General features: G+C 41.5%; 41 protein-coding genes (2 of these 41 cut by a window edge). 17 read left to right on the forward strand and 24 right to left on the reverse strand.

Annotation, left to right across the window (positions count from 1 at the left end; all coding sequences use genetic code 11):
• The 12 genes from sov to BVH04_RS14770 all read right to left on the reverse strand — a co-directional run.
• On the reverse strand, nt 1-4260 hold the 5' portion of the coding sequence (gene sov / locus BVH04_RS14715; protein ID WP_240510942.1) for a T9SS outer membrane translocon Sov/SprA. 2691 nt of this gene lie to the left of the window's left edge; only the first 4260 of its 6951 coding nucleotides appear in the window; its start codon is at nt 4258-4260; its stop codon lies beyond the left edge, outside the window.
• A gap of 192 nt (nt 4261-4452) precedes the next feature.
• Nucleotides 4453-5049, reverse strand: a complete 597-nt coding sequence (ruvA, locus tag BVH04_RS14720) for a Holliday junction branch migration protein RuvA (RefSeq protein WP_086542224.1) — start codon at nt 5047-5049, stop codon at nt 4453-4455.
• Nucleotides 5046-7316 carry an NADP-dependent malic enzyme gene (locus BVH04_RS14725; protein ID WP_086542225.1) on the reverse strand — a complete coding sequence of 757 codons (2271 nt, stop codon included), beginning with the start codon at nt 7314-7316 and terminating at the stop codon, nt 5046-5048. The genes ruvA and BVH04_RS14725 overlap by 4 nt, the downstream gene beginning before the upstream one ends.
• Nucleotides 7317-7339: 23 nt before the next feature.
• Nucleotides 7340-8437, reverse strand: coding sequence for a DUF4837 family protein (locus tag BVH04_RS14730; protein ID WP_086542226.1), 1098 nt, complete (start codon nt 8435-8437; stop codon nt 7340-7342).
• Nucleotides 8438-8560: 123 nt separating this feature from the next.
• Nucleotides 8561-9949, reverse strand: coding sequence for a LysM peptidoglycan-binding domain-containing protein (locus tag BVH04_RS14735; RefSeq protein WP_086542227.1), 1389 nt, complete (start codon nt 9947-9949; stop codon nt 8561-8563).
• 13 nt (nt 9950-9962) lie between these two features.
• Nucleotides 9963-11390: an Asp-tRNA(Asn)/Glu-tRNA(Gln) amidotransferase subunit GatA gene (gene gatA, locus BVH04_RS14740; protein WP_086542228.1), complete on the reverse strand. Its 1428-nt coding sequence runs from the start codon at nt 11388-11390 to the stop codon at nt 9963-9965.
• An 18-nt stretch (nt 11391-11408) separates the two neighbouring features.
• On the reverse strand, nt 11409-11606 hold the full coding sequence (tatA, locus tag BVH04_RS14745) for a twin-arginine translocase TatA/TatE family subunit (protein WP_074223171.1): 198 nt from the start codon (nt 11604-11606) through the stop codon (nt 11409-11411).
• A 113-nt stretch (nt 11607-11719) separates the two neighbouring features.
• Nucleotides 11720-12967 carry a murein hydrolase activator EnvC family protein gene (locus BVH04_RS14750; RefSeq protein WP_086542229.1) on the reverse strand — a complete coding sequence of 416 codons (1248 nt, stop codon included), beginning with the start codon at nt 12965-12967 and terminating at the stop codon, nt 11720-11722.
• 5 nt (nt 12968-12972) lie between these two features.
• Nucleotides 12973-13713, reverse strand: a complete 741-nt coding sequence (locus tag BVH04_RS14755; protein WP_086542230.1) for a DUF4292 domain-containing protein — start codon at nt 13711-13713, stop codon at nt 12973-12975.
• Nucleotides 13706-15433, reverse strand: a complete 1728-nt coding sequence (locus tag BVH04_RS14760; RefSeq protein ID WP_086542231.1) for a tetratricopeptide repeat protein — start codon at nt 15431-15433, stop codon at nt 13706-13708. Before BVH04_RS14760 ends, BVH04_RS14755 begins: the two co-directional genes overlap by 8 nt.
• A gap of 159 nt (nt 15434-15592) precedes the next feature.
• Nucleotides 15593-17098: a polysaccharide biosynthesis C-terminal domain-containing protein gene (locus tag BVH04_RS14765; RefSeq protein WP_086542232.1), complete on the reverse strand. Its 1506-nt coding sequence runs from the start codon at nt 17096-17098 to the stop codon at nt 15593-15595.
• A 15-nt stretch (nt 17099-17113) separates the two neighbouring features.
• Nucleotides 17114-17899 (reverse strand): enoyl-CoA hydratase/isomerase family protein, encoded by a 786-nt coding sequence (locus tag BVH04_RS14770; RefSeq protein WP_086542233.1) that lies wholly within the window; start codon nt 17897-17899, stop codon nt 17114-17116.
• A 214-nt stretch (nt 17900-18113) separates the two neighbouring features.
• Here BVH04_RS14770 and BVH04_RS14775 point away from each other — a divergent pair, with 214 nt between their 5' ends.
• The 13 genes from BVH04_RS14775 to BVH04_RS14835 all read left to right on the forward strand — a co-directional run bounded on the left by BVH04_RS14775 (nt 18114) and on the right by BVH04_RS14835 (nt 37015).
• Complete coding sequence (locus BVH04_RS14775) at nt 18114-19565, forward strand: NADP-dependent isocitrate dehydrogenase (protein WP_086542234.1); 1452 nt, start codon at nt 18114-18116, stop codon at nt 19563-19565.
• Between the two features lie 356 nt (nt 19566-19921).
• On the forward strand, nt 19922-21211 hold the full coding sequence (locus tag BVH04_RS14780) for a glycosyltransferase family 4 protein (protein ID WP_086542235.1): 1290 nt from the start codon (nt 19922-19924) through the stop codon (nt 21209-21211).
• Complete coding sequence (locus tag BVH04_RS14785; protein ID WP_086542236.1) at nt 21192-22277, forward strand: DegT/DnrJ/EryC1/StrS family aminotransferase; 1086 nt, start codon at nt 21192-21194, stop codon at nt 22275-22277. The genes BVH04_RS14780 and BVH04_RS14785 overlap by 20 nt, the downstream gene beginning before the upstream one ends.
• A gap of 8 nt (nt 22278-22285) precedes the next feature.
• A complete protein-coding gene (locus tag BVH04_RS14790; RefSeq protein WP_086542237.1) occupies nt 22286-23425 on the forward strand; it encodes a DUF819 family protein in 1140 nt (379 codons plus the stop codon).
• 117 nt (nt 23426-23542) lie between these two features.
• Complete coding sequence (locus BVH04_RS14795) at nt 23543-24175, forward strand: RNA polymerase sigma factor (RefSeq protein ID WP_086542238.1); 633 nt, start codon at nt 23543-23545, stop codon at nt 24173-24175.
• Nucleotides 24176-24595: 420 nt separating this feature from the next.
• A complete protein-coding gene (locus BVH04_RS14800) occupies nt 24596-25594 on the forward strand; it encodes a FecR family protein (protein ID WP_086542239.1) in 999 nt (332 codons plus the stop codon).
• A 454-nt stretch (nt 25595-26048) separates the two neighbouring features.
• Entirely contained in the window at nt 26049-29177 is a 3129-nt protein-coding gene (locus BVH04_RS14805) for a SusC/RagA family TonB-linked outer membrane protein (RefSeq protein ID WP_086542272.1), read from the forward strand.
• A 103-nt stretch (nt 29178-29280) separates the two neighbouring features.
• On the forward strand, nt 29281-30798 hold the full coding sequence (locus tag BVH04_RS14810) for a SusD/RagB family nutrient-binding outer membrane lipoprotein (RefSeq protein ID WP_086542240.1): 1518 nt from the start codon (nt 29281-29283) through the stop codon (nt 30796-30798).
• A gap of 58 nt (nt 30799-30856) precedes the next feature.
• The gene (locus BVH04_RS14815) at nt 30857-31795 is read left to right on the forward strand and encodes an RraA family protein (protein ID WP_086542241.1); all 939 of its coding nucleotides are present in this window, start codon (nt 30857-30859) and stop codon (nt 31793-31795) included.
• A 16-nt stretch (nt 31796-31811) separates the two neighbouring features.
• Nucleotides 31812-33089, forward strand: coding sequence for a mandelate racemase/muconate lactonizing enzyme family protein (locus BVH04_RS14820; RefSeq protein WP_086542242.1), 1278 nt, complete (start codon nt 31812-31814; stop codon nt 33087-33089).
• Nucleotides 33090-33239: 150 nt separating this feature from the next.
• The gene (locus BVH04_RS14825; protein WP_086542243.1) at nt 33240-34214 is read left to right on the forward strand and encodes an RraA family protein; all 975 of its coding nucleotides are present in this window, start codon (nt 33240-33242) and stop codon (nt 34212-34214) included.
• A 127-nt stretch (nt 34215-34341) separates the two neighbouring features.
• Nucleotides 34342-35826 carry a mandelate racemase/muconate lactonizing enzyme family protein gene (locus tag BVH04_RS14830; RefSeq protein WP_086542273.1) on the forward strand — a complete coding sequence of 495 codons (1485 nt, stop codon included), beginning with the start codon at nt 34342-34344 and terminating at the stop codon, nt 35824-35826.
• A gap of 94 nt (nt 35827-35920) precedes the next feature.
• Nucleotides 35921-37015, forward strand: coding sequence for a bile acid:sodium symporter family protein (locus tag BVH04_RS14835; RefSeq protein WP_394335233.1), 1095 nt, complete (start codon nt 35921-35923; stop codon nt 37013-37015).
• A 1-nt stretch (nt 37016) separates the two neighbouring features.
• Here BVH04_RS14835 and BVH04_RS14840 read toward each other — a convergent pair whose 3' ends face one another.
• The 7 genes from BVH04_RS14840 to BVH04_RS14870 all read right to left on the reverse strand — a co-directional run bounded on the left by BVH04_RS14840 (nt 37017) and on the right by BVH04_RS14870 (nt 45678).
• Nucleotides 37017-37436 (reverse strand): nuclear transport factor 2 family protein, encoded by a 420-nt coding sequence (locus tag BVH04_RS14840; protein ID WP_086542244.1) that lies wholly within the window; start codon nt 37434-37436, stop codon nt 37017-37019.
• Between the two features lie 81 nt (nt 37437-37517).
• Nucleotides 37518-37814, reverse strand: a complete 297-nt coding sequence (locus BVH04_RS14845; protein ID WP_086542245.1) for a cupin domain-containing protein — start codon at nt 37812-37814, stop codon at nt 37518-37520.
• Between the two features lie 113 nt (nt 37815-37927).
• Nucleotides 37928-39202, reverse strand: a complete 1275-nt coding sequence (locus BVH04_RS14850; protein WP_086542246.1) for a chloride channel protein — start codon at nt 39200-39202, stop codon at nt 37928-37930.
• 162 nt (nt 39203-39364) lie between these two features.
• Nucleotides 39365-40231 (reverse strand): cation diffusion facilitator family transporter, encoded by an 867-nt coding sequence (locus BVH04_RS14855; RefSeq protein ID WP_086542247.1) that lies wholly within the window; start codon nt 40229-40231, stop codon nt 39365-39367.
• 629 nt (nt 40232-40860) lie between these two features.
• The gene (locus tag BVH04_RS14860; RefSeq protein WP_086542248.1) at nt 40861-42096 is read right to left on the reverse strand and encodes a multidrug effflux MFS transporter; all 1236 of its coding nucleotides are present in this window, start codon (nt 42094-42096) and stop codon (nt 40861-40863) included.
• Between the two features lie 341 nt (nt 42097-42437).
• Nucleotides 42438-44195 carry an arylsulfatase gene (locus BVH04_RS14865; RefSeq protein WP_086542249.1) on the reverse strand — a complete coding sequence of 586 codons (1758 nt, stop codon included), beginning with the start codon at nt 44193-44195 and terminating at the stop codon, nt 42438-42440.
• 349 nt (nt 44196-44544) lie between these two features.
• On the reverse strand, nt 44545-45678 hold the full coding sequence (locus BVH04_RS14870; RefSeq protein WP_086542250.1) for a DEAD/DEAH box helicase: 1134 nt from the start codon (nt 45676-45678) through the stop codon (nt 44545-44547).
• A gap of 251 nt (nt 45679-45929) precedes the next feature.
• Here BVH04_RS14870 and BVH04_RS14875 point away from each other — a divergent pair, with 251 nt between their 5' ends.
• The 3 genes from BVH04_RS14875 to BVH04_RS14885 all read left to right on the forward strand — a co-directional run bounded on the left by BVH04_RS14875 (nt 45930) and on the right by BVH04_RS14885 (nt 50586).
• On the forward strand, nt 45930-48488 hold the full coding sequence (locus tag BVH04_RS14875; RefSeq protein WP_086542251.1) for a DUF7133 domain-containing protein: 2559 nt from the start codon (nt 45930-45932) through the stop codon (nt 48486-48488).
• Nucleotides 48485-49582, forward strand: coding sequence for a sugar phosphate isomerase/epimerase family protein (locus BVH04_RS14880; protein WP_240510944.1), 1098 nt, complete (start codon nt 48485-48487; stop codon nt 49580-49582). The genes BVH04_RS14875 and BVH04_RS14880 overlap by 4 nt, the downstream gene beginning before the upstream one ends.
• 206 nt (nt 49583-49788) lie before the next feature.
• Nucleotides 49789-50586, forward strand: a complete 798-nt coding sequence (locus BVH04_RS14885) for an SDR family NAD(P)-dependent oxidoreductase (RefSeq protein WP_086542252.1) — start codon at nt 49789-49791, stop codon at nt 50584-50586.
• Nucleotides 50587-50759: 173 nt separating this feature from the next.
• On the opposite strand, the gene BVH04_RS14890 is transcribed toward BVH04_RS14885, so the two are convergent.
• The 5 genes from BVH04_RS14890 to BVH04_RS14910 all read right to left on the reverse strand — a co-directional run bounded on the left by BVH04_RS14890 (nt 50760) and on the right by BVH04_RS14910 (nt 55187).
• Complete coding sequence (locus BVH04_RS14890; protein WP_086542253.1) at nt 50760-51476, reverse strand: hypothetical protein; 717 nt, start codon at nt 51474-51476, stop codon at nt 50760-50762.
• Nucleotides 51473-51988 (reverse strand): DUF1648 domain-containing protein, encoded by a 516-nt coding sequence (locus BVH04_RS14895; RefSeq protein ID WP_086542254.1) that lies wholly within the window; start codon nt 51986-51988, stop codon nt 51473-51475. The genes BVH04_RS14890 and BVH04_RS14895 overlap by 4 nt, the downstream gene beginning before the upstream one ends.
• 37 nt (nt 51989-52025) lie before the next feature.
• Complete coding sequence (locus tag BVH04_RS14900; RefSeq protein ID WP_086542255.1) at nt 52026-52556, reverse strand: hypothetical protein; 531 nt, start codon at nt 52554-52556, stop codon at nt 52026-52028.
• Nucleotides 52557-52739: 183 nt separating this feature from the next.
• The gene (locus BVH04_RS14905) at nt 52740-54413 is read right to left on the reverse strand and encodes a DUF2207 domain-containing protein (protein ID WP_086542256.1); all 1674 of its coding nucleotides are present in this window, start codon (nt 54411-54413) and stop codon (nt 52740-52742) included.
• Nucleotides 54414-54626: 213 nt separating this feature from the next.
• Nucleotides 54627-55187, reverse strand: coding sequence for a LemA family protein (locus tag BVH04_RS14910; RefSeq protein WP_086542257.1), 561 nt, complete (start codon nt 55185-55187; stop codon nt 54627-54629).
• 493 nt (nt 55188-55680) lie between these two features.
• On the opposite strand from BVH04_RS14910, the gene katG reads away from it, so the two are divergent.
• A protein-coding gene (gene katG, locus BVH04_RS14915) for a catalase/peroxidase HPI (protein WP_086542258.1) crosses the window boundary here: on the forward strand, nt 55681-57671 show its 5' portion. 274 nt of this gene lie beyond the right edge of the window; 1991 of the gene's 2265 nt are visible here — the first part of the coding sequence; the start codon lies at nt 55681-55683; its stop codon lies beyond the right edge, outside the window.

Here is a 57671-nt window from a genome sequence, read left to right on the forward strand (position 1 = left end):
GCGACCTACTACAGTTACCGTGTATATGCCTATTTGCTGCGAAAAAGGAATGTTCAGCGGTACTTGCTTGTTGTCACGTTCTACTTTTACCCCGACAATATCTTGTATTGCAATATCAATTTCATTGGCTGCTGGCCATATCTGACCAGGATCTCTTGTTCCTTTAGGAGTAATCAAAAGAGGAACCTCGATCTCGTAATAGTTATCTGTGTAGTCCGTGCCTAATCTCAGGAATGCATTGATTTCACCATCCATGGCATCCTCACTGTCGGCGTGCAGGAACATTTTGATTCGCTCAAACTGTACCAAGTCTAAAGTCACATTTTTGAATACAGCTCTAGCGTCTTTTGCGCCTAGATCTTCTACACACACCCGAAGGGATTGCTCATTTAGTCTTCGCTCAACAGTCGAAGTATTGTCACGGTCTCTATTGATGCCCGGAGGCAGCACATAAGGGCTTTCGGTAGCGCTTCCCTGACTGTTTTCTTCGATACTCACCACATCTACTGTCACGTTAGAATTGTCCGGCTCTGGGATTTCGAAAAGACCTCTCTCGAAAAGAGATTCTTGAAATACTCGCCACTGACTTCCAACCATTCGGAAATTAGCCATTCTGAGCACGACTGGCTGCTCAAAATCAGTCAAATAAGTTCTAATCCAGCGGATAGACTTGAATCCCGTGATGTCACCTTCGACACGATCGGGCTGACGAACAGGAATCCGGAACAAATACCAGTCTACATTTTCCCCGCCTTCATTATGGGTGGTTTTGTCCACAATGTAATTTTGTCCTACCACTAAGTTGCCTGGCTTCAGATCCATCTCGTAAGAATAGTAATTCTCCAGTTCGTTGATGGTATTATCAGTGTTTAAGTCTTCGTTATCGGGTGTGTTTGATCCTGAAGGTGTATATGGAAGATTTTCATTGGCGGTTACGGGTGTATTGCCTTCCATGCCATTGAACTTCTTGTATCGTTCTAATATTTTGGCATCTTCTTGGTCAAAATTTTCGCTTAGATAATATTTGAACAAATCGGAAGAAACATCCTGAAGAATTTGATTTCTGGCTGTTGCGTTTACATTGAGACGATTTAGAAAAACAGAACCGAAATAGGCCGCTTCATCTTCATTTTTCAATCCGTCTAGGCCTACGTCCTGATTCTGTCTGGACGTTTCGGAATTGTCAAAAGCAGGTAGAAGAAATTGCTCACGGGTAATTCTTCCCCATTCGTTTTGCCCCGTTTCGGCTGGGTCGCCATCGGCAGGAAGACCATTTTCGAAGGAATGGCGCCCATCTTTCATCACATCTTCGGAGATGTCTCCAAGATTGATGAAAAGCTTACCGCCAGTGGTGTTATTTTGGTTAAACACACCATCCAATACACGGCCATTTTCTCCTTCAATAAATGGATCCAACAGCCAAAATTCTATGTACTCTATATTCGTGCGGTCAAAATCAACTTCGGTAGTAATAGCCCTAGTTACACCACCATAATTTCTTTTAGGAGTTGGTAGAAATCCATCTGTAGTCAGATCTGTATTGTAATTATACATTCCACGCTCGCTTGGGAAGTAGGCCAATTCAAAAAGAGGTTCTGGCGTGACGATCACTTCTCGATCTTGCTGAGGGAAAATTTCCTGGGGAACTACGCGTCTTACATAGTGATTTCTACGGTCTTCACGAGTAATATTGGCTGGAACTCCCTGGCCGCTTTCTCTATAGAAAATATTGTCAATATTGTACCAAGCAATTCTGGCTCTGCGATAGGCAGACCCAAGATTATCTTCAGTCTGATTACTCAGGTCAAACCTGTCGTCAAATGTTTGAGGAGTAGATGACAATTTCCAATTTTGGTTAGCAGCACCACCCAAGTTATAAGGAGTAATTGCTGCCTCAAAATCATCAATGTATGAAGCCTGCTCGCCATTCACTCTATTGGAAGTGCCAGGAATCAAATGTGCGAATTCGCCACTTAACTGGATGAGTGAGGTTTCTTTAGTGCTTGTGAAAGGTAGAGCATCGGCCATTTTAGTTAGCCAGCGTGATTCATCACTGAAGTTTCCATCCAATCCCCACATGCTATTTCTCAACGTTTCACTGCCTGTGGCAATTCTCGTGACGTTTGGTCTCTCATTTAAATAAAGGAAAGTTCCTCCCATAGTAAACTTGTCGCTGAATAAGTAATCCAACCTAGTTCCCAGTAAACTTCGCGTTTGGAAGGATACCAAATCAGCTTTTTCAAAACTAACGTTGATTTGCTTACCAGACTGTAGGATTGCATCGTTGATAATGACAAGTCTTCCCACATTATAATCTATCGTAAAATCAACACCTTCTGTAAGTGGGATATTACCAGCCTGAACAATCACAGAACCGGGAGAAATATTCAGACCGGGTAATTGGATTTCACTTGCCGAGCCTGCAGTCAAGCGCCCTTTGATGAAGTATTTGTTTAGCCGTGTGACTAACTCGGCATCAGCTTGAGTCGTTTGGTATAGTGTGTCATAGACATATTTATCCTTGAGTACTACCTCACCAGGCAGGAAATATTTTTCAAGATTTGATCCAAAAGGTTCTAGAACTGGAAACACCAAAAGCCCTCGATCTGTGAGAATGGTGAGCCCTTCTACAAAGTCAAAATTTCCGTCTGGGGCAGGATCGTTCTGTGGATTCAGATTGTCTAGTCCTGTGAGTCGAATCAGTGGTTGGTCTTTAACTTCTGCTCCCTCCAAAAGCGAAGGATTGTCTAGTCCTGTCCGATCATCTCTATAGATTACCTGAAGCTGAAAACCATCTCGGGTGATTTGATTTGCGTTCAGACTATAGATGTTTTTCATCATTAGATCCCACGTAGGGACACGGGTATTTATTCGAGCAGGTCGAAGAAGCTTCAAGAAGATCATTTCATCTTCCTGTATGTTTTGATAATCTTCGGTTAGTTCGCCGACTTTATAAACTTGACCGTTATAGGTGTATTCGTAGGAGACTGCGAGAACCTCATCATTTTGAAGTCTTCTAAAAAGGGATAAATAGCCGAGTTGTGGATTGAAAAAATATTCTGTTTGATCTAGTTTACGGGCGCCATTAATTTGTTCAAAATCAACACCCTTCTGGATGCCTAAGCTTGTTTCGATAGCTCTGGATCCTGTATCAAATGGACGAAAAGCGGGGTTGCCTGATATGTTTGAATAGAGATTGTTGGCAGAATTCCCTGCTGGTGCTGAAGGATTCCCCGGGCCAATATTAGGATTAGTAGGGTTTAAGAGTACTCTTCCTTCACCCAGATCCATGAATGCTGCAAAATTTCGCAGTGTTTCAGTATTTGCCGCTCGGTTCATGATATAGACTTCGATTCTAGTCACATTCACACCCGAAAGTACCTGAGGAAGTCCTCTCAGCCATTTTTCGTAATTGTCGCGGAAAAAATGCCCGATAAAGAAATGTCGATTTTCATCGTAATTGGAAGCCTGTATGTCAAATGATCTGCCTTGACCATTGGCATCAATCGTCAAGTTATCTCTACGTCCTCGCTGAGTCGAAGCGACTGCAGTTACTCCTAATTTGCCGAATTGGAGCTGTGTTTTAACACCAAAAAGATTCTGTGCTCCCTGTATCAATCTATTTTGAACAGGCATACTGACATTTCCGATTTCAATGGACTGGATGATATCTTCTTCGAAACCTTTGAATTCTAGTTTCATTTGGTTTTGAAAGTCAAAGGAATTATTTGAGTCGAAATTGGCGCCGATTTTCACTTTTTCACCCAATGATCCATTTACCGCCATTTGGATTTGCTGATCAAAATTGAAACCTCCATTTCTCTGTTGTCTAATCGGAAGGGTAGGATTATCTATACGTCGAAAAATAGCTCCGAAGTCTAGGTTTACATATCCTGATGGTACGATGTTTATTTCACTTCCTCCAAATAGTCTATCTAAAGAAGGGCTTACAGTCAGTGGAGGAATCAGGCCTCTTCCTTCTACTGCACTTTCTCCATCGCCACCGCGTGCTCTGCTCCGCCAGTAGTCTTGCCTGACTTTATATTCTTGGATTCTTGAAAATTGCTCGAAATCGTATTCCTGCTCATTGCCCACTCGGACGGTGTCAATCTGATCCACGACGTTATAGCGAAGTGTGGAATCTACCTTTACTTCTACATTTTGAGTAATAGGGTTGGCTTGTAAAAATGGTGTCTGGGACTGTAGAAAGGGGTTGCGTGTGGGGAATAGGGGGTTTGTCCTCAGGTTTTGCCAGAGCAAATACGAGGGGGTAAGTCTCCTTAGATTCAAAGAATCAATCCGAGACTGAACACTGTCAGGATTGGTTTGTTGAGCCTCAGAAGTGGAATAGGCTAGTAGGAGACCAAAGAGGATGAATAATTTAGGCCAACTACCGAGAAACCTCCTCCCGTAAAAAGTGGGTACACTCCAAAAGTTCAATTCAACTTAAAATTATGATGTTTTTAAAGATGCTTTAATTAAATCTTCTAACGAAATTTCTCCAGTGGTTTTTTTGAGGACTGTCGCTATATTTTTCTCTGCGGCGGCTTTCGGAAAACCAAGCGTTATTAGTGCTTGTAACGCTTCTTCGCGGATTTTATTGCCTGATTTAAGGAATCCTAATGATGCTATGGAAGTGTCAGATCCACCTTTGCCTACTTTATCTTTCAGCTCCAAAATTATTCTTTGAGCTGTCTTTGCTCCTATCCCTTTGACGTGTTGGATGGTAGCTACATCTCCTGCCAGAATAGCATGTTCTATTTCAGATGAACTAAGCGAAGAAAGAATCATTAAGCCTGTGCTCGGTCCAACTCCATTAATAGAAAGCAATAATAAAAAAAGGCGCTTTTCATCTTCCAGCTTGAATCCGAAAAGTGTGTGCGCATCTTCTTTGATATGAAGGTAGGTGAGGAGCTTGATTTGCTCCTCATCTTTTATTTCAGTGTAGGTTTGCAGAGAAATCTTCACGTGATATCCAATTCCATTTACATCTATAATTACATAGGTAGGGTCCTTGAATACTAGTTTTCCACTTAGGTAATCGATCATAGATTGTTAGTGGATTGGGCATCTACTACAGCTACAGCTACCATATTTACGATTTCTCTAATCGAACTACCCAGCTGCAGGATATGCACTGGTTTGTTCATTCCTAGCAAAATCGGGCCTATTGCTTCGGAGTTTCCAAGTTCTGCAAGAAGCTTATAGGCTATGTTTCCTGAACTCAAATCTGGAAAGATTAACGTATTTGCTCTCTTATTGATGAGTTTGGAGAAAGGATACATTTCACGCTGGATGTCTTCATTGATCGCTACGTTTGCCTGCATTTCACCTTCTATTATTATGTCTGGATATTTTTTCTGGGCTAGCGCAGTTGCCTTGGCCATTTTGCCTGGAATATCCCCCTTGGCGGAGCCAAAGTTGGAATAAGAAAGAACCGCAATTCGAGGCTCAACATTAAAGAATCTCACAGCATCCGCAGTCAAGCCAATGATTTCCACCAATTCTTCTGCTGTAGGATTCAAGTTTACTGTAGCGTCAGCAAAGAAATATGGGCCTTTTGGGGTATTCATGATGTACATACCCGCCACACGATTTACTCCTGGTTTCACACCAATAGTCTGAAGTGAAGGCAGAATAGTTTTCGGGTAATCACGGGTAAGTCCAGAGATGAAAGCATCTGCTGCTCCGGATTCCACCATCAAGGCACCAAAGTAATTTCTCTGCGTGACCAGTCTTGCTGCATCTCCCACTGTCATTCCTTTTCTTTGTCGCTTTTGGAAGAGCATTTTTGTGAATTTCTTCAGCATCTCTTTTTCTTCCATTGGATCTATGATGGTGACGTTTGTCAGATCCAATGAATTGTCCACTATTAGAGATAATATTTTTTCTCTGTTGCCTAGAAGTATTGGCTCGCCGATCTTTTCATCTCGGATGATCTGAGCAGCCTTAAGGATTTTTCTATTGTCTGCTTCAGCAAATACTACTCGCTTCGGATTTTTCTTCGCTCTGGCTATCACCACAGACATCAGTCTCTGGTCAATGCCAATCCTTTCCTGAAGCTCCAGCTCATATGCTTCCCAGTCTTTTATTGGATATTTTGCTATGCCTGTGTCCATTGCAGCTTTAGCTACTGCAGGAGCGATAGTAGTAATCAAGCGTGGATCAAGAGGCTTTGGAATCAAATACAATCGGCCAAAACCAAGTTTGTCCTCACCATATGCCTTATTGACAATATCTGGAACTGGTTCTTTAGCTAGTTTGGCAATTGCCTCAGCGGCCGCAAGCTTCATAGCTTCATTGATCGAAGTAGCTCTCACGTCCAAAGCACCTCTGAATATGTATGGAAAACCAAGCACATTATTCACTTGATTAGGATGATCAGATCGACCTGTGGCCATGATCAAATCCTCACGCGCAGCTACTGCAAGATCATAAGTGATCTCAGGATCAGGATTTGCCAAAGCGAAAACAATCGGATTTGGTGCCATTAGTCTTAATTGATCCTGGCTTACTATATTTCCTGCAGATAGTCCAAGAAATACATCCGCATCTTTCATAGCATCTGTAAGAGTATATAGGTCTCTTTCTGTAGAGAATTCTCTTCTGATCTCATCTAGGTCGGTTCTGTCGGATCGCAGGATCCCGACAATATCGCAAAGGACAACATTCTCTTTTTTTATCCCCAGAGAAATGTAAAATCGAGTACATGAAATCGCTGCTGCTCCAGCACCGTTCACTACCAATTTGATTTGGGAAATGTCTTTTTCTACAATCTCAAGTGCATTTAGCAAAGCTGCCCCAGATATAATCGCAGTACCATGCTGATCATCATGCATGACGGGAATGTTCATTTGCTTCTTGAGTGCAGTTTCTATTTCAAAACATTCTGGTGCTTTGATATCCTCCAGATTTATTCCGCCAAAAGTAGGCTCAAGGGACTTTATTATTTGTATTAATTTTTTCGGATCCTTTTCATTGATCTCAATATCGAATACGTCAATCCCTGCAAATTTCTTGAAAAGAACGCCTTTCCCTTCCATTACGGGTTTGGACGCTTCTGGCCCTATGTCACCTAGGCCAAGAACAGCCGTGCCGTTTGAAATCACACCTATCAAATTGCCTTTGGCAGTGTATTTATAGATGTTTTCTACGTCCGCAGCGATTTCCTTGCATGGCTCTGCCACCCCAGGGGAGTAAGCAAGAGCAAGATCCATTTGGCTTGAAAGGGGCTTTGTGGGGATTACTTCAATTTTGCCAGGCGAACCTTGCGTATGATAATTAAGTGCGTCTTCCTTGCGGATTTTGATTGCCATAAAAAGCTAGTATAATTTGGGTTTTAGGCCCCCTGGTCATCCGTCCAACTCACGTTGGTGTTGAGAAGAATGGTCTCGATCTCACGGAGGGCATCTCTGTGTATTTCATTTGGATAAAATACGAAGCCTTCAATGTAATAAAGTTTTCCTTTTTTCTGATCAACCATAAGGTAACCCAGGAAGGATCCACCCATGCTGATGTTGTTGGTTTTCCAGGAACCTCTAATTTCTGTGGTAAAATTATCATTAATCGTCATGTTTCTGAAAGCTGGAGGGATTTGTTTTTCAGATACCACATAAGAAGTCGGGTCTTCCGGATCACCAAAAATGTATTGTTTTGTGATAGAGTCTCTGAGTGCTAGGATGTTTACAGGGAATGTTTGCTCCTCGGAGATGTAATCAGTTTCGTAGAAAAATAAACTTATGTCAGCTCTGTTTCCGCTTGGCGTGATCTGTCTTACCCAAAGAAAATCGTCTTCAGACTTTGCCACTTGATAGGAAGCAGGCACATTTATTTCGATTCCTAGATTTTTTTTAGCTTCAAAAGCAGCAGCTGAGTTTTTTCTGGCAAGAATAATTTTTTCCAATCTGCCCCTTTCTCTTACTTCGAATAGATTCTGTAGTCGTCCACCATTTTCCTTAAGATTTTCAATAAGTTGATCTTCAGTATTTCCAAATAGATACAATACTTCCTGACCAATCGCATATTCATCCTCGATTCTCAATGAATAAATATTGGCATCATTCATCGCTTTTTCTTTGGATTCTTTAGAGAACTGTGCATTAATTACCTGACTTGCAGAGCCTTTGTCATCAAAAGTAGTGACGTAAATAATGTTGGTGGACATTTTAAGAATACGAGTCATTGCTCTTGGATCCACTGTGTTTACTTTGAATTTTGCTTCAGAACGAATCATTCCCGGAATGTCGGATTCAAAAATCTCTTTTAGCTCATCTCCTACAGGGCCAGCCCATTTTACGGAGTCTATTACCACGATGATTTCGCCGATTGTTCCCCTTGCTTTTGGTTTTGAGCTATCCGCAGTAGTTCCGCTAGAGTCACAGGAAGCTAAAATACAACCCATAACTAGGGCTATGAAAATGGATGAAAAGGTTTTCATTTTTGGTCGTTTGGTTCTTGGATGAGGTCAAATTAATGACATAAAAACACTTATCCTTATTTCGGATTGAATATTGCCATTAGTTAAAAAAAATTAACAAACTAGGGAGGGATTTGCTTTGAATCAGCCGATTATCAGTTTTTGGCCCGGCTTAATGGTGTTGGAATTGAGGTTATTCAATCGCTTAATTTGTTCCACCGACAGCCCTTCATGCTTTCTGGAAATAATCCACAGGGAATCTCCCGGCTGCACAGTGTATGTGGTTTGTCCTGAGGAGCTTGTTTGAATGGAAGCAACATTTCCCGACATCCCGGAATTGATATTAAGCGTCTGACCAACTCTGATCAGGTTGGAAGAGAGATTATTCCAGGATTTGATCTGAGTCACGGTAACTCCATGACGCTGGGCTATTGATCCCAATACATCTCCAGATCTTACTCTATAAGTAGTGCCGTTTTGTTTGATTTCTTGTGTTAGCGTTTCTACCGATCGCACTTTAACAGTTGACGCTAGTAATACTGTGGGTGCATTGTTCAGTGAATCATTCAGCCAAGCTAAGTTTTGCTTGATGTATGGGACTTTCGACTTCGGAATACGAAGCGCCATGCTTCTATTGCTTTCAGGAAGAGTTTTATTCTTTATCGCAGGATTTAAAGTTTTCAAATCTGCTACGCAAAGATTGGTGAGCTCAGCAAGTTTGTCCAGACTAAGTGCTCTGTCGAAACGGATTTTCTCATATTCTACTACATATGTGGGATCCTCTGGATGGAAATTATGCTCTTCCAGATGATTTAAGATATAGAGCATAGCTTGTACTTGTGGTACATAGCTGCGGGTTTCCCTCGGTAAATAATTGTAGATTCCCCAGAAGGTTTTCTTGCCGCCAGATCTTCGGATTGCTTTTCTCACATTGCCAGGGCCGCAATTGTACGCAGCCATAGCCACTTCCCAATCCCCAAACATGCGATGAAGAGATTTTAGATATTTAGCAGCAGCATCGGTAGAAAGCTCCGGGTCCATTCTGTCATCCACTTCACTGTTGGAATTCATGCCGTACATTCTTCCAGTAGCTGGCATAAACTGCCAAAGACCCATAGCCCCAACCCGAGAGCGTATTTGAGGATCTAGTCCAGATTCGATGATGGATAAATATTTGATTTCTAATGGCATATCATGCTTTGCCATCGTCACATCAAACATCGGAAAAAACAACTCTTTACGAGCCAAGACCATTTTGGTATAGTCTCTATTTCTTACAGTAAAGTATTGGATAAAGGAAAAAATTCGGTCATTCAGCTCAAAGTACATTTCATGATCCATCGATTTTACACGACGATTAATGTCCTCGTAAGTGAAATCAGGAATGTATTCGTAGTGATAATTTGGCAGAATTTCCTCGTCAAGCAACGGAGCTGCCGCTACCGATTCATCATCCTGAGAAAACACTTTGGACAGTGGAATCAGACATGTGATAAGCGCAAGTATGATGGTTCTGAACAAAAGTTTTTTCATACGAATAATGGGTTTATGATGTCAATTCGGTCAAATAATTACTAAAAGCATAGAGTTCAGCCTCTTTGAAAGAGTTGCAAATTACTTGCAATCCAATCGGCATTCCTTGCTCATCTTTTCCATTTGGAAGAGAAATAGCTGGTACTCCTGATACGGATGCTTGCACTGTAAACAGATCTTCAAGATACATCGCTACTGGATTACCACTGTGCTCACCAAACTTAAACGCCGTAGAAGGCGTAGTCGGCATTATAATATAATCAAAATCTTTTAAAAGATTTTCTGTAAAGTCTTTTATTAATCTTCTGACCTTTTGAGCTTTGGTGAAATATGCATCGTGATAGCTCGCGCTAAGTACAAATGTGCCCAGCATTATTCTCCGCTTTACTTCCTCTCCGAATCCTTCGCTTCTCGTCAGCTTATACATGCTTTCCAGATTGTGCGCATTTGGAGTTCGATAACCATATTTCACTCCATCAAATCGAGACAAGTTAGAACTTGCTTCTGCAGTAGTCAGAATATAATAGGTAGGAAGGATAAAATCAAGAAGTGGGAAATTCACCTCGTCTACAGAATGACCTTCAGACTTAAGTCTTTCCAAGATTGCAAGCGTATTGGCTTTGATCTCAGGCTGAAGGGCAGGAGATTCTAATGTTTCTTTTAAGTATGCAACCTTCGCTTTCTTATCGAAATGTAAGAGTTGACTATAAGGTAATACTGATTTTCTTGAAGACGTGCTGTCAAACTCATCGTGCCCAGCCATGATTTCCATCACCAGAGCATTATCTTTTACTGTATGGGAAAATATACCGATACAGTCGAAAGAAGATGCATAAGCGATCAACCCCCAGCGAGAAACACGAGAATAAGTCGGCTTCATTCCGATGACACCTGTAAATGCAGCTGGCTGTCTTACTGAGCCACCCGTATCTGTTCCTAAAGATGTTGTACAGAGATTTGCTTGAACCGCAACTGCTGATCCTCCAGAAGAGCCTCCGGGAACGCGTGATTCATCTGCAGCATTCAATACTTTTCCATGTGCAGAATTCTCATTGGAGCTTCCCATTCCGAATTCGTCACAATTGAGTCTGCCTATGACGATAGCATCCTCATCCAGCAATCTTTGAATAGCTGTGGTGGTGAATTGAGATTCAAAGCCTTTGAGGATTTTGGAGGAAGCGTTTGCCTCATGACCAGTGTAGCAAAGTAAGTCTTTAATACCGACCACCATTCCGGCAAGTTTACCAGCATTGCCCTTAGCTAGCTTCTGATCTATCAGATCAGCTTGCTCTAAAGCGGACTGCTCATAAACTTCGACGAAGGCGTTTAGATGCGCCTTCGTCTCAATGTTTTTTAGATAATGTTGGACTATCGATCGACAGTCTGTTTCCTTCTTTTCGAGCGATTTTTTGATTTCGTCGAATGAGATGAATTTTTCCAATGCTATTGGCTTAAGAGATTACTTTTTTTTGTCTTTCAGCCCCTCTTCAAGGTCGTTCTGAATGTCCTTGGTCGCATCTTTAAATTCTCTGATGCCACGTCCGAGGCCACGAGCCAATTCAGGTATTCTTTTAGCACCAAACAATAGAAGGACGACTAATACGATCAATACGATCGAGCCACCGCCCATGTTTTGAATGAATCCTAATGTAGTCATGATGGAGTGTGTTTATAAGGTAAATGAGATTACAAAGATATAACTGTGATCCGCTTACACAAAGTTCAACGGGAAAGCAGTTCATCTTTTTTATGAATATACGCAATTCTATGCTACTTGGATGTAAGCCACGCCGAAGGATTCATTACGGTCAGGCTTTTCCAGGTCTGAAAATGAACTTCTGCTTCGCCGTTTGCACCTGTAGCTACCTTGCCAATTACGTCTTTTGCGCTGACAGTTTGACCCGATTTTACAGTAATGGTTTTCAACTTACTATACATGGTATAATACTCTCCATGTTTAATAATTACGGTACCACCAAATCCAGGCATTGTCGTGATTTTGGTGACCGTTCCATCGAATACAGCTCTTACATTGGAATTAGGCTGGGTACGAATATCCAAACCATCACTTTCCATGGTAATTCCTTTTAGTGTAGGGTGGGGGTAAGTCCCAAATCCCTGAGTTACAAATCCAGTCTCCACAGGCCAAGGTAGTCTGCCCTTATTTCCTGCAAATGAATTAGACAGAGCGGCTACTTCAGGAGTCATTGGCATACTACTTCCTGATGATTTGGTAGCAGTGCTATTTTCTTTTTTTGCTGCAGCTTCAGCACGGCGTATCTCATCTTCGATCACCTTCTTGATCATCTTGTTCAGCTGATCTTGTTGCTTTTTGGTTGCTGTGATCTGCTTTTTGATGTCTTTCTCCTTGCTGGTAAGTGTGTTTACAATACCTTGTTGCTCACGCTTCATCTTGTCAAGCTGAGTGCGCTCTTTTTGCTCCTCAACAAGTACTTTTTCTTTATCTGCTTTTTTATCATCAAGCAAAACCCGCTGATCTGCTAGCTCAAGACTTAATTTTTCGATTTGAGCTGCTTGTTGCTTGCGGCTGTCTGTGTATTGTTTTAAATACATCAGCCTTGAATAAAGTTGGTTGAAATTAGCTGAGCTGAAAACAAATGAGACAATTGAAAGTCCCCGATTCAGCTTTGAAGCATTGTAAATCATTCTACCGTATTCTGCCTTCAGTTCCTTTAGCTGACTTTCCAAACTAGTTATTTTGGTCTCAGTTTCTTCTATCTCTTGATTGATCAGCTTTACTTCTCTATCTAGCGTGTTGACAAGTCTGTTTTGAGTCTGAAACTGTCTGGTCACAGCATTTAATTCACCAATCGTATTTTTCTTAGTGGCAGTGGTTTGCTTTAGGATTTTGTCAAATTCCAACAAGCGTGCCTGGACTTCGGCTTTTTGTTTCTCAAGTTGCTCACGTGTAATGCTAGTTTGCGCAGCAAGATCAACTGCCGAAAAAAAAATCAATCCAATTAGAAAACTAAATGGAATAAGGTATTTGCGGAGCATGCAATTCAAAATTTGAAGGGGAAGCTAAGAGGTTCGGAGTGAGGATCGACTGAAGTCCACTCCACATGGATTATAGTGTTTTGCCCACCTTCAGGGAGCTGATAGGCTAGCTTATAGAGGACTTCCAAGGGGAAAGGTTTGGAATCAACCTCCTGAAATGTAGCATAGCTGGCAAGTAAAGAGCCTCTATCATCAAGAGAATTACTTACTAGCTCAGAGACCTTTCTGTAATTGACATCGACTTTGGAGAAATAGCGGACTTTGTCGCGAACTTGGGTGAGTTCAAATGATTTGCCCACTCGAACCAATCGGTCTTTGTAATCAACCTTATGCGGTGGATTGGCAAAGAGCACATTTTGAAAAATTTCCAGTGATAATTTCAATCCATAAATTGACTCAAACTCTTTGAATGTCAGATTTACATTTTCCTTTCCGATTCTGTCCTGGATTTGGATTTTTTCCTTGGTGATCAAGCCTCTTACCGCTTCCATTCCCATACCGGGAGAAATAATGAACCAAAGGACAGAATCCTTCTTAGCTCGTAAGTTCAAGTTACCACGGGTGATTTTACCTGACTCTTCTTCGATTACCACTTTAGCCTTTGCGCTCATGAATTCATAATCGGTATAAACGGGGGAAAAATTTTCCATTTTCCCATCTGCCTGATAGACTATCGTCTTTTTGGAGCAGGAGAAAAGAAGGCCTACGCCTATGATGAGCACAATTCCTGCAAAAAGTTTATTCATGGTATTTTCCTTCTTTTATTTTCTGTGAAAGTTTGTCCGATGCTTCCGGGCTTCCTTCGGCTTTTTTCCAATAACTGAGTGCTTCATTCTTTTGACCAAGATGGAATAAAATATCGCCATAATGCTCAAGCATCACCCCACTCGGCTCCGCTTCATGCTTCATGGCTAGCTCCATGTATTTCTTGGCGCCTTCGTAATCTTCCAACTGAAAAAGAACCCATGCATGCGTATCAAGGAAAGTGCCATTATCTGGAAATCGCTTAACAACTTTATAAGACATTGTTTTTGCCTTGTCCAAATTCTTCTTTTCCAGAGAAAGAAAATAGGAATAATTGTTCAGGACTTGCTCGTCATTTGGGTTGAGCTCCAGTGCTTTATCGAAATTTCTAAATGCTTCTTCTTTTTCTCCCAAATTGTAAAGTGAGCTTCCCAAAGAACCGAAAGCTACCTGATCTAATTGCGGATTCTTGTTGGCGTTTAGTTCAATTGCTTTTTTAAGAGAAATGACCGCTTCTTCGTCTTTCTTTTGAGCGGACTTCACTACGCCATCATAAAACCAGAATTCTGGATTTTTAGGAAATTCATCAACTCCAAGAGTGGTGAATTTCTCCAATTCATTGAAATCTGCATCTTCGCCGAAAGATCCCAAAATGACTTTCTCTAGCATTTTATTGTTTTTGGGATTAATCAAAAGTGATTTTTTGAAGTAGTCTATGCCTTCGTCAAGCTTTTGCTCCTGCATTCTGCGCTCACCGAAAGCAGCGTAAATATCCGCATTTTCAGGATTTGAGGTTGACATCAACGTCTCCAGACTATCGAGCAAAATTTCTCGTTTTTGGGTTTTGATCTCAGTAAGTTGACTGATGAAAGCCTTTGATTTGACTTCAGGATCCAGGTCTGGACTTGCGAATGCCGAATATAGATGATGGTTCGATTGCTGGATATCTCCCTTGTCTTTAAGTAGCGTATGTGCAGCCATCTGCAATTCAGGCTGATTTGGATACTTGCTGATTTCTTCAAAAACTAACTCGAGCGCCTGATCTACTCGATCGTTGTTGTATAAAATCTCAACAAGATTCATCACATAAGCAGGGTTGCCTGGCCTTGCTTCTACCAGTTTTTCACCTTCTGCCAAAGCTTGACTAAGGTTATTGTTGTTTAAATAAATCCGCTGCTTTTGTAAGGTGATCGGCTCCATCACCCCATAGAATTCTTCAGCACGATCCAGTGCTACCAATGCTTTGTCCATCTCATTGGAATTCAGATAAATAGAAGCCAAATCCAGGTTGTATTGCTGATTATTTTCGCCATCCTCAGTCAGATTTTCCAGAATTTCCGCTGCTTTGAGCGGTTGCTTGAGATTGGTGTAAATCTCAGCGAGCATCAAAGAATAGTATTTGTTTTCACCATCTAACTCCGCAGCTTTGGTAGCATAGGGCATTGCTTTCTCGGCTTGATTTGCTTTCACCAAAACCTCAGCGATCTTATAATGAATGGCTGGTGCTTCAGGTGAGAATTCCAGCGCTTTTTGAAAATAGAAAAAGGCTTTTTCTAAATCATTAAGTATAAGATTTTTTTCACCTTCTATGAAATATCGAGTGCCTTGAGATTCATTTACTTGAGCTTTACGGGCCTTCTTGGAAAGTCTATCCTGAGCAAAACTTGCTGTAGAGCCTAGAGAGACTAGTAGACATATGAGGAGTATTCTTTTGAAATTCACGGGAAATCTGGACTACAGCTTGAATTCACAAACATAATGCCTTTTATGCAATTAGGCTTTGTTTGCAAGTATGAATGAAATAGATAAAGGGTTTTTAGGCTATTCGGCTTGATAACCATTATTGGCTCAAAAATGATTCCTTGTTTATAAAAATTAAGATTAAAGCTTCTTGCCTTTAGGTAAATACGACATGATCTGTTCTTTTTCCAGTACGAAGATAAGTCCCAGATAAAGTAGAATCAGACTGTTTTTTACGAAGAAATTTAGAATTGGAATTCCCAGATCTAAATAGAATCCCAAGTAACTAACAACAAATGAGGTGAGTAAATAAAAAATACCTTTCGCTGTTTGGTAAGGAATAGGATAATATCTCTGGCCATAGAAATAGCAAAGCAAACACATCACAAAATAACAGGCAATCGTGCTGAGCGCTCCTCCCATATATCCCCAAATAGGAACAAATATGAAAATTATCGCTAGTGTGATTATCGCTCCAACCAAGGTGATCCAGAAACTGTATTTGGTCTGGTCAGTGATTTTGAACCAAATCGAAAGATTGAAATATATTCCAAGAAGCAGGTAGCCCATCAAAAGTGTAGGTACTATAAATAGACCAGCTCCATATCCTGGCTTTCTCAAAAAAAGTGGCCCCAGCCATTCCAAATTCACCGAAATGGCAATCATCAAAAGGGTGCAAAATATGATAAACACATGCATCACCTTGGCATACAAAAGCGGAGAGTTTTTGTCTGCTGACTGCTTGAAAAAGAAAGGCTCAGCGGCATATTTAAACGCCTGAATCACCAAATTCATCAGGATTGCCAGTTTAAAATTGGCCCCAAAAACTCCTCCTGCTTCACGTGCAGTAAGTCCTGCGTAGAAATTAGGAGGAAGTATATACTCAAATAAGAATCGGGAAAGCAACTCGTTGGTTACACCTGCAAACCCCATGAAAAGTAGTGGGATGGAATACCTCCACATGGGATTGATGATAGCGCGTTCCAATTGAAATTTGAAAAATCCAGCTTTCCACCATACAAATGGAATGATCAAACCATTCGCAAATAGATTTGAAAGTAGAATGTATTCCACTCCCCAATCCGATCTGTAACCGAGAAAACCTTCTGGGATCGTTCCATTGGATATCAAATAAGGAAATCCAATAATCAGAAGTAGATTGAAAAATATATTAAGGAGAATGTTGAAAATTTTGGTGCCGGCGAATACCAGTGCCTTGTTTTCTAGGCGAAGCTTGGCAAAAGGAATAGCCAGAATAGCATCAAAGGAAAGTATCAACGCAGTCCATCTGAATAAATAAGCCTGTCCGGGGTAATCCAGCCATTCTGCAAGCCAAGGTGCAACCAAATACAACCCAGACCCAAGCACCAAGGTGCTAGTGATCAGCAAGGATTGAGTGGTATTGTAAACTTTAGCTGGGTCTAGATTTTTGCCTGTAGTGAATCTGAAAAAAGTAGTCTCCATTCCATAGGTGAAGACGATGTTCAGAAATCCGATGAGTGCATAAATACTCGTGAACGAACCTAAAGCCTCTTTGCTGAGGTATTGGGTGTACACGATGATCATTAAAAAATTGATAGATCGACCGAGGATACTACTCAGTCCATAAACTGCGGTTTGCCCAGCTAGTTTTTTGAAATTACTCATCAAGTATAAAGGAGCTTATTCTCCTTTGAAGTGCGGCTGTCTTTTTGCAAGAAAAGCAGAAGTTCCTTCTTTGTAATCACCAGATTTCACACATCTCGCAAAGCTATTTGCCTCGGTTTGGAAGCCATTTTCATCGGGCAAATAAGCTGAATTTACACAGTCGATGATCATGCCAATAGCCAAGGGAGCTTTGCTCAATATTTTCGCAATGAGTTCCTCCGCTTTTGCTAAAGCTTCTTCTTTGGTAGGAAGTACATAATTTACTAGACCTAGGGTCTTCGCTTCTTCAGCATCGATCATGTCACCGGTCATCATGAGTTCATTGGCTTTTCCTCTGCCGATCAGAATGGTTAATCGCTGAGTTCCACCGTAGCCTGGAATGATGCCTAGATTTACTTCTGGCTGACCGAATTTAGCATTTGCAGTAGCAATCCTCAGGTGACAAGCCATGGCTAATTCACAGCCCCCGCCAAGTGTATAACCATTGGTAACGGCGATCACAGGCTTATGGCAATTTTCAATCATACTGAAAATTTCCTGACCATTTTCAGAAAACTTCCGCGCGTTTACTTCATTTAGCGAAGCTATTTCACTTATGTCTGCGCCTGCCACAAACGCTTTTTCACCAGAACCTGTGATAATCACAGCTTTAATCTCCTTGTTGTCCGAAACCTCGTCAAAAATCGATCTTAACTCCTCCAGCGTCTCAAAATTCAGCGCGTTCATTTTGTCTTCTCTGTTGACGGTCAGATGGAGCACTCCACCCTTCATGTCAGTAAGGATATTTTTGAAATCAGCCATAGTTCATCTTTGAGTATAAAAACAAATATACAAGCAGGGTTTTCATTCCCAAACTGTGTACTTAGAAAATGCTAAGTCTAAGGTAAACGATTATTGCCCCTTTTGTAATTTAACCTTGGATAATGTGGATTTTGTCCTAGTTCAAAAACCTGCTTCCACATTTTTATTTTACTTTTGTTCAAAATCGAATTCTAACTAAATCCGCTATACTAATATGTCTTCCAAAAGAAAAATTACTGTTGCCTATGGTGACGGGATCGGCCCCGAAATCATGAAGGCTACTTTGGCGATCCTCGAAGCAGCTGGTGCTCAGCTCGAATACGATGTAATCGAAATCGGTGAGCAAGTTTATCTCAAAGGTATTAGTTCTGGTATGGAGCCAAATGCTTTCGAATCGCTAAGAGAAACGAAAATTTTCTTGAAGTCTCCTATAACAACTCCTCAGGGTGGTGGTTTTAAATCGCTGAATGTGACCACACGAACTTCTTTTGGTCTATATGCGAACGTGCGACCTTGTAAAGCATTTTCGCCTTTTATCCAGACGTATTTCCCTGAGACAGATTTGGTGATTATCCGTGAAAATGAAGAGGATTTATATGCGGGGATAGAGCACAGACAGACTCAGGAAGTTTGCCAGTCTTTGAAATTGATCTCTAAGCCAGGTTCTGAGAAAATTATCCGATATGCATTTGAGTATGCTAAAAAATACGGTCGTAAGAAAGTGACTTGTATGACCAAGGATAACATCATGAAGATTGCAGATGGATTGTTCCACAAGACTTTCAATGAAATAGCCAAGGAATATCCTGAAATAGAAAATGACCACAAGATCATCGATATCGGAACAGCCTTGATCGCTGATCGACCAGAGACATTTGATGTGATCGTGACCTTGAATCTTTACGGAGATATTATTTCTGATGTAGCAGCTCAGGTGACGGGTTCTGTAGGACTTGGCGGCTCTGCAAATGTAGGCGAGGAAGTAGCGATGTTTGAAGCGATCCACGGTTCTGCACCTGATATCACAGGCATGGGTATCGCAAATCCATCTGGTTTGCTAAATGGTGCAATCATGATGTTGGTTCATATCGGCCAGCCTGAGATCGCAGAGAAAATTTCCAATGCTTGGATGAAGACTCTGGAAGATGGAATCCATACAGGTGACATTTATCAGGAGGGACTTTCTACCAAAAAAGCTAGTACGGATGAGTTTGCGAGTGCAGTGATTGAGAGATTGGGTCAAACTCCTGCTACCATGGTTGCTGCTTCTTTTGATAAGGATACTACTCCGATGAATGTATTCGTATCGCCAGTGACCAAAGCCAAGAAAGAATTGATTGGTGTTGACGTATTTGTGGATTGGGATGAGCCAGGAAGAGATCCTCAGGTGCTCGGAGAAAAGCTTCGTCAAACAAATGCTGACGGACTCCAATTGACTTTGATCACAAATCGTGGAATCAAAGTGTTTCCTGATGGAATGCGTGAGTCATTCTGCACGGATCACTGGAGGTGCCGATTCCAAAATGCTGAGCAGTCCACTATTTCCCATGCTCAAATCCGTGAGCTTTTGAAGCAAGTGGAAGAATTGGGATTTGATTTCATCAAAACTGAAAATTTGTACTCTTTCGACGGTGTAAGAGGATATTCTCTGGCACAGGGAGAGTAAGGGGATTGTAAATTTAAAATTTTTGAATTTAAAATGTAAAAGGGAGTGGGGTGACCTGCTCCTTTTTTTTTAATATTATTTTAAACGCGGCGGACACGGAGATTTCCGCAGAGGACGCAGTTTGTAATCTAACCTTTGAGATTCTTTTGACCTCGATGGTTTTGCTGTGTAAGAGAACTAGGGCTGAAAGCCCAATATAGCCCAGCACGAAGGGCTGGGTGAAAAAGTTAATTCCATTTACTAAAGCTCTGAAGGAGCGAAATAGAACTTATATCTTACCAAATGAGGTCCCAATGAATGAATGTTATTTTTAAATATTTGATTTTTTGGTAAGCTACTTGGTACTTTGTACAGTCATGAAAAAACGAGTTCTAATCATCACCTATTATTGGCCACCGAGTGGAGGTTCTGGCGTGCAGCGTTGGTTGAAATTCGCCAAATACCTGCCTGAAGCTGGTTGGGAGCCAGTGATTTTTACGCCAGAGAATCCTGATTTTGACCTGAAAGATACGAGCCTGGAAGGGGAAATCTCCACCGATCTTGAGGTAATGAAATTCCCTATTTGGGAACCTTATCAGCTGTTAGATAGGATTCGCGGGAAGAAAGAATCACATCCAGGAAGAGTGATGGAGCAAAAGGAGCATGGTTATATAGAAAAGGCTGCCATCTGGCTGAGAGCAAATTTAACGGTGCCTGATCCACGAGTTTTTTGGGTGAAGCCTTCGGTCAAATTTTTGACTGAGTTGGTTGAAAAGGGACAGTTTCATGCGATAATAACTACCGGCCCGCCACATTCCATGCATTTGATAGGAAGGGATTTAAAGAGGAAAACAAACATTTTTTGGCTTGCTGATTTCCGTGATCCTTGGTCACAGTGGGAGTTCCTTGACAAACTTCCCATGCAGAACCGTGTCCGGGAGAAGCACAGGAAAATGGAGCAAGAAGTACTAAGTGAGGCAGATTTGGTGACTACTATTTCCCCTACTTTCCAACTTGATTTGGAGCGATTATCCAATCGAAAAATCAATCTGATTACCAATGGATTTGATGACTCTGATATTCCTCAGGGTTTTTCTGTTGGAGAAAAAAAAGCTGGCAGTTTACATCTCGTCTATTCAGGGATTATTGATTCGATCAGGAATCCCATGCCTTTGCTGAAAGCTATGCGTGAGGAATTTTCTAAGGAAAAAGGCGAAGTTAAATTCACTTTTGTTGGGAGGGTGAGCGATCATGTTAGGGAAGAAATTGCTTCGGATTCATGGCTTTCTGAGCATGTGAATTTTGCCGGATATGTGTCTCATCAAGAGGTTTTTGAATTTTATAAAAATGCCGATGCGCTGGCGTTGATTCTTACGAATACTAAAAATGCGAAGGGAAATATTCCTGGGAAGCTTTTTGAATACATGGCGACTACGTTGCCGATCTTGGCTTTGGGCGATCCTGAAGGGGATTCCGCTAAGATTTTGGAAGAATCTGGTGCGGGGAAAGTGTTGGCCCATTCAGCTCATGTGGCTATTCAGGTCGGTTTGAGGAAGTTGTTTGAGCGAAGTGGTGAGGCAGAACCCGCCACAGGAATCGAGCAATATTGCCGTAAAAATCTAAGTTTTCAACTTGCAAACTTATTGGATGAACATTCCCTTTCTTGATCTGAAGAGAATGGATTCGGAACTGAAAAAGGCTTTGAAATCCAAGTTTGAAGTGATGATGGAAAAAGGAATTTTTTCAGGAGGCGAGGAAGTCCAAGCCTTCGAATCTCAAATTTCAGCATACCTCAATTCTCGATTTTCTATTTCTTGCGCCAATGGAACTGATGCGCTTGAACTTGCTTTGCGAGCTTTGGACATTAGCTCTGGCGATGAGGTGATTGTTCCTGCAATGACTTGGGTTTCAACTGCCGAAGTTGTGGTTATGGTGGGAGCAAAGCCAGTATTTTGGGATACAGATGCACATGGGCTTTTGGCCTCTGATTGGGAAAAGGCGGTCACAACAAAAACAAAAGCTGTAATACCTGTGCATCTCTACGGAAAGATGGTGGCAATGGAAATTTTGATGCAAAAAGCAAGAAAGCTTAACCTCTATGTGATAGAAGATGGAGCTCAGTCTTTTGGGGCCTTTCGAAATGGTAAAGCAGCCGGGACTTTTGGTGATGTGGGATGTTTAAGTTTTTACCCGACAAAAAACCTTGGAGCTATGGGAGAAGCGGGGATGTGTTTGACTTATTCAGGTGAACTGAATGACCGAATTCAAATGCTTCTCAATCATGGGCAGTTGGTTCGTGATGAACATGAATTGGTTGGGAGAAATAGCCGAATTGATTCTTTACAGGCGGGATTTTTAAATGTCTTTTTAGAACGCTTTAATTCATTTCAAACCTTGAGGAAGAGGTTTGCTAAAATGTACATAGAAGGTTTGACTGGAATAGAGGAGTTACAACTTCCATCAGGTATTTTGGAAGAAGATCATAATGCTCATCTTTTTGTAATTCAAACAGCTAGAAGAGATGAGCTGAAAAGGTTTCTTTTGGAAAAAGAAATTGGGACATCTATTCATTACCCTCATATTTTGCCTGATATGAAGCCTTTTCGCTGTGGAGGAGATTTTCAAAATGCCAGAAATCTCAGCCAGCGTGGGCTTTCCCTGCCGGTGAATCCTTGGATGATCGATCTCGAAATTGAAAGTGTAGTTAAAACTATTCAGGAGTTTTTCGCTTAATTTCCCCAATGACTTGGACTCAAGACCCGATTTATGTCAGTGGGATGCTTTGCATGTTTGTGCTGCTTTCTGTGTGGCTTGCCAAATTCAAAGGTTGGAAGACGCTCGGCACACCAATTTTGGTGATTCTGATTGCGGCAATTGCAGCTAACATCGGAGTCATCCCGACAGCCACAAATGGAAATCCGGTTTATACGGGAGTGTTTCTATATCTAGCGCCGATGGGGATTTTCATAGCCTTGTTGGAGGTAGATCTTAAAAGTCTCAAAAAGGCTGGAGGGCCGATTTTGTTCATGTTTGGAATTGGTGGGCTGGGGACGATTATCGGTGTGCTGGTCGCCTGGTTTTTGGTAAAGCCAGCAGCGGAAATTGGTTCTATTGCCAATGCTGTCGCTGGAATGTACACAGGCACCTATATAGGTGGAAGCATCAATTTCAACGCTATAGCACTGAGTTATCATGTCAATGAAAATGCGGATTTGTACGCGGCGACTACGGTGGTAGATAATTTGATAGGCACGCCTTGGATTATTGCTACCCTGATTTTACCAAAGTATTTGCAATCCTTTTTTCCTAGAAAAAAACTGCTTCCTCTGAACAGTGCGGCTCAAAAAATAAAGACTGAAGAATCAATCAGCATTGCTGGGTTTGCTGCGATTTTTGGCCTGGCATTTTTAGCTATGGCAATTTCCAAGTTTGTCTTGCACGCTTTTCCACAAATACCCGAGATTCTCACATTAACCACACTTGCGTTGATTTTGGCTCAGATTCCTTTTATTAAGAAATTGTCAGGAACTCACACCATCGGTTTTTTCCTCATCTTACTTTTTCTGGCTACCATCGGCACACTTTGCGATCTAAATACCCTTTCTGGACTCGGTGATTTGGCTGGGACGCTGATACTTTTTGTTACCATACTTGTCCTGATTCACGGCCTGGTGATTTTTGGTGTAGGAGCGCTATTCAGAATTGACTGGGATGTCATAGCGGTAGCTTCTCAAGCAAACGTGGGTGGAAATACTACAGCGCTTGCTTCGGCGGAAAGTTTGAATCGGCCTGATCTACTTATTCCAGGGGTATTGGTAGGGAGTTTGGGGAATGCGCTGGGGACATATGCTGGATTTTTTATTGCAGGGATGCTGGGTTGATGCTACTTTTAGAATAGTTCGTAGTTTATCTGTATTTATCCGCGAAATGAAGTGTTTGATAAAAGATAAAAAATTTACTACCTTAAAATCGAATTTTACTGTAATAAAATTTTGATTATGGGTAGTACAGTTGATCTATTTATTTCAAGAAGCCCGAAAAAAACATCAAATTCCCAACCAGACGATAAAGCCCTTTGGCAAAGTGTCAGGAAAGGTAATGACCTTGCTTTTTCTAGCTTATTCCAGCGGTTTTCCAATTTACTTTTCAATTATGGAATGCATTTTTGCTACAATCGAGAATTGGTCAAAGATTGTATCCAAGAGCTTTTTACTAATATATGGAATAGGAGAGAATCGCTTACTGAGATCGATTCGGTCAAATATTATCTTTTCAAGTCTTTTCGGAACCTACTAATCCAGTATATCAATAGAGATCGAAAGTTCTGTGTGGATGCGAATGAAGGTCAGAACTTTGGAGAATCTGAACCTCCGATAGAGAGTAGTATTATTATTCAAGATTCCCTAAATGAAAATGAAGGGAGGATTTCCTCAGCACTTTCTAAAATTTCAAAAAGACAGCGAGAGATCGTGGTACTCAAATATTTCAATGATCTGAGCTATTCTGAGATAGCGAGTTTAATGTCTATCACACCTGCTTCTGCTCACAACCTTCTATCAAAGGCTTTACAATGTCTGAGAATAGTAATGAAGGTTTTTTTGTTAGCCTTCTCATTTGATTATTTAGTATAAAGCTTTCTTATACTGTTATGTAAATCAGGTGATTGAATTGATTTTGCTTCATTATTTTATTTTCTGAAAATGCAATCATGAATTGTACTCTCAGACTCGAGAAAGAATGAGATCGTTGATTTCTCATTTTCCATATATTTTTTTCAACTTGATAAGCGGGGAAAGCAGGATATTCTCTTGATTGACATCGATTCCGCTAAAAACCGATGCCACTTTATCCTAAGCTCTTTCCATAATCAGTCTCCTGCGGCGGACTTGCGTGTGGGTGAAACGCCGCTTCCTTCTCTTAAAAATGTAACCCAATCCTTTGCGATTTCTTTGTGAATATTCTTTGCAAAAAGGGCCCTAGAAAAAAGTTTTAAAAATATGATGAGGTTTTGATGCCTTCCTACTCTTATAGATATAAACCAAAAAAGTAAAGTGAATCATCAACCTACCGATTACGATAATTTTATCAGAGATGACTTTGTCACGGATCCATTTTTTAAGGAATGGGTTCTCTATTCTGATCCGAATCATGATGAATTTTGGATGGGCTGGAAGGATGAGAATCCATCTAAAGTTTCAATGGTAGAAGATGCAAGAGCAATGATTTTGAGTTTGGAGAAGTCAAAGCTTGAAATGAATTCAGATGAATTGCTATCGGTCTGGGATGCCATCCAAGGCGACATAACACAGCCCCCAAAGTCTCTTGATAAAAGGACTTTATGGCCTTTTGTTTCTTTAGTTGCATCTATTTCTCTTCTCTTACTTGTCTGGTATTGGTATGAGTTGCCAAAGGAAACCGAATACCGAACTGCTTTTGGGGAAACCAAAGAAATCATGCTGCCTGACAGCTCCCAGGTGATTCTGAATTCAAATTCCAAATTGACTTTTGTTGATAATTGGGAAGGTCAAATGGCTAGAGAGATATGGATTGAAGGGGAGGCGTTTTTCAGCGTTGTTCACAAAGTAGATCATCAGCCTTTTAAAGTTTTCAGCTCTCAAAATGTGGCCATAGAAGTACTCGGGACAGAATTTAATGTTTACAATCGATCTCAAGAGACCGAAGTAGTACTAACATCTGGACTGGTGACACTGAGCTTTCCTGTGAAAGAGAAGGAAGGCAAAATCCTGATGAATCCTGGGGATTTAGTAGAGTTTAAAGAAAGTACGTTTCAGCGCAAGACGGTAAATACCTCGCTTTATACTTCGTGGAAAGATAAAGTGCTCCATCTAGATGAAACCAGCTTGGATGAAATCATAAAAATGGCGCGAAATAATTATGGAATTGAGATTGAAATTCAAGATGAAGGAGTGCTAAAGCAAACAGCATCAGGCTCTATGCCACTTGGTGATGCTAAGAATTTTATGGAACAGATTTCCAAAATATTCAATATCGAAATAGTAAAAGAGCAAAATAAGTACCTGATTAAATAATCCAAAATGAAGTGTTCCCCAAATAACCTGAACCCTGTTTACTATGAGAAAGTTTGTACTATTATTATGTATAAGCTATTCGATTTCTTGGTTTGCATTAGCGCAAGTCGAGGGTTTGATAGCTTCAGAAAAGAACCTAGATACCTTTTCATCTAGGAATGAAAACAGAGACCTGAAAGAGGTTCTGAGTCAATTCGAGAGCAATTTTAGTGTCTCGATAGCATACAAAGATGATTTGGTTCAATCCAAAATAGTCAAGTCATCAAAAACTTCCTTTACTACTGTGGAGGAAGGGTTGAAAGTAATCCTGAAAGAGACAGGTCTCAGCTATGAAAAGGCTGGGGAGAATTTTTATGTGATATTTCAAAATAAGTCCACCCAATCTTCAAAAGCTGCTGATTTGAAATATATTCAGACTTCAGCCAATTCATCATCGCCTGATGGAAGAATTTCGATGGGCACGACAAAAACTTTGAGGAACGAGGTTCCCAAAAGCAATCGTCGCAGAATAGAGATTACCGGCACAGTTACCGACGAAAACGGCGCAGCTTTTCCTGGAGTTAACATTCTCCTAAAGGGAACTGCCGTAGGTACCGTTTCCGGCAACAATGGCAACTATTCCATAAATGCAGAAAGTGAGACATCTGTATTGGTTTTTTCTTTTGTAGGATATCTCAACCAAGAAATTGTGGTGGGTAATAGGTCAGAAGTGAATGTTATCATGAAAGTAGATGAAAGCGACCTTGAAGAAGTTGTTGTAACTGCACTTGGAATAGAGAAATCTGCCAAAAGCCTGGGTTATGCTACCTCTACCGTGAAGTCTGATGAGCTTACAATTAACAGGACTCCCAATGTCATGAATGCGCTTCAAGGAAAAGTGGCTGGCGTGTCCATCTCTGCCTTGGGAACTGGCCCAGGAGGTACTTCCAAAATCCGTATTCGAGGTCAGTCTTCTATTTCAGGTCAAAATAACCCACTTATAGTTGTAAATGGGGTACCAATAGATAACACAAACTTTGGAACAAACCCGGGTAATAATGCCTCTGACAATTCTCTAGGAGTCCGTGGAGGTGGTAATACTTCTGACGGTGGTGATGGACTATCCAGTATAAATCCTGACGATGTGGAAACTATGACGATCCTTAAGGGAGCTGCCGCAGCTGCATTGTACGGCTCGCGTGCCAAAGACGGCGTAATCATGATCACTACCAAAAGCAAAAACGATAGTCGTGGCATAGGTGTGACCTATAACCTGAATTATACCAATGAGGCTCCGTTGGATTTTACAGATTACCAGTATGAGTACGGTCAGGGAGAGCAAGGTGTAAGACCGACTACTCCAAACCCTACTTCAGGGCAATGGTCTTTCGGGGAGAAATTTCAGCCTGGAATGACTCAAATGCTATTCAATGGAGTGACTGTGCCATATGTGCCTGTGAGGGGAATAATCAATGATTTCTTTCGTAATGGCCAGAATGTGACTAATTCGGTTACCCTAGCTACTTCAGGTGAAAAAGGAGGAATGAGCTTGTCGTTTTCGGATCTGAGTAGCAAGGGAATTGTCCCAAACAATACATACAATAGAAAGACAATAAATCTTGGATTTGCTTATGATTTAAGTTCAAAATTAAGCTTCACAGGGAATTTTAATTACTCAAACGAGGAGAATACTAATGCGCCAAACATCGGTCAGCAGGACAACACCATTCCTGTAGCACTATTCACTATGGCGAATTCAATGCCTTTGGATGTGCTACGGGATAATGTATATGATGCGAATGGGAACGAGGCAGTTTATTCGAGATTCAGGAATCGTACGAATCCTTACTTTACCCTCTTTGAGCAATTCCAAAATATTCGAAGAGATAGAATCTTTGGGAATATCGCTGTGAAATACAACCTGACAGACTGGTTGTTTGTCCAAGGAAGAGTTGGACAGGATTTCTGGACCAGAGATCAGGATTATAACAATTACCCGACAGGACAGGCTTCCCGTGCACTAGCACCTCCAGGCTTCGTAAATGGCGTGTATACACAGGATCAGCGAAGATTCCGTGAATTGAACACCGACTTTTTGATTAATGCGAATAAGAAGTTTGGAGACTTTGGACTGAATGCAAACTTTGGTGGAAACCATATGCAGCGAAGGTCTGATTTGAATAGTGTACAAGTCACCGACTTTGTGGTGAGAGATCTATATACAGTACAAAATGGTCGAGCAAAAGATCCTATTTACGATCTGAATGAGCGTGCTGTAAACTCCCTCTATGGATCTGCAGAGGTCTCCTATAAAGACATGCTGTTTCTGACAGGTACTGTGAGGAATGATTGGTTCTCTACCCTTTCCAAAGAAAATAGAAGTATTATTTATCCTTCTGTTTCTGCGAGTTGGGTGTTTACAGAGAATTTTGGTAAAAGCAGCTGGTTGAATTTTGGAAAGCTGAGAGCCGCCTATGCGGAAGTGGGTAGTGATGCCGATGTAGGAGCTTATTCCAATGTGCTTTTCTACGGTATAAACAACAACCTCTTTGGCGGTCAGCCAGTAGGAGGGCCTAACGGGTCAAATCTCCCAAATCCGAATTTGCGTCCAATGAGAATTGGAGAAGCTGAAGTTGGGTTTGAGCTACGTATGTTTCAAGGTAGAGTAAGTCTTGACATGGCGGCGTATAGAAAACTCACTACAGACCAGATCGTAAGTGCACAGATTTCTGATGCTTCCGGGTTTGTGAATACTTCTATCAATAGTGGTCAAAGTGAAAACAAAGGTGTGGAAATGCTTTTGACACTTGTTCCTGTTGAGTCTGAGCATTTCACTTGGGAATCCTCTATAAATGCAGCGTACAATAAAACTGAAGTCCTTAGTCTTCTGACCGATACACCCGGAGAGCGAATTACGGTAGGAACTCACGTTTTCAATGGAGAACTGAGACAAATCGTAGGATTGGAAATGGGACAAATTGCTGGTTTCGGTTACAGAAGAGATGCGCAGGGAAGGAAGATTTTTGGTGCTAATGGTATTCCGCTTCGTACGTCAGATTTGATCAATTTCGGAAGTGCTCTACCGAATTGGGTGGGAGGTTTTAATAACTCATTCAATTATAAAGGAGTGATGCTTTCATTCCTGATTGACTTCAAACTAGGAAATATTATGCTTTCAGGTACCAATTTCAACGCTACTAGACATGGACTTCATAAGATGACTTTGGAGGGTAGAGAAGGGGGAGTGGTAGGAGAGGGAGTAAACGAAGCTGGTGAGATAAATAAGGTGGTAGCACCTGTACAATCTTATTGGGAAGTGGTGAGATCTCAAGCCTTGGTGGAGCCGGTGATCTATGATGGAGGCTATTGGAAGCTGAGGCAAATCACACTGGGCTATGATTTCACCAAGCATTTGCCGGAGAAACAACCTTTCAAATCAGTGAAGCTGAATTTTGTGGCCAACAACGTATTCATGATAAAGAAATGGGTAGATAATATCGATCCAGAATCTTTCGGGTATTCCTCCGATAATTTGGTCGGTATGGAGTCCACTGGTCTTCCATCTACCAGAGGTTTAGGTTTTAATCTTAATGTCAAATTCTAAGCTATACAGACATGAAATTGAGCATAACTCAAGCGTTACACCTTGCGATGATAATTAACCATGCGAGATTCCATGTGACCTATAAAAATCAAATTTTAAAGACATGAAAAAGATCATTAATTATATATTCTTAGTGTCCATTTTGGTGTATTCATCAGCATGCGACAATAATTTCGACGAACTAAATATCAATAAGGTAAGTGCTACTGCAATTGATCCCGCATTTCAGTTAAATGCCGCAATTGTGGGTTGCGCTTATCCTAATGGTACTTTGATCTATGATATCGGCGTGGTGCAGCAAATAATATCTCCAAACTCAGGGGTGCTTACTGGTGCCAATTATAATCAAGACAATAGAATTTCTACTCAGGAGGTTTGGCAGGCATACTATCGGAATGTGATTAAAAACACCAAAGACGTAATCAGCAGAATCCAAGATGATCCTGCCAGGGCAAATCTGCTACAGATGACAAGAATCATTCAAGCATTTGCATTTATGGTTTTGACAGATGAATATGGAAGCATTCCTTATTTTGAGGGAGGAGTAGGTTATTCTCAGCAGGTATATTTTCCTGTTTATGATTCACAAGAAGTTATTTATGCAGATATCATAAAGGAATTGACCGAAGCTACCACTGCTTTGAATCTGTCAGGAAAAGTGGAAACAGCAGATATTTTGTATGCTGGTGATTTGAACAAGTGGAAGAGCTTTGGTTATTCTTTACTACTCAGAGCAGGAATGCGGCTGAGCGAAGTGGATCCGAGTAGAGCACAGCAGATTGTTCAGGCCGCAGTGCAGGGAGGTGTAATCTTGTCGAATTCAGCCAATGCAAAAATCGCTCATGATCCAAACTATATTAATCCAATTGGGAACTTGCTAAACGCAACTGAAGCTTCCAATTTCTATCTGACAGCTCCTTTTGTAGACTATTTAAAAAGCAAAAACGATCCTCGCCTTACTGCAATTGCGATCACCTATGTGGGTGCCAAATCCGGGCCAGAGCAAACTCCCGGCAGCGGTACTTATGAAGCCAGCGTCCATGTAGGGATGCCAATGGGAAATGATAATGTAGGGGCTGTGAAAGCAGCTTCGGATTTAGGGTTGACTAGTTTCTATGAATTTGCGCAAGCAGATAGGAGGAGACTTGCGAAGAATACTGCGCCAAACTTCCTAGTAACAGCATCTCAAAACTACCTTTTATTAGCTGAAGCAAGGCAAAGAGGCTGGATAACCTCAGAGACGGTTGAATCCTATTATACTGCTGGAGTAAGAGCTCACATGGATCAGTTGGGTATAGTGGATGTAGCCTCATCAATTTCAACCGCAGCCGTGGATGCCTATCTAGCTGCCAATCCATTTGATGCCTCCAAGGCCTTAGAGCAGATCAATACGCAATATTGGGTTTCATCCTTTCTGAATGGTCCAGAAGCCTTTGCGAATTTTCGTAGATCGGGGTTCCCAACTCTAACTGCCAATCCTTTCGATGGTAGGGAGGTGCCGTTTATCAATCGACTGACTTATCCTAACTCTGAAATTTCTGTGAATTCAGAAAATGTAGGAGCTGCGATAGCATCTCAAGGAGCTGATAACTTGGAAACAAAAGTTTGGTGGGATAAATAAATTAATGCAGGGCTTGGTGGATACCGAGCCCTGTTTAGTATAGAAATCAAATAGAATTATGATCAGAAAATTTACTATCACCCTTTTCCTGTCACTGTTTATTCTAACGGATTTACTAGCTCAGCAAATTTCAAAAGAGGAAATGCTTTTTCTCACTCAACAGTGGGAGGGCGAGCGGTTTGAAGATGGTCGGCCTAAAGTATCGGATGACATTCTTCGAAGAATGAGACAAGTGACACATGACGAAGCCTGGGCAGTTATGAAAAATGCAGGCTACAAATACCAGTATGCAGACGGTTGGAGTTTGTTAATCAATCCCGACAGCATTTTAATTGGGAGAGCAGTGACCGCGACTTTTATGCCCGGTAGGCCAGATATCCACGATGCCATCGATGAGCGAGGCAAGAAGGAAGGGAAGAGAGGACAAAATTCTTGGCCGGTAGATGTCCTTCAACAGGGAGATGTATATGTGGTCGACCAGTTTGGGATTCATAATGGAGGGCCTACCATTGGTGACAATGTCGGCAACGCTATTTATGCCAAAACTGGAAATGGGATCGTGTACGAAGGAGCTGTGAGAGATATTGTGGGGCTAAAGGAAATTGGCTCTTTTACTTCGTTTGTTTCCAGTTATCATCCTTCCCATCACAATCAGTCGGGCGATCTGAATACCATGCTGATTGGAATTAATAAACCTACCAGGATTCATCAGGTAACTGTAATGGCTGGTGATGTCGTGCTCGGTAGAGATGGTGCGTTGTCTTTTATCCCAGCACATTTGGCGGAAAAAGTGGTAGTGACTTCAGAAGTTGTCCGTCTTAGAGATATGTTTGGACATCAGAGAATTAGAGAAGGAACTTATACCGCAGGACAAATTGACACGCGATGGTCGGATGAAATCGAAAAGGATTTTTCCAAATGGCTCACAGAGCATATGGATGAGCTTCCCATAGCAAAAGACCAGATTCAAGAAATACTGAAAAACAGAACTTGGTAACCCAAAATTCAAACTTATGAAAAACAAGAATTCAAGAAGATCCTTCCTTCAAAAAGGAGCAGCAGTAGGGCTAACTGGAGCTGGCTTACTTTCTACTTTTGGACAAGGATTGAATGCTGCTGTAGTTAAACAAAATCCCTATTCAAATCCTGCCGATCTCAAAATCACCGATGTAAAATGCGGTTATGTGAGAGGAGCAGTTTATGTAAAAATTTACACCAATCAGGATGTCTGGGGATGTGGTGAGGCTGTAGATGCGATTCAAGGATCCTATTACTTGGTCAAAAGATTAGGGGAGCAGATTAAAGGTCAAAATCCACTCAACCCAAATCGCCTAGCGGAACAAGTCCGCAAGGGAGCATTTTTTGGTGGTGCTCAGTCTGGGGTTTTTGTTGCAGTTTTGACAGCTATAGAGACAGCACTGTGGGATATTACCGGTAAAGTCTTTGGTGTTCCAGTTTATCAATTGTTGGGTGGAAAATTCCGTGATAAAATCCGTGTGTATTGCGACACAGCACTTTATACTTCTGGTAATCCCACTCCTGATGATTATTCAGCTGCAGCAAAAGATGCCGTTTCCAGAGGATACAATGCGGTGAAATTCGATGTGGATGATGGTCGGGATCCTAACAAATACGATCGCTTCAACTGGACAGCTAGTCCTGCTGAGATCGATAGAATGTACAATGCAATCGCTGCGGTAAGAGAAACGGTAGGCCCAAAAATCGATGTATGCGTAGACATGCATGGCCGATACGACGCTGTGACAGGAATGAAAATGGCCAAAATGTATGAACCGCTGAATCTTATGTGGCTGGAAGAACCTGTGCCAGCTGACAATCCTGAGGTGTATAAGCACATCACTCAGGAGACCAGCACTCCGATTTGTGCCGGAGAGAATATTTATTTGGCGTATGGATTTACCAAACTTCTCTCAGACGGGGCACTGAATATCATTATGCCAGATTTGCAAAAGGCAGGAGGATTGGGAGAAGCTCAGCGGATTGCCAACTTGGCCAATCTATATTATGTGCCTTTTTCACCACATATGGTGGCCTCTTTCTTGGGTGCGATGGCGAGCTGCCATGTTTGTGCTTCGGTGCCAAATTTTCAGATAATGGAATGGCAAATCTATATGGATAAAGATGATCTCTGGAAAGATATAGTGACGTATGATGGACCAAAAACTGAAAACAGCTTTATCACTCTTTCTGAAAAACCTGGTATTGGTGTAGAAATCAATGAGGAAGGAATGAAAAAGTATGCAGTTCCTGGAGTTCCTTTTTTTGAGTAAATAAGAAATGCTTTGAAATTTTGAACTGCTAAATGACTATACAACCGAATAAAGAATAGAGATATGAATTTCAAATGACTTTTTATTTCTTATAACTGAGTATTTTCAAAATACAAATCATTGTTCCTTAACCTTAAACCCTCAATTCTAATGAATGCTATTATCTCATTTATCAAAGGCCTAAAAGCTCACTTTTGGGTACTTGCTTTTTCCGGTTTACTACTATTTGCCAAAACAGAAGCAACTGCTCAAAACGTCGCGGCTTCGCCTGAATACATAAAAGCCCTGACTTCGGAATGGGTGGGGGAAAGATCTGCGGATGGAAGGCCCAAAGTTTCGGATTCTATCTTGGAGCGTCTTAAAAATATCTCCATCGAGGAAGCTTGGGGTGTGCTGCGCAACAAAGGTTATCAAAATCAATACGAGGGAGAATGGCAAATCATGCTGCCGGACGAAGCTATGACCGGTAGAGTAGTGACCGCTCAATACATGCCGCTTAGACCGGATATGGAGAAGCAAATTAAGGATCAAGGAGTTGAAAAAGAGGGGAGATCGCCCAAAGGAGGAACAAACTCATGGCCAATTGACATCCTTTCCAATGGGGATGTCTACGTAGCTGATAGCTATGGTAAAATAGTGGACGGAACGCTTATCGGCGATAATCTCGGCAATGCAATCTATGCCAAATCTCAACGAGGAGTAATTTTCAACGGGTCAGTTCGTGATCAGGAAGGACTTTCTGAAATCGAAGGTTTCAACGCGTGGACGAAAGGTCAAGACCCATCCTACATTCAGCAGATGATGCTGACTTCTATCAATGCTCCGATTCGAGTTGGTCGAGCTACGGTTCTTCCGGGTGATATTGTTTTGGCAAAGAAATATGGAGTGATTTTTATTCCAGCCTACTTGGTGGAAGAGCTTGTATTGACTTCCGAAGTCACGGGGCTCAGGGATGAGTTTGGACATCAACGACTTCGTGAAGGCAAATATTTAGCTGGTCAGATTGATAGTGAATGGACAGATGAGATTAAAAAGGACTTTCTAGCCTGGTTGAATAATTATCCGGGAAAGCTTCCAATGACAAAGCAGGAATTGGACGATTATCTGAAAGAAAGGAATTATTGAGTTCTGATGTGAGGATCAAAAAGGAGGTGTGCTCAGTAAACTCCTGATTTAGTCTTTGCTTACTGAATTTAAATTTCCCTTGGATACTCATGAGTTAAAATTGATAAAAACAATAACCCATTATACCATGAAAAATACACTACAAACCCTCATTCAAAAAAATAAGGAGCAGGAGCGTGCATACACATCACAGCGACAAGCAGAAATTGATAATCCATTCACAAAAGACAATAGAAGAGATTTTCTTAAGAAAACAGCGCTAGGAGGACTGAGCTTGACTGCTCTAATGGGGCTCGGTATCGAAGATACGATGGCTGAGACTACCAAGAATGTGCGAAGAGCTTCGGCTCCTTCAGATTTGAAGATCACGGATTTGAGATATGCTCACACAGCAGTGATGGGAGGTACAGCTATTTTACGTATCGATACCAATCAGGGAATTTATGGTTTGGGTGAAGTGCGAGATGGTGCTGATCCCAAATATGCCTTGATGCTCAAAAGCCGGATCTTAGGCGAAAATCCATGCAACGTGGAGAAAATATTCAAAATCATAAAGCAGTTTGGAGGTCAGTCACGCCAAGCTGGAGGTGTCTGCGGAGTGGAAATGGCACTTTGGGATCTTTGTGGCAAAGCCTACAACGTACCCGCTTGGCAGTTGCTTGGTGGGAGATATAGAGATTCAGTCAGACTATATGCAGATACCCCGGAAGCAAGTTCGCCGGAGGAGCAGTTGAAATTGATCAAATTCAGAACGGAAGAACAAGGCTATACCTGGTTGAAAATGGACGTATCAATCGGTGAGATCATGGATATTCCTGGATGTCTGGTAAATCCTGAAATTTTCAAAAATGGGAAAAGCCAATGGTCCGGTGGTTACATGTCTTACGGTAATACTTCGCACCCATTCACAGGAATACAAATCACTGAAAAAGGGCTCGATGAACTGGCAAAAATCGTGGATCATGTGCGTGGAATGGTGGGTTATGATATTCCTTTATCCACAGATCACTATGGTCACTTCGACTTGAATAACTGTATTCGTCTCGGACAGGCGCTAGACAAATACCGTCTGGCTTGGCTGGAAGATATGGTGCCCTGGCAATTGTGGGAGCAGCACAAGACAATTACCACTGCACTTAATACACCTACTACAACCGGAGAGGATATTTACTTGCTTGAGTATTTCAAAGATCTAATAGATAATCATGCGGTGGATATCATCCATCCGGATTTGGCATCTTCTGGAGGGCTTTTGGAAACAAAACGAATTGCAGATTATGCCGAAGAAAAAGGTATTGCAATGGCTATGCATCAGGCAGGAACACCGGTTTCATTTATGGCAAATGTTCATTGCGCAGCAGCTACGCAAAACTTCCTTGCACTTGAGCATCACTCAGTGGATGTGCCATGGTGGGAGGATCTTGTGACCATGACAGGTGGAGGCAAGATGATTGACAAAGGCTATGCTCCAGTTCCATTGGATGCGCCAGGACTAGGAATCGAACTGAATGAGGAAGTGGTGAAAGCTCATCTTCATCCTTCAGACAACTCTTATTTTGCTCCAACGGACATGTGGAATGAAAAGCGTTCCCACGATAGAACCTACAGTTAAGATTACCTATTTTACCTATTGACAGACCCGAGAGCTAGTTTTAGAACTGGTTTTCGGGTTAATTTCATATGAATTCACCCAAAATTCCGTCATTTTGAATCCAAAAATTACAAAAGTACTTTCGATCGTTACCGGTGTATTTTTCCTAGCCGCACTTGCTACCAGTATCTTTTCAGGTATTGCAAATGCGGGCCCGCTTTGGATCGGTTTTTTTTTCATTTGTGCGATAGCATTTCTCGGAAATCCCAAGCTGAAAGGTTTCGCTTATTCCCTGATGATTTTCGGAGCGGTGACTACCTCACTTTATTATCCGGTATATTTCGTGGAATACGATGGATTCAAATTTAGTGCTCTGATAGTTCCTTTGATTCAAGTAATCATGTTTGGAATGGGTACATCGATGAGCATCAAAGATTTCCTTGGAGTAATCAAAATGCCCAAAGGGGTTTTGGTAGGGGTAATGTGTCAATTTTCTATCATGCCTTTTATAGGATTTACTTTGGCAAGCCTAAGTGGATTTCCTTCTGAGATAGCTGCGGGAATTATCCTTATAGGTTGCTCGCCAAGTGGAATGGCTTCCAATGTTATGAGCTATTTGGCGAATGCGAATCTGGCTTTGTCTATTACTGTTACTTCTATTACCACTTTACTTGCTCCATTCGTTACTCCGTTTTTGATGGGCTGGCTGGCAGGAGAATTCGTGGAAATCAATGTGATTGATATGATGTGGAGTATCGTGAAAATGGTAATTATCCCGATAGGGGCTGGACTGATTTTTAATTATTTCCTACGAGGAAAAGCAAAATGGCTGGACGATTTGATGCCTATCATTTCTATGGCTGGAATTGCTCTCATTATTGTGATAATCACAGCAGCTGGCAGAAATAGTTTGCTGGAAATTGGCCCACTGCTAATTATTTTAGTTTTGGTACACAATGTTGCCGGGTATTTCTTAGGCTATGGAGCTAGTAAATTACTTCGGATGAATGAACGGGACTGCCGAACTATTGCAATAGAGGTAGGAATGCAAAATGGCGGACTAGCTTCTGGCATAGCCAAAGAAATGGGTAAAATAGCCACCGTGGGGCTTGCTCCGGCTGTTTTTGGACCACTGATGAATATCACTGGTTCCATTCTCGCTTCTTATTGGCATAAAAAACCGACAGAACCAGAGAAAATTCCTCAATAATCTAAGGCAGTTTATAGGCCTGACGGGCCAGCAATTTCCACTGGCCCTTTTCTTTTTGCCAAACCAGAATTACACCTATTTTAATAGCGTTTGACTTGCCTCCATCCAGCACATCAGCAGCTAATGTATGTCTGACGATCGCTACATCTTTCTCTACTTTAATGGTTTGATTTTCAAAAGTGACCGTTGCAAAATCTGATGCACCAGTCACTAATGCTTCGATAAACTGTGCTTGATTTTCGAGCTTTCCACTCGAATGTCCATAGCTAAGATTTATCGAGCTGACTTCGCTCAAGTTTGCTATTGTAGGGTCTATCAATGCTAGGCGCAACTTTTCCACTTGGGATGCTACATCTTTATCTGCTTGCGCAAAAGCAAATGCGCAACAAAGGAAAAGTAGTAAAGTTAGGGAGGTTTTCATGTTTTCGTGGACTGGGTATTTTTCGCAGATCTATTTTAAAAAGAATGGATTTTGGTAGTCAAGGACACTTTTCCTCAACAATTATTTCTCCTGCACAATCGTGAAAATGTTCTTTTCCTGCACACCTTTGACCTCATGCTCCACCATCACCGGGATTTCAAACGTATCAAATTCCTTGAGATGCAAAGTCTCGCCGTTGATGAAAAACTCGACTTCGCCTTTTAACACAGTCAGAAGAGAAGGGACATTTGCCGTATGTTTTTTTAGAATTTGATCATGCAGGAGTCCAATGGCAAAGTAATTTGTCTTGTCAGTACGCTGTATAGGGCAGACAGAAGGTCTTTCCTCTGTAAAAGCTAAATTTTCCAGGATATTCATGTTTTAGAAAGGGTTTAATTTGAAAAATGGATTACCCTATAAATTAGGTATTCTTTCTCAAAACGCCTTTCTATCAAGGCTAGAAATTGTAGAAAATTCTTTCATGCAACCTACTATTCTGTTTCTTTTTCCATCTGAGAACCGATGAAAGGAATTCTCGGGGCAAGAAAATACCCGGTCAAACTTGCAAAAAGAATTGGGATAAAATAGCTGAAACCAGTTAATGTTGCCAATAAAATAGTGGTACTCATCGGCGTTCTTGTCACGCATGCATTGATCCCAGCCATGCAGCTGACGATAGTAAGCGTGAGGTTAGTTTCGGGGAAAATGTGATGAATAATCAACCCTAATGTGGCACCTACAAAAAATAGTGGGATGATAAATCCTCCTCTCCAGCCTGATGTCACAGTAACAGAGATTGCCAATACTTTGAATATTAATATTGCGATCAACGCGTTCAACGCAAAATCTCCCGCCAGTAATTCGTTGATTTCTTCGTGACCAAAATATCGTGTGATCGGGAAATAGTAGGAAATTACTCCTAAAAGGATTCCTCCAATTAGCGTTTTGACATAGATGGGAAGAGGCTTTTTGTTGAAGAGGTTTTTGAAGAATTTGGTACAAAAAATAAAGCCCCAACCAATAGCTGTGGCTGCCATGGCAAACAATACAGCGTAGCCAAAGTCAAAAACTCCCGAGTATTCGTAAGAAGCGACGTCCCATGTGGCTCCCAGTCCAAGCTGAACGATAATCGCAAAGACCAGGAAACTGAAACAACTCGCAACTAAAGCTGGAATTATGGCTTTATAATATTCTACAGCGTGCTTATGATGCAGTATTTCCAGAGAAAAGAGACTACCTCCAAGTGGCGCCCCGAATAATGCAGTGAATCCTGAAGCCATTCCTGCAATACTCATTGATCTCAAATCTTCACCTTTCATACGAAACACTTTTCCGAGCCAAGTCCCTGTGGATCCAGTCACTTGTACGAGCGGTGCTTCCGGCCCTAGACTTCCGCCGGAGGCTACGCACAGAAGTGAAGAAATGATCATGGAAGGATTGTTTTTAGGATCCAGCTTTCCCTTGTTGAAGCGAATGTTATTGACGATCAGGTGAATTTCCCCTGGATCACCGATGAAGTGTATCACCAGTCCAGCTAACAATCCGCAGATTGCCATTACAGGAATAACTTCCCAACCTTCAAAAATCGAAAGTTTGTGAGTCAGGAATTCCAGCACAATCCAGTATATACCTGCTATGGCACCGCCAATCAATCCAAGTAAAGCCCACAACAGGAATGTTCGGCTGAATAGAAATGGGTTGAATCGGATGGATTGATCAAGAAGGTCCAGTGTTTTGACCAGATTTCTTCTTCTCTTTAATTTCAATTTCTGAATTGAGTTTGTTAAAAGGAAATCAATTTCGCGAAAGCGAAGTAACCCAGCCTATTTCGAATTTACAAATTCAAATGCCTCATCAAGCTGTAAAACACCAAAATACCACTCATTTCAATCTGTACTTTAGCCAAGAGACGGCAGTTCAAGATATTCCTAAAATGGCTCTATATGGATCAATACATTCCCGAGCTCAGGAATCACTTTGCAAAGTTTGTCCTTCAGCCGATGAGAAATATCATGTCCTTCAGTCACGGTCAATTCACCCGGTACCAACGCATGTAAATCGACGTGGTATTCCATTCCAGCTTTTCGGATAAAGCATTTTTCTGTGCCTTTTACACCTTGAACAGTCAAAGAGATCTGACGGATTTGTTCGGTCAGTTCCTCGTAATTATTCTCATCCATCACCTCGCCTAGCGCAGGGCGAAAGATTTTGTAGCAGTTGAAAAGAATGAAAGCTACCGCAAAAAGTGCAGCGTAATCATCAGCTGTTTCAAATCCTTCTCCTCCGAAAATCGCAATCGTGATCCCTATGAAAGCAGCTACTGAGGTAATCGCATCGCTTCTATGATGCCAGGCTTCAGCTTTAAGCGCACTGCTTTTAGTCTTTTTGCTTCGGCTCATTACCACATGGAAGGAAATTTCCTTCCAAATAATGATTCCTGCCAAGACGATTAAAGTAAATGGTTTGGGTGATTCATGAGGAGTGATGATATGCTGATAGGCTTGCCAGGCTATAGTGCCAGCAGAAATAATCAGGAATACTACCACCAGAAATGTGATCAAAGGCTCGGCTTTCCCGTGTCCGTATGGATGATTTTCATCTGCAGGTCTTGCAGAATATTTCAGTCCAAAGAGCACAAGTAAAGAGGAGAAGACATCTACTACAGATTCTATTCCATCGGCTATTAACGCATAGGAATTTCCAAAAATACCTGCCAGGAATTTGATTGCCGCCAATACAACATTTCCCAGCATACTGAAAATGACAGTTCTTATTGCAAGGTTTGAGTTACTCATTGACTGAAGGACTGCGAGAGAATCAATTTATTCAATTCTAGTATTAAAGTCAGAATTGCCATTTGGGGAATAGTCCAGATTAAGATTGTACTATCTCTATCAAGTAACAAATGAATCCCTTTTTGCTAACATTTCCACCCCTTTTTGAAAGAATGGAAAGAATACTTCAATAAAAGTGAATAATAGATTCGCTGGAGATTATGGTTTTGCGCTAGTTGACTGAAGCACTAGAGCCCAAATTTATCCAGAGTTGATTGATGCAAGTACTGAACAGGATTAGAAAAAAATTGTATGATTTTACGGAATCGTGCCACTATCAAATTTAGATATCATCAGCACCTCCCCTTGACATATTCTTAAACCGGTGTCCGAGCCTAGCCGAGGCCTTTTGGTGTATTACTGGCTACTGGCAGAAAAGCGTATAAGCCTCAAAATATTCATGAATTAGGACTTCATACATGGGAATGAAAGTGTACAGATCAAATATGGCTTTGACTCGGGAGCTGGCGCTCAGTCTGAAAGCGAACAAAACCTTAACAACAGTGACCTCTGCTAAACCTTTGTTTCCATAGTGGTTAAACAAAAAAGCCGGAATTCATCACGAATTCCGGCTCTAGCTTTTATAGGCTTTAAGAAGCAAATGCTTCTTTGTTTCTTTCCCGGCTGATTGTTCCTGGGATAGACTGATCCATTTTTAGTGCGATAAAACCTCCAAAAGCACAGATTGCCATTCCAACAACCATAGGAAATGCTGAGCTGGCATGGAATAAACTTACAATTGCTGTGACTATTCCTCCAATCGTCATACGCATACTTCCCAGCATGGCTGAGGCTGAGCCCGCATTTTTGGAAAATGGAGCCATAGACAGCGCAGTTGTATTAGGCCCATTCAATCCGTGAGCTGTAAGGAATACAAACATCAAAGCAATCAGACTATACACATTCAACAGATTGAAAAATACTCCTACAACAAGTAATAATCCTGTAACGCTTTGGTAGTGTAGTGAGAAATTAATGATTTGCTGAGAAGAGAATTTCTTTAATAAAATATGATTCAACTGAGTCGAGCCTATCATAGCAAAAGCCAAAATTGCGAAGAGCCATCCAAATTGATGTTCGGTAAAACCATACAAATTCATGAATACATCTGCAGAACTGGCGATGTAAGCAAATGGAGCAGCGCCTGCAATTCCTCCTGCAAGCATATAAACCAAAAATTGACGATTTTTCAGAACATTTATATAGCCTTTCCACACCTGCTTGGGTTTCAGTGAAACTTCCCTGTCAGGAAGCGCTCCCGCAGGAAGTACTATTACTGTTGCTATCCAAATAATGGCAGTCAAAGCCGCCAGAATAATAAATACCCAGTGCCAATCATAAGCTGCCGTCACAAATCCACCCAAAGTTGGAGCAATCATGGGAGAAACAGCTATCACCAAAACGAGCAAAGACATGGCTTGAGCGATTTTCTTTACTGGGAAAATATCTCGAACGATAGCTTGTGCTGATACCATTCCTGCACATCCACCGATTGCCTGTAGGAAGCGCATGAAAATTAGATTTTCTACAGACTGAGACATAGCACAACCTATGGAGGCTAAGATATAAATTGCCAAACCTGCATAAAGAGGTTTTTTTCGGCCATACTTATCCAATAGAGGCCCATAAAATAACTGACCGATGGCGATACCAACAAGATAGGCAGTAAGGGAAAGCTGGATATTTGAAATAGGCGTATTTAAATCTCTCGCCATCGCCGGGAAACCCGGAAGGTACATATCTATTGATAAAGGAGAAATCGTACACAAGGCACCTAGTACGAGGACAATTTTGAAGTATTCCTTTTTGCTGTATTTCTTACCCACCCTAAAAATATTTTGACCCTAAAATTTTGGCTATCCAGATTAAACAGGCTTGACTGTTGTTGAGTTCGTAAACATTGGGTTATTTTTTTGGCAAATATTCAGGCATGAGTAGAGTCTGTTAAATAATCAATAAACCCCTAATTTAGTATGCTTATAGAAAAAGGGTAAAATGGAAGATTTTGGATTTAGCTCAAAATACCAAAGAATTGATTTTCCCATTATCCATCAATTCCTTGATTCAGAGCTTTCTCCTTCCTAAATGCTACAGATAGCCAAGCTTTTGGGAACAATTATTATTTTCTATATTTAGTAAGGGACACCAGCGCAAAATATAGAGGTAGTTATCTTTTCTTCAACTCCACCCAAAATGGAAAATATCTCTTTCCGTCCACCGTATAAAATGGCACTAAATCTCCTTCTAATTTATCAAGTCGCACATCATTCATTTCTAAAATATCGATGAAACTAGTGGACTGATCAAGTGCGATACTGGCTTGATTTCCCATTTCCAAAGTCATTTTCCCATTAGGTGGCACGGGTTTTACAAATTTGAATTTGATGTCATAAACCCCAGTTTCAATTGCCACTTTCCAATAACCAAAAATATCCTCCTGAGCCCATATTCCACGCTCTCCAGCCGCATCATTTCGATTGAGAAATACAGGATTCTCAGCTTTATTCCCTATTTGAATTACTGGCGGATTGACTAGATTCTCCTCATGGATCAACTCTTGATAGATTTCATCCAATTCTGATTTCAGTTCTTTGGCTTTTGCAGTGTTGGTTTTTGATAGGTTTTGCAATTCATAAGGATCTTTGCTTAGGTCAAAAAGATCAAAGCTTTCAATTGCAGCATTGTAGCCGGTATTCCCAACCAATTTCCAGCCTGCTTTCTGAATGGAAATATTCTCATAAAGCTCAGGGTATTTCCGAGTCCAGTAAGAAAAGTAGCTGCGATCCTGAGATTCAATTTTTTCACCTTCAATCAGAGGAAGCATGCTTTTACCATCAATTTTCCGGTCGGTAGGCACTTCAAAACCACATAGCTCTGCGAGAGTTGGCAGTACATCCAAATGAGCAGAAAGGATATTGACTTCTTTGTTTCCTTGGAAACCATCAGGGTAGCGGATGAAAAAAGGCGCTCTCACTCCACCTTGGAATACATTTCCCTTCAACCCACGCAAACCTGCCACATAGCGTTGCTGCTGTGGACCATTGTCTGTCATGAAGATCACAATCGTGTTTTCTTCAATGCCCAGTTCTTCTAGTTTTTGGAAAAGCTTTTTCAGGTTATCGTCAATGTTTTCCACCATCGCATAGACTTTTCGTGCATTTTCCTTGTCTTTTTCTGACATGGGATAAAAGGGTTTCCTATCAGTCCCGAAACCAACTGATGGGTCGATGTCTTTATATTTTTGATAATATTCGTCCGGCACCTGAAGTGGCGTGTGCGGCGCGTTGAAAGACAGATAGGTGAAAAATGGTTTGTCCTTGTTTTTCTCTATAAAGTCGATTGCCTCGCTTGCAAAAATATCTGAGCAATAGCCATCGTAGCTTTCTCGCTGATTGTTGTGCCAAAGCACTGGGTCAAAATAGCTTCTATCATCTTGGTAATAAGTAGTGAAATCGCCCACTTGTCCCATTCCACCAGAGAGGTGAATCAATGACTCGTCAAATCCCTGATCACTCGGGCGCATGGGATAATTATCTCCCAAGTGCCATTTTCCAAAAATTCCAGTCACATAGTCTTTTGACTTCAATAGCTCGGCAATTGTGATTTCAGAGCTTGCCATCATCGCTCCGCCATTGTAGGTGTCGCGAACGCCGGTGCGGAGAGAATATCGCCCTGTCATCAAGCTCGCTCGGGTAGGAGCGCAGACGGGGGATACATAGAAATTAGTGAATCGCACACTCTCTTCAGCGAAGGCATCTATGGTTGGCGTATTGATGTGAGGATTGCCATGTGTTCCCAAATCTCCAAATCCTTGGTCATCGGTGATGATCAGGATGACATTTGGTGATTTTATTTTTTGCTGCGCAAAGCTAAAATGGAAAGCTATTAAAAATAGAAGGGTAAAAATGGAGCTATTGATTTTCATTAGGTTATGGTTAGAACGTAACAATAACCTAAAAATAGATTTTCTTGACAGAAAGGGTATCCTGTTTATGAATAAGGATTCGAGTGAATTACAGATCGTGCCTTTGGCACTCTTGATTTTTCTGTCGATCTATTGACCCCGAATTTCGCTTTGCTGTATTCTGGGCTCTTATTGGTTGTGCCTTTGGCACAATTGCTCTGAAGAATATTGAAGCCCCTTGCCAACGGCAAGGTCAGTAAAAGCCCAGAATGAAATTCTGGGTTGAAAAGTAAGATTTAGATTGTCAGAATGCCAAAGGCACGATCGGTATTCCAAAGTGTAATTTTTGCCGTTTATTTAGCGAATTATCCTAAAAATCAATCTCGTCTATACTTCTCAGTTGCACGTGTTTCTTCATCTTCTTTTGGATGATTTTGAAATGGTGCAATTCCTCCTCAGAGACCAAAGAAATAGCTTCGCCAGTTGCACCGGCACGGCCCGTTCTGCCGATTCTATGTACATAGTCTTTTGGAGAGCGCGGCAATTCGTAGTTGATCACCAGTGGTAAAAATTTGATGTCAATTCCTCTTGCTGCCAAATCAGTTGCAACTAGAATCCGTGTTTTACCGGATTTGAATGTATGCAATGCTTCAGTTCGAGCACCTTGGCTTTTGTCACCGTGAAAAGCCAGTGCATCTATTCCGTTTTTGTTGAGCTTGGTGACAATATTGTCCGCCGCGCGGATAGATGAAGCAAAAACCAAAATCTGCGACCAATCGCCGGAATTAATTAAGTAGCGAAGGAAAGGCCCTTTTTGCTCCATCGGAACTCGATAAGCATACTGCTCGATAAGATCCGGAGAAATAGTGTCTGGCTCGGCAGCGATCCGCACCGGTTCATGTAGCATTTCATCAATCAACTTTTCTACGGATTCTTCACTTGTAGCAGAGAAGAGAATGTTCTGACGGGTTGCAGGAAGTTTTTCTAGAATCTGATCCACTTCCTCTTTGAACCCCATATTCAATACCTTATCAGCTTCGTCCAAGACAAGAACTTCCACTTGATTAAGATTCAGAGAATTTTTCGACAGCAAATCCAATAATCTACCTGGAGTAGCTACCAAAATATCCGTTCCATAGATTTTCATCATTTGTGGATTGATGGAAACTCCTCCGAAAACTGCCAATGCTTTTACCGGTCTGTTCAGAAAACGTGCAAAATTCTCGGTGACTTCAGCGACCTGACTTGCCAGCTCCCGAGTTGGGACTAGCACCAAAACAGGAATCATACGTCCTTTATTTGGCGCTTTTTCCTGAAGTCTTTGAAGGATAGGAAGAATGTATGAAGCCGTCTTTCCAGAGCCGGTAGGGGCGATTCCGAGCACGTCTTTCTTTTGCAAAATAGCTGGTATGGCTTCTATCTGTATAGGATATGGGCTATCGTAGTTAGCTTTTTTGATTGCCTCAAGTATTTGCTTGGAAAGTCCTAAATCTGAAAAGTTCATCTGAGTCTATTTTCCGCAAAGTTAAGGCTTGGAAATTACTATTGTACTTTTTCGGTGATCTTGATGAACTAGCTACAAAATTGTAAAGGTTTGAAATCAGTGAATTTCTTATCTACCATTATTGTAATTCATTCTTGTGTATCCACCGAATATGTTTCAAATTGTACAGAACCTTTTTTAAGCTTGTCAAATTTGTAATTGCTAGCTTTAAAGAGGGGGATTTGCTCAAACCCAAAATTCCTTGTTGTAGTATGTCGATTACCCATAGTATTCCTTACTTTTTTATAGTAATGATTCTGGCATCATGTGCCAAAACTGTTAAGGAAGACCCCTCAAACCCGTCCCCGGCAAGGTCCGCGGAGGAAGAATTAGAAACTTTTCAATTAGAAGATGGATTCAAAATCCAACTGGTCGCTGCTGAACCGATGGTTGAGGATCCTGTTTTTATCACCTTTGATGAGGATGCGAGACTCTGGGTAATTGAGATGCGCGGGTTTATGACAGATACTTTGGGTTCTGAGGAGGATAAACCAATTGGCAGAATCTCAGTACTGGAAGATGAAGATGGTGATGGCCTGATGGATAAAAGTACCATTTACCTGGATAGTTTGATCATGCCCCGTGCTATAGGTTTTTTTGCAGATGGAGTGCTGGTCGCAGAAAATAAAGCTCTCTGGGTAACCCAAGATCTGGATGGAGACCTCAAGGCTGATACCAAGGTTTTACTCGATTCTACCTATGCTTACTCTGGAAACCCCGAGCATTCGGATAATGGATTGCTCAGAAATGTTGACAATTGGTATTACAATGCCAAGTCAAGATTGAGGTATAAATATCAGGATGGCGATTGGATCAGAGATTCCACAGAATTCCGTGGACAGTGGGGAATCAGTCAGGATGATCAGGGTAGATTGTTTTACAATTACAATTGGTCTCAACTCCACGCAGATCTAGTTCCTCCAAATTATCTTTCCAGAAATCCCAATCACAGCCCATCAACCGGAATCGATTATGGAGTGGCTCAGGATCGCAGAGTTTATCCGATTCGTCCTACTCCAGCAGTGAACAGAGGCTACATTCCAGGTGTTTTGGATGAGAATCAGAGACTCATGGAGTTCACTGCAGCGTGTTCTCCTTTGGTTTTCAGAAGCACACTTTTTCCTGAGGAATATTATGGAAATGTATTTGTAGCAGAACCAGCGGGTAATTTGATAAAGAGGAATGTCTTATCTGAAAATGGTAATACCATCACAGGGAACGATCCAAATCCGGGCAAAGAGTTTTTAGCATCCACGGATGAACGGTTTCGCCCTTCTTCATTTGCAACTGGACCCGATGGCGCGTTGTATATAGCCGATATTTATCGTGGTTTGATTCAGCACGGTGCTTTTATGACACCTTATTTAGTGGAGCAGACAGTGGCAAGAGGATTGGAATTTCCAGTTCATTTGGGTAGGATTTGGAGGATTGTTCCTGAGGGAGAAACTACCAGAGCAATGCCTAAACTTTCGCAAGCCAGCAACAAGGAATTAATAGATTTTCTTTCCGATAAAGACGGATGGTACAGAGATATGGCTCAGCGATTATTGGTGGAGAGCAATGACAAAAGTGTGAAAGATGGACTGATGGATTTGGCTTCTGATCTAAACGCAAGTGAATTGGGTAGATTCCATGCGCTTTGGACGCTTGAAGGATTAGGGCTACTGTCAGAAGATTTTCTTTTTTCAGTCTTGGAGAAATCTTCAGGTCTGATTCAAAATACAGCACTGAGATTATTAGAACCATTTGCGCAAGCTTCTTCAGCTACGCGATCTAAACTTGCACAAGCGATGGAAGATGCAGCTACAGAAGCTACAGAGCAAGAAGCACTTCAACTTGCTTTGAGTAGTTATGCGCTTTCAGCGGAGGCCAATGCAAAAGTTCTTTCCGCCACTTTCAAAGAGCATGGAGACGATCCGCTGATTAGAGATGCGATGATGAGCAGTTTGGCCGGTAGAGAATATGATTTCTTACAAAAGCTTTGGGCTTCTTCAGATTGGGGAAGTCAGGATCAGACAAAGGAAATTTTTCTGGAAACGCTGGCTTCAGCAGTTCTGAAAAATGGAAAACCTTCTGAGGTTACCGGACTTTTGACATTGGCGAATGCGAAAGAACTAGGATGGAAGGAAAATATTCTGATTTCCGGGATGTCAATTCAGGCTGCAAACTTGAAGGGCAAAGAGCTGATAGCTTTGAAATCTGAACCTTCACTTTTCAAGCGCACAGATCTTCCAATAGATGAAAATCGCTTGGATATGCTGATGCGGATATTTTCCTGGCCTGGATTTGTACCATCTGAAGTTGCGGTTTCAGAAAACCAATTAGATGAAAAGGGAATGCAGCAATTTGCTCAGGGCCGACAGAAATTCTTGGTGACCTGTGCTGGCTGCCATGGATCGGACGGATCAGGTGCTACTAGAATGGGGCCGCCATTGGCTGGATCTGAGTGGGTGCTGGGAGATGAGCGGAGGCTTGCAATGATTTTATTGCATGGGTTGGAAGGCCCGATCGATGTGGCGGGAAAAACCTATGATGCTCCTGATATTCTTCCCGTTATGCCTTCGCATTCTACGATGGATGATGGGAGTATTGCAGCGATTTTAACATACATTAGAAATGAGTGGGGCAATCAAGCTCCGCTAATCTCAGGTCGCACAGTCAGCAAAACTCGCTTGACTACTCAAGGAAGAGTTTACCCATGGAAAGCCACAGATCTAAATGAGTACATAGAATCTTTGCCTCCTGCCGATACCCCAAACCCTAATCTATGAAGTCCCTTAAAACCATTTTCACCAGGTTCGGTGCTGAAAGGAGGAGTTTCATCAAAACCGCCAGCTTGGGAGCAATGGCGATGACCTTCCCACTTCCGTCTATGCCTAATTATCTTAAGGATGTGCCGATGGGTGTGGTCGTACATTCCTACGGAGCGAGGTGGCAATCTAAAGAAGGCAGTCAAAAGTATCCTGCTTTCGCAGATGCGATCGATATGATGGAGCATTGTAAGCAAATCGGTGCTGGTGGAGTGCAAGTGCTGGTGAGCGGTTGGGCAAATGATTTTGCCAAAAAGGTACGTGATCGCCGGGAAAAGTTAGACTTATACTTAGAGGGAAGTATTGGCCTTCCAAAATCAGCTGATCAAGTTGCCAAATTTGAAGCTGAAGTTTTGGATGCAAAAGAAGCAGGAGCTACTGTATTACGAACGGCCTGCTTGAGTGGAAGGCGATATGTGAATTTCAAAACTCCCGAAGAGTATAAAACCTTCAAGCAAAATGCTTTGAAGTCCATAGAATTGGCTGAGCCGATAGTGCGAAAGCATAAAATGAAGCTAGCCGTAGAGAACCATAAAGACTGGACAGCAAAAGAACTGGAGTCAATTATCCTTAATCTTGGCAGTGAATGGGTAGGAGTGACGTTGGATTTTGGTAACAATGTGTCATTCTTAGAAAACCCGATGGAAGTCATCAAGACTTTGGCTCCATATGCTTTTTCCACCCATGTGAAAGATATGGGCGTGAAGGATTACAAAGATGGTTTTCTGCTTTCTGAGGTTCCGCTTGGCGAGGGGATTGTGGATGTCAAAGCAGGAGTAGATTGGTGCAAAAAATTCAATCCTGATATTACTTTTACGCTGGAAATGATCACACGTGATCCATTGGAAATTCCTTACTTGACTGATGGCTATTGGGCTACTTTTGAGGATGCATCTGCTCAAGAAACTGCAATGACGCTACGACTTATAAGGGAAAAAACTTATGCGGGCAAACTACCACACGTTACCGGACTCAGTCCTGAGGAGATACTTGCCTATGAAGAGCAGAACGTTGTCTCATGCCTGAAATACAGTCGTAATTCTCTCGGATTGTAGTGCTTAATATTAAACTTTGTGATTATACGGAATCTTGCCAGTAAAAAATTTATAGGATCGAAGGTCCAAAGACACATTGAATTCTGGTTTACTTAGGTCTTCGGTCATCGTTCTTCCAACCCGTTGACCAAAGAGAATTCGCTTACTGGCAGAAAAGCTTACATACAGATTAAACTTTAACCTATTAAACTTTAACCTTAATAAACATGTCTCAAGAAACCAACACCAACAAATTACCCGGAATCAAACTTTTTGATCTAAGTGGAAAATCAGCAATCGTCACCGGAGGTTCGAAAGGACTTGGATTGGCAATGGCCGAAGGTTTAGCCTCAGCCGGAGCCAATGTAATGTTGGTGAGTAGAACTCTGAGTGAAGGAGAGGAATCAGCCAAGAGAATCGCTTACCTCTATGGAGTGAAAGCTATTGCATTTGAAGCGGATGTTGTGAACAAAGATCAGACAGAAGCCATGTCAAAAGCGGCTTTTGATGCATTTGGAACTATAGATATTCTGATTAATAGCGCTGGAATCAATATTCGTGGAGCGATAGATGAATTGCAGTTGGAAGAGTTCAGCAAAGTGATGGATATCAATGTGACCGGAACATGGCTATGCTGCAAAGCCGTAACTCCTTATATGAAGGAAGCCGGGAAAGGAAGTATCATCAATTTGGCGAGTACGCTGGGATTGGTTGGCCTATCGAATCGAACACCTTATGCATCGAGCAAGGGCGCAGTAGTTCAGATGACTCGTGCGCTTGGATTGGAGTTTGCTCCGTTCAATATTACGGTCAATGCGATTTGCCCTGGGCCGTTTTTGACAGAAATGAACTTACCTATTGCCGGTACTGAAGAGGGAAAGAAATTTATCGTTGGTGCGACAGCACTTGGTAGATGGGGGAGATTGGAAGAGATCCAAGGAGCGGCTATTTACTTAGCTTCGGATGCGGGAACATATATGGTGGGCTCGATGCTTACTGTGGATGGGGGCTGGACGGCGAGGTGAAGGCTAGTCTCTCGCAACGGCGCAACGGCGCAACTTTTTTCTTTCCTCAACTTCCAGGGGTGTTTTCAGAGATTTACAATACTGCTTTTGTTACTTACTTGGGATTATAAATCTTCTGATAGTTCTTCGGGATTGCAAATTCCGAAGAGCGGCTGTATAGTTTGCGCAAGTCTTCAGACTTGTGCTTTTTTGATTTTGAGTCTTTCAATAGTATTCTTGACATAATTTCTATACCACTCGATCTCACAGGAAGCTGCGTATTCTTCATATTCTTTGATAGTTAAATCAAGATCTGGTTTCAAAGAATCTGCCTCAATAGAAGTAAGCTTTCTTGCCCAATACTTATGGCTTTTATTCATCGATCTAATGGTATCGACAGGATCTTTTAGTTTCTCAGGAAAGCCAAGTTCATCGATTATTGATTGAATTAAGGGATTATGACTCTCGTCAAAAGCTTGTCCAGAATCAGCGATCAAATCAGCGTAATCATTTAAGATGATTAAGTTATCAAATGGGTGGTATATTTTAGAATTTCCAAAGGCAAGGGCAATCCATTTTTCAGCTTCTTTGTAATTCGAAAGCAATCTATTGCCTCTTATCAATAAGTTTAGGACCAAAATATAATTGGAAGGGTAATCTTCCGGTTCCATATTCTCAACCACAATTTCAAAATGGGCAATAGCTTGTGCATATTGTTCTGACATCCAATAGGTATGAGCGATTTGATTATTCTGAATAATCTGAAGGACATCCTCATCATAGGAATCTCGCACTTCGTCTATGTAGTCATTAATCAACTTTATTTTAGATTCTAAGTGGGTGCTGTCTCTAAAGAGTTTTAGCATCACCTCTTTCGGGAAAAAATCTTTTTGGAGTTGTTCTCGGTTCATTGTGGCTGAAGTTTCTTATTGATTCTAAATGAATTGGCAATAAAGTAAACTAAGGGTATAAAAAGAAATCCTAAGCAAAGTGGCGTAAACCAAATGCCTAATCCGTCTTCAACACCTTGGGCAATTTGGATATTTTTAAATACTATAAACCCAAAAATAAGTGCTATTATCATTTTCAGGTACTTTATCATTCGTGTTATATTCCTGTATTGAGCGGGCGCGTTCGCTTGTGTGATTTGAATTGGGTAGTTGAAAATTTCTGGAAACTTGTTTAGAAATGTCAATCCAAAAAATAGGATACTAGACATAATCGGTATAACGAATAATGTTGCTTTTCCTCCAAATTTATCCGGCGATCCAGCGGCGTTGAAGTGAATTGGGATAGAATCGGGCAGGCTGGAATAATTAGAGATTACCAATCCCCAAATCGCTAAAATTGCCAACCATCCGAACGATTCAAGAATTATGTCGGCAACATTTAGTTTTAATTTGATCCTTGGTTTTTCTTCCATTCCTTGATCCACTTTATTTCAGATAATCTTTTGGAATCTAGTTTTTCGGCAGATACTTTTCTGGAATAGGATTCTCTTCTGATTCCTGCATCCAGTAGATATTGATAATCCACCATCTATTGCCATCATTTAAAAGCTGAATACTGTTAATTCCTCTCGCAAATGGCGTATCCATAGATTCGTTATTGTAGGAATTGTAGGTGCTGAATACCTCTGTGATATTGCCAAATGTGTCTTCAGTTCTATGGATTTCTTTCTCAAAGAATCCGATTTCAACCAACATTTTCCCAGCTCTAGCAATGTAGTCTTCCGGCGTCATGAAGGTAGCACCGATTACACCAGCTTGGTTTTTACCTGTGGGGATCAACTTGGCGTCAGGATGAAATAAGTATTTGAATAGCTCCCAATCTCTTTCTACGTCCTTTTCACCAGAAATAACTCCATACAAAGTTTCTATAGTGCCATCTAGCGTCTGTACTTTGATCAGGTACTTGTCATCAGATGATTGCGCATTTACGGTCATCGAAAGGGTACCGCATACGATAACTAGGATTGATAATTTTTTCATAAGATTGGGATTAAATGGTTTGGTGACACCACTTTTTCTCAAGTAGAAGATTCAAGCATCTTAAGAAATGATTAACACTGGCAAATTCGCTACTTCGGTCAACCGTCACCCGTCATCGGTCAATTAAAGCAAAGGAAATAAGGCTACTGACATCATTTCGAATAATCATAATTTCTAATTCAACTACCAGCTTCCGCCTCCACCACCACCAAATCCGCCTCCGGATGATCCACCACCGCCCGAACTTGAGGGGGAACTCACCATCGTAGCTTGTGTGGACTTGATGGAATCGTTGAATGATTTGGAGAAATGATTCATAGTCATGATTCTGCCTGTTGAAGAATAGTACCAAGTTGGAGGTTGGATATTCAGAGCATCGAATTTTTTCGCCCATTTATCAAACATCCCAAAAGCCAACGCATAGCTCATAGTGGATTCGAAATAAGTAGGATCTTCTTTGAGAAGCATTTTGAGCTTGTTCTCCTCAGCTACTTTGATGAACTGTTTGAAACCTTTCAGCTCAGATAAAATGGCTGTTCCTTCTTTGTTTTTTTTGATCATAAACTGGCTCATGATCATTAAGAAAAGGAGAGAAACTCCCACCGCAATAGCTGCTATTATTCCCCAGAAAAACAGGAAGGATGGCGTAAGAATAAAAATCAGAATTACTAAGCCTCCAATTGTGAAATTCTTTATTCTGCGAGACTTGTTCACATAGTAAACCTGAGCTGCATCTTTTAGACCACCACTTGCGGTGCTCATCGTAGTGTAGAACTTTTCTTTGAGACTACTTACGAGCACTTCTGTTTTGCTGGCAAATAATCCATTGAAGAGTTGGCGCTGATATAAAGGTGCGTCTGCTTCAATTTCTTTCAATTTAGCGAGTCTGGTGTCATCCTTGGCAAACCATCCTTTTTCATCAATCTCCTCAATAGTCAGGTAGCCATGGGAAGCCCAAAAAGGAATAAGTGAGATCAAGTCTGCCGTATCCCCAGAATCATCGATCAAGTAACCCACCATGGCTGGATCCATACCTTTAGGCGGATAGTAACTCGTGGTGGTGGTGACATGATCGTCTTTGCCATGCTTTTTCCAGATCGCATAAAAAGCAATATAGACTAACGGCAAAATGAATACCCATCCATAGTTAGTCCAAAATGGCCAAAGTGGTTTGATTTCTTTCACACTTCCCAAAGGCAATTTCAACAAAACTGTTACCGCTTCTCCACCAAAAGAAACCACATCAGGCTTGGTGGTGCCTGAGAAAATGCCATTAGAATAAGTAGTCTTAAAATCTGAAGAGGGAACAGCTGAGCCAACAGTTCCAGAATATAGAAAGTAGTCTCCCTCATTCAGCGTCACTCCCTCTGGTATATGAACGGTGAAATCAATTTTATTGAAAGGAGCATACCAGTCGCTCGGCTTGATGTTCCAATAGAATTGGATTGCCTCTTTTTGGTGGATGAAAGCATTTTCAACTCTATACCGGATTTCGTACTGCTGTGGGCCTTCAAGCGTAATATCAGCATCTCCGATCTTGATCTGCAAATTATCAGACATTTTCTGTCCAAATGCCGAGGGAGCATCAAACTTATAGCCCGGAACTTTGATGTTGCTAAGTTTGATTTTACGGGTTTCTTGCTTGCCATCCTCGGTTAGCAAATCATAGGAAGTAAGAATATCCCGAAAGATTCCATGTTTTGGAACTTCAAAATTGAGATTGTATTTCTCAACTACATCAAAGTAACCTTCTTCGTGAATTGTGATATCCACACTGTAGGAAGTCACTGTGAAATCTTGGGCAAAAACTTCTAGCTGCGCAAAAAGGAAGATTAATAAAAATAATTTTTTTTTCATACTAGTGCTCATGTACCTACAAAGCTTAACTGAAGATTTGTAAGGATAATTGTTCTCTAATTAAGAATTAGGTATTTCTTCCTTTCTGAAAATATATTGACAAAAGCATCATAGAATAAGCTCCAATCTGGGTTTTAGGCTACTTCGGTCACCGGTCTTCTGTCTGGTAAAGCAAAGAAATTATGGATACTGGCATCAAAAAGGATAATCAGATTAAGTAAAACTCACTTTAACATTCTCGCGACTTTCTGGCTCAGCTTCGAAATAGTCAAAATGCTGATAGCTGAACATCCCTGCGAAAAGAACTCCCGGGAAGCTTTCTCCATAAGTATTGTTTTCGCGGACAGTGCCATTGTAATACCGTCTTGCTCGCTCAAGATTTTCCTCGATTTCATTCAGTTTATCCTGAAGTTGGAGGAAGTTGGTGTTTGCTTTCAGATCGGGATAGGCCTCGCTAAGCGCAAAAACACTTCTAAGTGTTTTCTGAAGCTGGCTCTCTGCCTGGATTTGCTTATTGATATCACCAGAAGGCACTGCCATCGCGGAATTCCTAGCTTGGATCACAGCTTCCAGCGTTTCTTTTTCATGGCTTGCATAGCCTTTTACAGTTTCCACAAGATTTGGAATTAGGTCATAGCGTCGCTTTAGAGCCACATCTATATTACTCCAGCCGTCTTTAACGGTGTTTTTGTTTTTGACAAAACGATTGAAAACACCAACTAGAATAACTCCCAGAAGCAGAATGATCCCAACAATAATGAGCAGTATTACCATGATGAATGAAATTTAGGATGGTTTAGGTTAGAGATATCTAAAAAGTAGGTGAAAATATATTCTTCCATTTTTAAATTTTATGATTATACGGAATCTTGCCAGTAGAAAATTTATAGGATCAAAAATTCAAAGACACCTTGAATTCTGGTTTACTCCGGTCATCGGTCTTCCAACCCATTGACCAAAGAGAATTCGCTTACTGGCAGAAAAGCGTACATACATATAAATGAATTAACATTTTCAAAGTACCAACTTTTATTGAAAACTCAAGAAATTCTACAAACAGAAGTGAAGGAAACAACACATTAAAGATGGGTTCTTTCCTGATTTTTTGATAATTTGAAAATCAGCATTCGGATGCACATTTATTTCTATTATCGCCTTTTCAAAAGAGTCATAGTTTTTATCAATTGAATCTGAAATTAGATAAAGAACTATTTACTTAACTTAGATTCGTTAATTCAGTAAGAAGTCAAACATAAATCCTAACAATATGAGTAACAAAGAAAACGGACATGACTATACAGATTCTGTATGGGATGTCAATGATAGTTCGGCAAAGTGTCCTTTTACAAGTGGAGCAATTAATCAGACTGCAGGTGGCGGAACTAAGAACCGCGACTGGTGGCCAAATATGTTGAATTTGAATATTCTACGTCAGAATTCATCGAAGTCCACTCCGATGGATCCAAACTTTAACTATGCAGAAGAATTCAAGAAATTGGATCTTGCTGCTGTCAAAAAAGATTTGGCTGATTTGATGACAGATTCTCAGGATTGGTGGCCAGCAGATTTCGGGCATTATGGCCCATTTTTTATCAGAATGGCTTGGCACAGTGCAGGAACCTACCGAATCGCAGATGGACGCGGTGGAGCAGGATCAGGTTCTCAACGTTTCGCCCCGCTAAATAGCTGGCCAGATAATGCCAATCTAGACAAGGCTCGTTATTTACTTTGGCCAATCAAGCAAAAGTATGGCAATAGGCTTTCTTGGGCGGATTTGTTGATCCTGGCAGGAAATGTTTCTTTGGAAACAATGGGATTGGAAACATTCGGATTCGCCGGTGGTCGCGAAGATGTCTGGGAGCCGGAAGAGGATATTTACTGGGGTTCTGAAGGAGAATGGCTTGGCGATCAGGATAGATATGCTGGAAGCGGAGATGGAGAGAGAAATTTGGAGAATCCACTTGGAGCTTCTCACATGGGATTGATCTATGTGAATCCAGAAGGACCAAAAGGAGAGCCAGACCCGATCGGAGCTGCACATGATATACGTGAGACTTTTGGCCGGATGGCAATGAATGATGAGGAGACGGTAGCGCTGATTGCAGGTGGCCACACGTTTGGAAAGACCCACGGAGCTGCTGATCCTGGAGAATTCATAGGACACGAGCCACAGGGTGCAGGTATCGAAGAGATGGGATTGGGTTGGAAAAACTCATTTGGAACAGGTAATGCAGGGGATACTATTACTTCAGGCATTGAAGTGACTTGGACTTCTACTCCGACTCAGTGGAGTAATGGGTATTTTGAAAATCTATTCGGATTTGATTGGGAATTGACCAAAAGCCCAGCTGGCGCACATCAGTGGACGCCGAAAGGTGGAGGAGGCGCTGGCACTGTCCCAGATGCATTTGATCCAGCCAAGAAGCATGCACCCGCTATGTTGACAACTGATTTGGCTATGAAGGAAGACCCTGCTTATGAGAAGATTTCCAGACGTTTCTTCGAAAATCCTGAAGAGTTTGCTGATGCTTTTTCAAGAGCTTGGTTTAAATTGACTCATAGGGATATGGGACCAATTCAGCGTTATTTAGGCCCTGAAGTACCTACAGAAGAACTGATCTGGCAAGATCCTATTCCAGCTGTAAATCATGAATTGGTGAATGATCAGGATGTAGCTTCGCTAAAAGCGAAAGTGCTAGATTCTGGACTTTCTGTATCTGAGTTAGTCTCTACTGCTTGGGCTTCTGCTTCTACTTTTCGTGGATCAGACATGCGTGGAGGTGCCAATGGCGCAAGAATCAAACTTTCTCCACAGAAATTTTGGGAAGTAAACAACCCTTCACAGCTTGGAAAAGTAATTGATAAGCTGGAAGCTATTCAGAAGGAATTTAACGCTGCTCAAGGCGGTGATAAGCAGATTTCTTTGGCTGACTTAATTGTATTGGCTGGTTGTGCAGGAGTAGAGAAAGCAGCGAAAAATGCTGGAAAAGATATTACAGTTCCATTCACTCCTGGTCGTGGGGATGCTTCAAAGGCACAAACTGACGTAGCTTCATTTGCAGCAATGGAGCCAGCAGCGGACGGTTTCCGTAATTATTTCAGACCTACGCACAAAGCTTCAGCGGAAGAAATGCTCGTAGATCGTGCACAATTGCTCAAACTTACCCCACCGGAAATGACAGTTCTGCTTGGTGGGTTGAGAGTATTAGGTAGCAACTATGACAATTCTAAGCACGGCGTATTCACGGCCACTCCTGG

It is taken from the genome of Algoriphagus antarcticus (assembly GCF_002150685.1).
Lineage (GTDB): Bacteria > Bacteroidota > Bacteroidia > Cytophagales > Cyclobacteriaceae > Algoriphagus > Algoriphagus antarcticus.

Coding starts and splice junctions, on each gene's coding strand:
- BVH04_RS14735 (WP_086542227.1), bottom strand. CDS start 9,949: ATGAAAAAACTTTTGTTCAGAACCATCATACTTGCGCTTATCACATGT.
- BVH04_RS14845 (WP_086542245.1), bottom strand. CDS start 37,814: ATGAATATCCTGGAAAATTTAGCTTTTACAGAGGAAAGACCTTCTGTC.
- BVH04_RS14775 (WP_086542234.1), top strand. CDS start 18,114: ATGTCTTCCAAAAGAAAAATTACTGTTGCCTATGGTGACGGGATCGGC.
- BVH04_RS14755 (WP_086542230.1), bottom strand. CDS start 13,713: ATGAATAAACTTTTTGCAGGAATTGTGCTCATCATAGGCGTAGGCCTT.
- BVH04_RS14865 (WP_086542249.1), bottom strand. CDS start 44,195: ATGAAAATCAATAGCTCCATTTTTACCCTTCTATTTTTAATAGCTTTC.
- BVH04_RS14875 (WP_086542251.1), top strand. CDS start 45,930: ATGTCGATTACCCATAGTATTCCTTACTTTTTTATAGTAATGATTCTG.
- BVH04_RS14830 (WP_086542273.1), top strand. CDS start 34,342: ATGAAAAATACACTACAAACCCTCATTCAAAAAAATAAGGAGCAGGAG.
- tatA (WP_074223171.1), bottom strand. CDS start 11,606: ATGACTACATTAGGATTCATTCAAAACATGGGCGGTGGCTCGATCGTA.
- BVH04_RS14900 (WP_086542255.1), bottom strand. CDS start 52,556: ATGAAAAAATTATCAATCCTAGTTATCGTATGCGGTACCCTTTCGATG.
- BVH04_RS14750 (WP_086542229.1), bottom strand. CDS start 12,967: ATGCTCCGCAAATACCTTATTCCATTTAGTTTTCTAATTGGATTGATT.
- BVH04_RS14795 (WP_086542238.1), top strand. CDS start 23,543: ATGGGTAGTACAGTTGATCTATTTATTTCAAGAAGCCCGAAAAAAACA.
- BVH04_RS14890 (WP_086542253.1), bottom strand. CDS start 51,476: ATGAACCGAGAACAACTCCAAAAAGATTTTTTCCCGAAAGAGGTGATG.
- BVH04_RS14790 (WP_086542237.1), top strand. CDS start 22,286: ATGACTTGGACTCAAGACCCGATTTATGTCAGTGGGATGCTTTGCATG.
- BVH04_RS14910 (WP_086542257.1), bottom strand. CDS start 55,187: ATGGTAATACTGCTCATTATTGTTGGGATCATTCTGCTTCTGGGAGTT.
- BVH04_RS14905 (WP_086542256.1), bottom strand. CDS start 54,413: ATGAAAAAAAAATTATTTTTATTAATCTTCCTTTTTGCGCAGCTAGAA.
- BVH04_RS14880 (WP_240510944.1), top strand. CDS start 48,485: ATGAAGTCCCTTAAAACCATTTTCACCAGGTTCGGTGCTGAAAGGAGG.
- BVH04_RS14825 (WP_086542243.1), top strand. CDS start 33,240: ATGAATGCTATTATCTCATTTATCAAAGGCCTAAAAGCTCACTTTTGG.
- BVH04_RS14855 (WP_086542247.1), bottom strand. CDS start 40,231: ATGAGTAACTCAAACCTTGCAATAAGAACTGTCATTTTCAGTATGCTG.
- BVH04_RS14780 (WP_086542235.1), top strand. CDS start 19,922: ATGAAAAAACGAGTTCTAATCATCACCTATTATTGGCCACCGAGTGGA.
- BVH04_RS14730 (WP_086542226.1), bottom strand. CDS start 8,437: ATGAAAACCTTTTCATCCATTTTCATAGCCCTAGTTATGGGTTGTATT.
- BVH04_RS14770 (WP_086542233.1), bottom strand. CDS start 17,899: ATGGCTGATTTCAAAAATATCCTTACTGACATGAAGGGTGGAGTGCTC.
- ruvA (WP_086542224.1), bottom strand. CDS start 5,049: ATGATCGATTACCTAAGTGGAAAACTAGTATTCAAGGACCCTACCTAT.
- BVH04_RS14820 (WP_086542242.1), top strand. CDS start 31,812: ATGAAAAACAAGAATTCAAGAAGATCCTTCCTTCAAAAAGGAGCAGCA.
- BVH04_RS14765 (WP_086542232.1), bottom strand. CDS start 17,098: ATGAGTAATTTCAAAAAACTAGCTGGGCAAACCGCAGTTTATGGACTG.
- BVH04_RS14895 (WP_086542254.1), bottom strand. CDS start 51,988: ATGGAAGAAAAACCAAGGATCAAATTAAAACTAAATGTTGCCGACATA.
- BVH04_RS14725 (WP_086542225.1), bottom strand. CDS start 7,316: ATGGCAATCAAAATCCGCAAGGAAGACGCACTTAATTATCATACGCAA.
- BVH04_RS14805 (WP_086542272.1), top strand. CDS start 26,049: ATGGGCACGACAAAAACTTTGAGGAACGAGGTTCCCAAAAGCAATCGT.
- BVH04_RS14870 (WP_086542250.1), bottom strand. CDS start 45,678: ATGAACTTTTCAGATTTAGGACTTTCCAAGCAAATACTTGAGGCAATC.
- BVH04_RS14840 (WP_086542244.1), bottom strand. CDS start 37,436: ATGAAAACCTCCCTAACTTTACTACTTTTCCTTTGTTGCGCATTTGCT.
- BVH04_RS14810 (WP_086542240.1), top strand. CDS start 29,281: ATGAAAAAGATCATTAATTATATATTCTTAGTGTCCATTTTGGTGTAT.
- BVH04_RS14785 (WP_086542236.1), top strand. CDS start 21,192: ATGAACATTCCCTTTCTTGATCTGAAGAGAATGGATTCGGAACTGAAA.
- BVH04_RS14815 (WP_086542241.1), top strand. CDS start 30,857: ATGATCAGAAAATTTACTATCACCCTTTTCCTGTCACTGTTTATTCTA.
- BVH04_RS14885 (WP_086542252.1), top strand. CDS start 49,789: ATGTCTCAAGAAACCAACACCAACAAATTACCCGGAATCAAACTTTTT.